The 57374-nt window shown below is 62.7% G+C and carries 49 protein-coding genes and 1 pseudogene; 31 read left to right on the top strand and 19 right to left on the bottom strand.

Annotated elements, in window-relative coordinates; genetic code table 11:
• Nucleotides 1-15 precede the first annotated feature (15 nt).
• Nucleotides 16-1485, top strand: coding sequence for an ATP-dependent RNA helicase DbpA (gene dbpA / locus Q8O29_RS05965; protein ID WP_305561141.1), 1470 nt, complete (start codon nt 16-18; stop codon nt 1483-1485).
• A gap of 299 nt (nt 1486-1784) precedes the next feature.
• Nucleotides 1785-2663, top strand: a complete 879-nt coding sequence (locus Q8O29_RS05960; protein WP_305561140.1) for a transglutaminase family protein — start codon at nt 1785-1787, stop codon at nt 2661-2663.
• Nucleotides 2664-2726: 63 nt separating this feature from the next.
• Here Q8O29_RS05960 and Q8O29_RS05955 read toward each other — a convergent pair whose 3' ends face one another.
• The 6 genes from Q8O29_RS05955 to Q8O29_RS05930 all read right to left on the bottom strand — a co-directional run bounded on the left by Q8O29_RS05955 (nt 2727) and on the right by Q8O29_RS05930 (nt 8440).
• On the bottom strand, nt 2727-3659 hold the full coding sequence (locus Q8O29_RS05955; RefSeq protein WP_305561139.1) for a branched-chain amino acid ABC transporter permease: 933 nt from the start codon (nt 3657-3659) through the stop codon (nt 2727-2729).
• A 47-nt stretch (nt 3660-3706) separates the two neighbouring features.
• Nucleotides 3707-4591, bottom strand: coding sequence for a branched-chain amino acid ABC transporter permease (locus tag Q8O29_RS05950; protein WP_305561138.1), 885 nt, complete (start codon nt 4589-4591; stop codon nt 3707-3709).
• A 13-nt stretch (nt 4592-4604) separates the two neighbouring features.
• Nucleotides 4605-5819, bottom strand: coding sequence for an ABC transporter substrate-binding protein (locus tag Q8O29_RS05945; RefSeq protein WP_305561137.1), 1215 nt, complete (start codon nt 5817-5819; stop codon nt 4605-4607).
• 44 nt (nt 5820-5863) lie between these two features.
• On the bottom strand, nt 5864-6571 hold the full coding sequence (locus Q8O29_RS05940) for an ABC transporter ATP-binding protein (RefSeq protein ID WP_305561136.1): 708 nt from the start codon (nt 6569-6571) through the stop codon (nt 5864-5866).
• On the bottom strand, nt 6564-7340 hold the full coding sequence (locus Q8O29_RS05935) for an ABC transporter ATP-binding protein (RefSeq protein WP_305561135.1): 777 nt from the start codon (nt 7338-7340) through the stop codon (nt 6564-6566). The genes Q8O29_RS05940 and Q8O29_RS05935 overlap by 8 nt, the downstream gene beginning before the upstream one ends.
• Nucleotides 7341-7675: 335 nt before the next feature.
• Nucleotides 7676-8440: an SDR family oxidoreductase gene (locus Q8O29_RS05930; protein ID WP_305561134.1), complete on the bottom strand. Its 765-nt coding sequence runs from the start codon at nt 8438-8440 to the stop codon at nt 7676-7678.
• A 316-nt stretch (nt 8441-8756) separates the two neighbouring features.
• Here Q8O29_RS05930 and Q8O29_RS05925 point away from each other — a divergent pair, with 316 nt between their 5' ends.
• Nucleotides 8757-9002: a DUF6139 family protein gene (locus tag Q8O29_RS05925; RefSeq protein WP_305561133.1), complete on the top strand. Its 246-nt coding sequence runs from the start codon at nt 8757-8759 to the stop codon at nt 9000-9002.
• 12 nt (nt 9003-9014) lie between these two features.
• Here Q8O29_RS05925 and Q8O29_RS05920 read toward each other — a convergent pair whose 3' ends face one another.
• A complete protein-coding gene (locus Q8O29_RS05920; RefSeq protein ID WP_305561132.1) occupies nt 9015-10283 on the bottom strand; it encodes a DEAD/DEAH box helicase in 1269 nt (422 codons plus the stop codon).
• A gap of 155 nt (nt 10284-10438) precedes the next feature.
• Between Q8O29_RS05920 and Q8O29_RS05915 the strand changes: the two genes are divergently transcribed.
• Nucleotides 10439-10786, top strand: a complete 348-nt coding sequence (locus Q8O29_RS05915) for a DUF6172 family protein (protein ID WP_305561131.1) — start codon at nt 10439-10441, stop codon at nt 10784-10786.
• Between the two features lie 88 nt (nt 10787-10874).
• On the opposite strand, the gene Q8O29_RS05910 is transcribed toward Q8O29_RS05915, so the two are convergent.
• Genes Q8O29_RS05910 through Q8O29_RS05895 form a run of 4 tightly spaced genes read right to left on the bottom strand, consistent with a single transcriptional unit; the run spans nt 10875 to nt 14224 of the window.
• On the bottom strand, nt 10875-11474 hold the full coding sequence (locus Q8O29_RS05910; protein ID WP_305561130.1) for a 3'-5' exonuclease: 600 nt from the start codon (nt 11472-11474) through the stop codon (nt 10875-10877).
• Between the two features lie 21 nt (nt 11475-11495).
• Nucleotides 11496-12692: an amidohydrolase family protein gene (locus Q8O29_RS05905; RefSeq protein WP_305561129.1), complete on the bottom strand. Its 1197-nt coding sequence runs from the start codon at nt 12690-12692 to the stop codon at nt 11496-11498.
• A gap of 19 nt (nt 12693-12711) precedes the next feature.
• On the bottom strand, nt 12712-13413 hold the full coding sequence (locus tag Q8O29_RS05900) for a TetR/AcrR family transcriptional regulator (RefSeq protein WP_305561128.1): 702 nt from the start codon (nt 13411-13413) through the stop codon (nt 12712-12714).
• A 37-nt stretch (nt 13414-13450) separates the two neighbouring features.
• Nucleotides 13451-14224: a ferredoxin--NADP reductase gene (locus Q8O29_RS05895; RefSeq protein WP_305561127.1), complete on the bottom strand. Its 774-nt coding sequence runs from the start codon at nt 14222-14224 to the stop codon at nt 13451-13453.
• 193 nt (nt 14225-14417) lie between these two features.
• Between Q8O29_RS05895 and Q8O29_RS05890 the strand changes: the two genes are divergently transcribed.
• The 10 genes from Q8O29_RS05890 to Q8O29_RS05845 all read left to right on the top strand — a co-directional run bounded on the left by Q8O29_RS05890 (nt 14418) and on the right by Q8O29_RS05845 (nt 27263).
• Nucleotides 14418-16040, top strand: coding sequence for a 6-hydroxynicotinate reductase (locus Q8O29_RS05890; RefSeq protein ID WP_305561126.1), 1623 nt, complete (start codon nt 14418-14420; stop codon nt 16038-16040).
• 10 nt (nt 16041-16050) lie between these two features.
• Nucleotides 16051-16959: a UPF0280 family protein gene (locus Q8O29_RS05885; RefSeq protein WP_305561125.1), complete on the top strand. Its 909-nt coding sequence runs from the start codon at nt 16051-16053 to the stop codon at nt 16957-16959.
• 22 nt (nt 16960-16981) lie between these two features.
• Nucleotides 16982-17623: an amino acid synthesis family protein gene (locus Q8O29_RS05880; RefSeq protein ID WP_305561124.1), complete on the top strand. Its 642-nt coding sequence runs from the start codon at nt 16982-16984 to the stop codon at nt 17621-17623.
• A 36-nt stretch (nt 17624-17659) separates the two neighbouring features.
• Nucleotides 17660-18244 (top strand): amino acid synthesis family protein, encoded by a 585-nt coding sequence (locus Q8O29_RS05875; protein WP_305561123.1) that lies wholly within the window; start codon nt 17660-17662, stop codon nt 18242-18244.
• Nucleotides 18245-18298: 54 nt separating this feature from the next.
• Nucleotides 18299-19507: an ABC transporter substrate-binding protein gene (locus tag Q8O29_RS05870; RefSeq protein ID WP_371134163.1), complete on the top strand. Its 1209-nt coding sequence runs from the start codon at nt 18299-18301 to the stop codon at nt 19505-19507.
• Between the two features lie 77 nt (nt 19508-19584).
• On the top strand, nt 19585-21483 hold the full coding sequence (locus Q8O29_RS05865) for an ABC transporter permease (RefSeq protein ID WP_305561122.1): 1899 nt from the start codon (nt 19585-19587) through the stop codon (nt 21481-21483).
• On the top strand, nt 21480-22262 hold the full coding sequence (locus tag Q8O29_RS05860) for an ABC transporter ATP-binding protein (RefSeq protein WP_305561121.1): 783 nt from the start codon (nt 21480-21482) through the stop codon (nt 22260-22262). The genes Q8O29_RS05865 and Q8O29_RS05860 overlap by 4 nt, the downstream gene beginning before the upstream one ends.
• Nucleotides 22259-22996, top strand: coding sequence for an ABC transporter ATP-binding protein (locus tag Q8O29_RS05855; protein WP_305561120.1), 738 nt, complete (start codon nt 22259-22261; stop codon nt 22994-22996). The genes Q8O29_RS05860 and Q8O29_RS05855 overlap by 4 nt, the downstream gene beginning before the upstream one ends.
• A 26-nt stretch (nt 22997-23022) precedes the next feature.
• Complete coding sequence (locus tag Q8O29_RS05850) at nt 23023-23520, top strand: (2Fe-2S)-binding protein (RefSeq protein WP_305561119.1); 498 nt, start codon at nt 23023-23025, stop codon at nt 23518-23520.
• A complete protein-coding gene (locus Q8O29_RS05845) occupies nt 23517-27263 on the top strand; it encodes a molybdopterin cofactor-binding domain-containing protein (RefSeq protein ID WP_305561118.1) in 3747 nt (1248 codons plus the stop codon). The genes Q8O29_RS05850 and Q8O29_RS05845 overlap by 4 nt, the downstream gene beginning before the upstream one ends.
• Before the next feature lie 4 nt (nt 27264-27267).
• Here the strand turns inward: Q8O29_RS05845 and Q8O29_RS05840 are convergent, their stop codons facing one another.
• On the bottom strand, nt 27268-28458 hold the full coding sequence (locus Q8O29_RS05840; RefSeq protein WP_305561117.1) for an acyl-CoA dehydrogenase: 1191 nt from the start codon (nt 28456-28458) through the stop codon (nt 27268-27270).
• 165 nt (nt 28459-28623) lie between these two features.
• Here Q8O29_RS05840 and Q8O29_RS05835 point away from each other — a divergent pair, with 165 nt between their 5' ends.
• The 5 genes from Q8O29_RS05835 to Q8O29_RS05815 all read left to right on the top strand — a co-directional run bounded on the left by Q8O29_RS05835 (nt 28624) and on the right by Q8O29_RS05815 (nt 32001).
• Nucleotides 28624-29535, top strand: coding sequence for a LysR substrate-binding domain-containing protein (locus Q8O29_RS05835; protein WP_305561116.1), 912 nt, complete (start codon nt 28624-28626; stop codon nt 29533-29535).
• A 336-nt stretch (nt 29536-29871) separates the two neighbouring features.
• Nucleotides 29872-30933 (top strand): DUF6352 family protein, encoded by a 1062-nt coding sequence (locus Q8O29_RS05830; protein WP_305561115.1) that lies wholly within the window; start codon nt 29872-29874, stop codon nt 30931-30933.
• Between the two features lie 93 nt (nt 30934-31026).
• Entirely contained in the window at nt 31027-31191 is a 165-nt protein-coding gene (locus Q8O29_RS05825; RefSeq protein ID WP_305561114.1) for a hypothetical protein, read from the top strand.
• A 58-nt stretch (nt 31192-31249) separates the two neighbouring features.
• Complete coding sequence (locus Q8O29_RS05820; protein ID WP_305561113.1) at nt 31250-31492, top strand: hypothetical protein; 243 nt, start codon at nt 31250-31252, stop codon at nt 31490-31492.
• Nucleotides 31493-31548: 56 nt separating this feature from the next.
• The gene (locus tag Q8O29_RS05815; protein ID WP_305561112.1) at nt 31549-32001 is read left to right on the top strand and encodes a hypothetical protein; all 453 of its coding nucleotides are present in this window, start codon (nt 31549-31551) and stop codon (nt 31999-32001) included.
• A gap of 120 nt (nt 32002-32121) precedes the next feature.
• On the opposite strand, the gene icmF is transcribed toward Q8O29_RS05815, so the two are convergent.
• From icmF to Q8O29_RS05790, 5 genes are all read right to left on the bottom strand, one after another.
• Nucleotides 32122-35484 carry a fused isobutyryl-CoA mutase/GTPase IcmF gene (gene icmF / locus Q8O29_RS05810; RefSeq protein WP_305561111.1) on the bottom strand — a complete coding sequence of 1121 codons (3363 nt, stop codon included), beginning with the start codon at nt 35482-35484 and terminating at the stop codon, nt 32122-32124.
• A gap of 47 nt (nt 35485-35531) precedes the next feature.
• On the bottom strand, nt 35532-36374 hold the full coding sequence (locus tag Q8O29_RS05805) for a PPK2 family polyphosphate kinase (RefSeq protein WP_305561110.1): 843 nt from the start codon (nt 36372-36374) through the stop codon (nt 35532-35534).
• A gap of 135 nt (nt 36375-36509) precedes the next feature.
• On the bottom strand, nt 36510-38456 hold the full coding sequence (locus tag Q8O29_RS05800) for a TRAP transporter large permease subunit (RefSeq protein ID WP_305561109.1): 1947 nt from the start codon (nt 38454-38456) through the stop codon (nt 36510-36512).
• A complete protein-coding gene (locus tag Q8O29_RS05795; RefSeq protein ID WP_305561108.1) occupies nt 38453-39073 on the bottom strand; it encodes a TRAP transporter small permease subunit in 621 nt (206 codons plus the stop codon). Before Q8O29_RS05795 ends, Q8O29_RS05800 begins: the two co-directional genes overlap by 4 nt.
• A gap of 84 nt (nt 39074-39157) precedes the next feature.
• Nucleotides 39158-40282 carry a TRAP transporter substrate-binding protein gene (locus tag Q8O29_RS05790; RefSeq protein WP_305561107.1) on the bottom strand — a complete coding sequence of 375 codons (1125 nt, stop codon included), beginning with the start codon at nt 40280-40282 and terminating at the stop codon, nt 39158-39160.
• A gap of 428 nt (nt 40283-40710) precedes the next feature.
• Between Q8O29_RS05790 and Q8O29_RS05785 the strand changes: the two are divergent.
• The 4 genes and pseudogenes from Q8O29_RS05785 to cqsA form a co-directional block, all read left to right on the top strand.
• Nucleotides 40711-41418 (top strand): annotated as a pseudogene (locus Q8O29_RS05785) (MBL fold metallo-hydrolase); the annotation flags it as partial.
• A 3-nt stretch (nt 41419-41421) separates the two neighbouring features.
• Nucleotides 41422-41832 carry a rhodanese-like domain-containing protein gene (locus Q8O29_RS05780; protein ID WP_371134162.1) on the top strand — a complete coding sequence of 137 codons (411 nt, stop codon included), beginning with the start codon at nt 41422-41424 and terminating at the stop codon, nt 41830-41832.
• 210 nt (nt 41833-42042) lie between these two features.
• A complete protein-coding gene (locus tag Q8O29_RS05775; RefSeq protein ID WP_305561106.1) occupies nt 42043-43353 on the top strand; it encodes an acetylornithine deacetylase/succinyl-diaminopimelate desuccinylase family protein in 1311 nt (436 codons plus the stop codon).
• Between the two features lie 147 nt (nt 43354-43500).
• Nucleotides 43501-44757: an alpha-hydroxyketone-type quorum-sensing autoinducer synthase gene (gene cqsA / locus Q8O29_RS05770; RefSeq protein WP_305561105.1), complete on the top strand. Its 1257-nt coding sequence runs from the start codon at nt 43501-43503 to the stop codon at nt 44755-44757.
• Here the strand turns inward: cqsA and Q8O29_RS05765 are convergent.
• Together Q8O29_RS05765 and Q8O29_RS05760 are read right to left on the bottom strand one after the other, a co-directional pair.
• Nucleotides 44754-45731 carry a response regulator gene (locus Q8O29_RS05765; protein WP_305561104.1) on the bottom strand — a complete coding sequence of 326 codons (978 nt, stop codon included), beginning with the start codon at nt 45729-45731 and terminating at the stop codon, nt 44754-44756. The two genes, cqsA and Q8O29_RS05765, sit on opposite strands and share 4 nt — an antisense overlap.
• A gap of 18 nt (nt 45732-45749) precedes the next feature.
• Nucleotides 45750-47066, bottom strand: a complete 1317-nt coding sequence (locus Q8O29_RS05760; RefSeq protein ID WP_305561103.1) for a sensor histidine kinase KdpD — start codon at nt 47064-47066, stop codon at nt 45750-45752.
• An 89-nt stretch (nt 47067-47155) separates the two neighbouring features.
• On the opposite strand from Q8O29_RS05760, the gene Q8O29_RS05755 reads away from it, so the two are divergent.
• The 8 genes from Q8O29_RS05755 (at nt 47156) to Q8O29_RS05720 (ending at nt 57230) form a co-directional block, all read left to right on the top strand.
• Nucleotides 47156-47821 carry a LuxR family transcriptional regulator gene (locus Q8O29_RS05755; RefSeq protein ID WP_305561102.1) on the top strand — a complete coding sequence of 222 codons (666 nt, stop codon included), beginning with the start codon at nt 47156-47158 and terminating at the stop codon, nt 47819-47821.
• A gap of 140 nt (nt 47822-47961) precedes the next feature.
• Nucleotides 47962-49545 carry an ABC transporter substrate-binding protein gene (locus tag Q8O29_RS05750; protein ID WP_305561101.1) on the top strand — a complete coding sequence of 528 codons (1584 nt, stop codon included), beginning with the start codon at nt 47962-47964 and terminating at the stop codon, nt 49543-49545.
• Between the two features lie 273 nt (nt 49546-49818).
• Entirely contained in the window at nt 49819-50772 is a 954-nt protein-coding gene (locus Q8O29_RS05745; protein WP_305561100.1) for an ABC transporter permease, read from the top strand.
• Nucleotides 50772-51659: an ABC transporter permease gene (locus tag Q8O29_RS05740; RefSeq protein ID WP_305561099.1), complete on the top strand. Its 888-nt coding sequence runs from the start codon at nt 50772-50774 to the stop codon at nt 51657-51659. Before Q8O29_RS05745 ends, Q8O29_RS05740 begins: the two co-directional genes overlap by 1 nt.
• Nucleotides 51656-53308, top strand: coding sequence for an ABC transporter ATP-binding protein (locus tag Q8O29_RS05735; RefSeq protein WP_305561098.1), 1653 nt, complete (start codon nt 51656-51658; stop codon nt 53306-53308). The genes Q8O29_RS05740 and Q8O29_RS05735 overlap by 4 nt, the downstream gene beginning before the upstream one ends.
• Nucleotides 53305-54804 (top strand): M81 family metallopeptidase, encoded by a 1500-nt coding sequence (locus Q8O29_RS05730; protein WP_305561097.1) that lies wholly within the window; start codon nt 53305-53307, stop codon nt 54802-54804. Before Q8O29_RS05735 ends, Q8O29_RS05730 begins: the two co-directional genes overlap by 4 nt.
• Nucleotides 54805-54940: 136 nt before the next feature.
• Nucleotides 54941-56383, top strand: a complete 1443-nt coding sequence (locus Q8O29_RS05725) for an amidase (RefSeq protein WP_305561096.1) — start codon at nt 54941-54943, stop codon at nt 56381-56383.
• A 79-nt stretch (nt 56384-56462) separates the two neighbouring features.
• Nucleotides 56463-57230 carry a type III pantothenate kinase gene (locus tag Q8O29_RS05720; RefSeq protein ID WP_305561095.1) on the top strand — a complete coding sequence of 256 codons (768 nt, stop codon included), beginning with the start codon at nt 56463-56465 and terminating at the stop codon, nt 57228-57230.
• The last annotated feature ends 144 nt before the right edge of the window (nt 57231-57374 follow it).

Genomic DNA, 57374 nt, shown 5'->3' with positions numbered 1-57374 from the left:
CACGATAATCGGTGTATGACCCAACCTAATTTCCCTTCTCCGGCAACGATTGCCGCGACCTCTGGTCCGGGGGATGCTGGCAACGATTTCAGCGCCCTTTCCCTGAATCCTGCCACCCTCGCCAACCTGACACTGCTGGGCTACACCCGCATGACACCGATTCAGGCCGCCAGCCTGCCGGTGGCATTGCTTGGCAAGGACCTGATCGCCCAGGCCAAAACCGGCAGCGGCAAGACGGCTGCCTTTGCCCTGGCCCTGCTGGCCAACCTCAACGCGCGGCGTTTTGCGGTGCAGGCCATGGTGTTGTGCCCGACGCGTGAGCTGGCCGACCAGGTCGCCACCGAAATCCGGCGCCTGGCGCGGTCCGAAGAAAACATCAAGGTGGTGGTGCTGTGCGGCGGCGTGCCGCTGCGCAACCAGACCGCCAGCCTGGAAAACGGCGCGCATATCGTGGTTGGCACGCCAGGCCGCATCATGGACCACCTGGCACGTGGCCACCTGACGCTGGAAGCGATGAACACCCTGGTGCTCGACGAAGCCGACCGCATGCTGGACATGGGCTTTTTTGAGGACATCGTCACCGTCGCCAAACAATGCCCGAAAGAGCGACAGACCCTGCTGTTTTCAGCCACCTACCCGGAAGGCATTGCCAAACTGAGCCAGCAATTCATGAAGGCGCCGCAAACCATCACCGTGCAGGCGCAGCATGAAAAAACCAAGATCCAGCAGCGCTGGTACCAGGTGCCCGACAGCGACCACGACGAGGCCCGGCTCGGCGCCGTGGCCCAGGTGCTGCGCCACTTTCGCCCGGCCAGCACGCTGGCGTTTTGCAACACCAAGTCGCAATGCCGCGCGTTGGTGGCCTATCTGAAAGCCCAGGGTTTCAGCGCGCTGGCCTTGTTCGGCGAGCTGGAGCAGCGCGAGCGCGACCAGGTGCTGGTGCAGTTTTCCAACCGCAGTTGTTCGGTACTGGTGGCCACCGATGTGGCCGCGCGTGGCCTGGACATTGCCCAGCTCGCGATGGTCATCAACGTCGACGTGACGCCGGACGCCGAGGTGCACATTCACCGCATCGGCCGCACCGGCCGTGCCGACGAGGAGGGCTGGGCCATCAGCCTGGTCAGCATGGACGAGATGGGTTATGTCGGGAAAATCGAGGTGCTGCAGAAGGCCGAATCCGAATGGCACAAGCTGACCGAACTGACACCCGCCAGCAACGAGCCGCTGCTGCCGCCCATGGTGACCCTGCAGATCGTTGGCGGGCGCAAGGAAAAAATCCGCGCTGGCGACGTGTTGGGCGCTCTGACCGGGGACGCCGGCAACATCCCGCCCTTCACGCGTGAGCAGGTTGGCAAGATCAATGTCAACGAGTTCTCGACCTATGTCGCGGTGGACCGCGCGCTGGCCAGCCAGGCGCAGCAAAAACTCGCCAACGGCGGTGTCAAGGGCAAAAGTGTCAAGGTCCGCTTCATGGACGAGGCCTGAGCCCTATTCAGCATCAAATCGGGCTCCAGCCCATGACGGACGGGCGTAAGTAGCTATAAAAACAGTAGCGCCTGACGAGCTGCGAGGACTGTCTGTAGGCGAACGTGCCGCGCTTGCGTCAGGCGCCGGGATGGCCGGGCATGAGGCGGTGGCGCGAGTTGCCGGCGGGGGTATTCAACCTCTTCACAATCAAGCATGGCGGGGGATGTCCGGCCTGCAGTAGATGCTGCTGCCGCCTTCGCGCCTCACCCCTTCGCAGCCAGCGCCTGCGGCTGCGCACCCCTTTCAGGAACATTGCCATGGTCAGGCTCAAATTTTCGATAGAACTTGCATACCAGGTGGCAGATGCCGGCTGCGACTTTGTGTTCAACATTCACGCGGCGCAGACGCGGCAGCAAATTGTGGTCAGTGAAGCCCTGGGCATCAGCCAGGTGTTGCAGCCTGATATTTACGCCGACGCCGCCAGTCACAACCGTTACCTGCGGTTTCGTGCCGCGCCCGGCCCGCTGACCGTGAGTTACACGGCCACAGTCGATGTGCACCACTACCGCGAGTTGCCCGACAACCTGTCTGAAATCGGCGTGCTGCAACTGCCCGGCCAGGTGCTGCCTTACCTCTACCCCAGCCGTTATTGCCAGTCCGACCGCTTGCACCGGCTTGCGGTCAAGGAGTTCGGCCACCTGCGACAGGGTTACAGCCGGGTGCAGGCGATCCGCGACTGGGTCAATCAACGCGTGACCTTCACCGCCAACAGCTCGACCGGCTACACCACGGCGGTGGACACGCTGATCGACGAGGCCGGCGTCTGCCGCGACTTTGCGCACCTGATGATTGCGCTGTGCCGCGCGGTCAACATCCCGGCGCGGTTTGTCAGTGGCATCGACTACGGCGCCGACCCGGCGCTGGGACCGACCGACTTCCATGCCTATGTGGAGGTCTACCTCGGCCACCGCTGGTATATGTTTGACCCCTCGGGCACCGCGATTCCGATGGGGTTTGTGCGTTTAGCCACCGGTCGCGACGCGGCTGACGCCGCGTTTGCGACGATGTTTGGAGGTGTTACGTCGTCGGCGCCGGTAATCAGTATCGAGGCGCTGCCGGACGACCAGGGCAACCTTGCGTTGCCACAGCATATCGCCGAGGCGTTGTCCACTGCAGGCGCGGAATTTACCTCGTGAGTAACAGGCGTTAAGCCTCCCGGCTTTTTGCTGCGCGCCGGCGCCGCTCCAGGACTGGGAGAACTACAGCGACTTCTTCATCCACTTCGCCAGCTCGCCGACGATGCCGCGCCGGAACGCGAGTACGCAAATGACGAAAACAATCCCCTGCACGATGGTGACCCAGGCGCCCAGATGCGCCAGGTAGTTCTGCATCGAGATGATGACCGCCGCGCCCACCACGGGCCCAAAAATCGTGCCCATCCCGCCAAGCAGCGTCATCAGCACCACCTCGCCGGACATGGTCCAGTGCACGTCGGTCAGCGAGGCGAGCTGGAAGACGAGTGCCTTGGTGGCGCCCGCCATGCCGGCCAGGCCGCCGGAAATCACGAACGCCATCAGCTTGTAGCGGTCGGCGTCGTAGCCGAGCGAAATGGCGCGGTCTTCGTTTTCGCGGATCGCCTTCAGCACCTGGCCGAACGGCGAATGCACGACGCGGTAGATCAGCAGGAAGCCGCCGAGGAACACCGCCAGCACGACCGCGTACATGGCGAGCGGCTGGTTCAGGTCGATCAGGCCGAACAGCTTGCCGCGCGGCACCGCCTGGATGCCATCCTCTCCGCCGGTAAACGGCGCTTGCAGATAGAAGAAGTAGAGCATCTGCGCCAGCGCCAACGTGATCATCGCGAAGTAGATTCCCTGGCGGCGGATCGCCAGCAGGCCGGCAAAGAAGCCAAGCAGCACCGCGGTCGCGGTGCCGAACAGAATCGCCAGTTCCGGCGTCAAGCCCCAAACCTTGGCCGCGTGCGCCGACGCATAGCCGGCGGTGCCGAGGAACATCGCGTGGCCGAACGACAGCAGGCCGCCAAAGCCGATCAGCAGGTTGAAGGCACACGCGAACAGCGCGAAGCACAGCACCTTCATCAGGAAGATCGGGTAGATGAACAGCGGCGCGACCAGCAGGAAGCCGGTCATCACGAGAAACGCGATGCGCTGCACGCGCAGGTCGTCGGCCATTTTCGACGATGGTACGGCGGGGGTCTTGGCTTCAGCGGGCATCTGCGTCACTTCTGTGTTCCGAACAACCCGGCTGGTTTGACCAGCAGGACAATGGCCATGATGATGAAGATCACGGTGTTCGACGCCTCGGGATAGAACACCTTGGTCAAGCCTTCGATCAAACCCAGACCGAAGCCGGTCACGATCGAGCCCATGATCGAGCCCATGCCGCCGATCACCACCACCGCGAAGACGACGATGATCAGATCGGCGCCCATCTGCGGGCTGACCTGATAGATTGGCGCTGCCATCACCCCGGCCAGCCCCGCCAGGCCGACGCCGAAGCCGTAGGTCAGCGTGATCATGCGCGGCACGTTGATGCCGAAGGCCTGTACCAGTTGCGGGTTTTCGGTGGCCGCGCGCAGGTAGGAGCCCAGTTTGGTGCGCTCGATCACGTACCAGGTCGACAGGCACACGACCAGCGAGGCGACGACCACCCAGGCCCGGTAGTTCGGCATGAACATGAAACCCAGGTTCTGCGCACCGGTAAGTTGTGCCGGGATTTGGTAAGGAAGGCCAGCGGAACCGAACTCGTTACGGAACAGCCCCTGGATGATCAGTGCCAGGCCGAAGGTCAGCAGCAGGCCGTACAGGTGGTCGAGCTTGTACAGGCGCGCGAGCATGGTGCGCTCGATCAGTACGCCGGTGGCGCCGACCACGACAGGCGCGATCGCCAGCGACCACCAGTAACCGATGCCGAACCGGTTCAGCAGGATGTATGCAACGAACGCGCCCATCATGTACTGGGCGCCGTGCGTGAAGTTGATAATATTCAGCAGCCCGAAGATCACCGCCAGGCCGAGCGACAGCAGCGCGTAGAACGAGCCGTTGCCCAGCCCGATCAGCAACTGGCCGAACAAGGCCTGGGTCGAGATGCCGAAGATTTCCATGTCGGACGTTGCCTTACTTCACCAGCGGGCAGCCGCCGTCAGCCATCGGGCGGAACGCCTGATCTGCCGGTATCGTGGCGCGGATCTTGTGCAGGTCCCACGGCCCCTTCGATTCGGCCGGCTTCTTGGCCTCGACCAGGTAGGCCGGGTGAAGCTTGCGGCCGTCGGCGCGGATCGAGCCTTTGCCGAACAGTGGGTCGTCGGTCGGCATCTTCTTCATTTGCTCGATCACTTTGGTGCCGTCGTCGGTCTTGATCGCTTCGATCGCCTTCAGATAATGCAGCACTGAGGAGTACACGCCGGCATGGACCATGGTCGGGTAGTTGTTGCGCGGCGCTTGCGCCGAGAAGCGCTTGGTGAAGGCGCGGGTCTGGTCGTTCAGATCCCAGTAGAAGGTCTCGGTGAAGATCAGGCCCTGCGCGGTGGGCAGTCCGAGCGCACGGACGTCGATCAGGAACACCAGCAGGCCGGCCAGATTCTGGCCGCCCTTGACGATGCCGAACTCGGCGGCCTGCTTGATGGAGGCGACGGTGTCGCCGCCGGCATTCGCCAGACCGATGACCTTCGCCTTCGAGGCCTGCGCCTGCAGCAGGAACGACGAAAAGTCTGTGCTGGGGAACGGGGTGCGCACCTTGCCGAGTACCTTGCCGCCGCTTTTCAGCACCACCGCCTCGGTGTCGCGTTCCAGCGCGTGGCCGAACGCATAGTCGGCCGTGAGGAAGAACCAGGAGTCACCGCCGGTCTTCACAATCGCGCTGCCGGTGCCGTTGGCCAGCATCCAGGTGTCGTAGGTCCAGTGGATCGTGTTTGGCGAGCAGGCCTTGCCGGTCAAATCGGATGTCGCCGGGCCCGAGGCCAGGAAGGCCTTGCCCTTGTCGCGCGTGATCTGGTTGACCGCGAGGGCGACGCTCGATGTCGGCACATCGACGATCACGTCCACCTTGTCCACGTCGTACCACTGGCGCGTGATGCTGGAGCCGACGTCGGGCTTGTTCTGGTGGTCGGCCGAGACGATTTCGACCTTCATGCCTTTGGCCGCGGCACCGAAATCTTCAACCGCCAGGCGGGCGGCAAGCACCGAACCCATGCCGGACAGATCCGCGTACAGGCCCGACATGTCGTTCAGCACGCCGATCTTGATCACGCCATCCGAGATCTGCGCCTGGGCGGCACCGGTGCCAAGCACGAAGGCGGCCGATACCAGGGCCGATAAGAGTTTGCGTTTCATATTGTCTCCTTAATTTGCAGGGTCATGGGGTGGAAAAGGGGGAATCAAATGCCAAGATACTCGTGCAGCATGCCCGTCTTGGCCTCGAGTTCGGCTGCGGTAAAGCCCTGGACGATGCGGCCATGCTCCATCACATAGAAGCGGTCGGCCAGCGGCGCTGCGAAGCGGAAGTTCTGTTCGACCATGATGATGGTCAGCCCCTTCTCGCGCAGCATCCGGATGGTGCGCGCCAGCACCTGCACGATCACCGGCGCGAGGCCCTCCGAAATCTCATCCAGCAGCAGCAAGCGGGCGCCGCTGCGCAGGATACGCGCCACCGCCAGCATCTGCTGCTCGCCGCCCGACAGGCGCGTGCCCGGGCTGGCGCGGCGCTCGTGCAGGTTGGGGAAGATCGAATAGATCTCGTCGAGGCCCATCCCGCCGCTGGCCACTTCCGGCGGCAGCAGCAGGTTCTCCTCGCACGTCAGGCTGGCGAAGATGCCGCGTTCTTCGGGACAGAAGCCGATACCGAGCCGGGCAATCCGGTGGGGCGGCAGGTTAATCGCCTCGACACCGTCAATCATGATCGAGCCGGTGCGACGACCGACCAAACCAAGAATGGCCTTGAGCGTCGTCGTGCGCCCGGCGCCGTTGCGCCCGAGCAGGGTGACCACCTCGCCGCGGTTCACGGTCAGGTCGACCCCGTGCAGGATGTGCGACTCGCCGTAAAAGGCGTGCAAGTCGCTGATGCGCAGGTACTCTGTGCTAGCCATGTGCGCCCTGCAGTTCGGTTTCAGCGCTGCCCATGTAGGCCTCGAGCACCAGCGGGTTGGTGGACACGGTGTCGTAGGCGCCTTCGGCGATCACCTGGCCGCGCTGCAGCACGCTGATCGTGTCGGCGATCGTCGATACGACGTTCATGTTGTGTTCAACCATCAGTACGGTGCGATTGGCGGCGACCTTCTTGATCAGGTGCATGACGCGATCGACGTCCTCGTGCCCCATGCCGGCCGTGGGTTCGTCGAGCAGCATCAGTTCGGGCTCCATCGCCAACGTGGTGGCGATCTCCAGCGCGCGCTTGCGGCCGTACGGCAGTTCGACCGCCACCAGGTCGGCGAACTCGGTCAAGCCCACCGTTTCCAGCAGTTCCATGGCCTGCGGCGTCAGTTGATCCAGCGTGCGTTCGGACTTCCAGAAGTGAAACGAGGTACCGAGCCCGCGCTGCAGCCCGATGCGTACGTTCTCGAGCACGGTCAGGTGCGGGAAGGTGGCCGAAATCTGGAACGAGCGGATGATGCCGCGGCGCGCCGTTTGCGCCGGCTTTTCGGTCGTGATATCGATGCCGTTGAACAAGATGGTACCCGCGGTCGGGCGCAGAAATTTGGTCAGGAGGTTGAAAACGGTGGTTTTGCCCGCGCCATTGGGGCCGATCAGCGCGTGGATGTGGCCACGCTGAACCTTCAGGTCCACCTGGTTGACGGCCACGAAACCCTTGAATTCCTTGGTCAACCCCCGCGTCTCAAGAATGAACTCCGCTGACAAATTGCTCTCCGGCTGTATGGGATGAATTGACAGGCGCAAAGGCCCGCTACAAGGGATGCTAACGAGTTGCCCTGTGCCGCAGTAGCGGGTTAGGACTTAGGTAGTTTTACCTGCTGTGTGCCCTGGCCAGGGGTTGGCAACGCCTCCCTGCGGCCATGGGCCGGTTCTGCGGTGGGCGGTGCAGGCGGTGCTTTGGCTGTCAGCCTTTTGTCGGCAACAACAGCAACAGCAACAGCGACCGGGATGATTCCGGGAATTCAAGGCTCTGGCTCCTTAACAGGAGCGAGGCGAGGTTCCGGGTCGGGGCTGTCTCAGGGCCGCGGCGGGCCGGCTGTTCAGCGCGCGTGCGTCACGCCGCCGTCGACCACCAGCGTGGAGCCGACCACATAGTCGCCGGCGCGCGAAGCCAGGTAAATCGCTGCGCCGGCCATGTCGGCGTCCTCGCCGACACGCCCTGCGGGCACACGGGCAGCGACGGCCTCGCCATGGTCGCGCGCATCCTTGTTCATGTCAGAGGCAAAAGCCCCCGGCGCGATGGCCGTCACCACGATGTTGTCCTCGATCAGGCGCAGCGCCATGCGTCGCGTTAGCTGGATCAGGCCGGCCTTGCTCGCCGCATAGGAATAGGTTTCCAAGGGGTTGACCGAAATGCCGTCGATAGAGGCGATGTTGATGACCTTGGCGGGCCGCTGCGCTGCCGCCTTGCGCAGCAGCGGGGCCAGCGCCTGGGTCAGGAAGAAGGGCGTCTTGAGGTTCAGGTCCACCACCTTGTCCCAGCCACTTTCCGGAAAGTCGTCAAACGGCGCGCCCCAGGCCGCGCCGGCGTTGTTGACCAGGATGTCGAGTTGGCTTTCGTGAGCCGAAAACGCGGCGACCAGTCCGGCGATACCTTCCGGCGTGGACACGTCGGCCGGCAGCGAGACGCAGTGGCCCTGGCTGGAGAGCTCTTTCGCGGTCTGGTCGCAGGCGGCGGCTTTACGTGCCGAGATGTAAACGCGCGCGCCCTGCGCCAGAAAACCCGCAGCAATCATGCGGCCGATGCCGCGCGAACCACCGGTGATCAGCGCGGTGCGGCCCTGGAGGGAGAAAAGATCTTTCATGGATGTGTTCCTTGTCGTGGAAGGCCGGATGGCGGCCCGATGCGTTGCAGCTTAGCGTGGCTGGCCGCGCCATTGGGTCACCTGCGTGTCTGGGGTGCCGGGGCGGTCGGCCCCAAAGATGTGTTCTGTGGGATTTAAGAGCAAAATAGGCCTTCAGCCCATACCCAGTAAGCGTAATTAGCTATCAAAAACGGAGCAATGTTGGCCAGAAACTACGGCCCTGTCTGGTCGGTAAATTTCGAATGCGGGTTTCTCCTACAGCGTCGCCCTGACACTGCGCTAAGGTAGCATGTCCAGCAAGCGCAAAGGAGCAAGCATGCGAGTGGATATTTACCGCCGTGCCGAATCGGGGCACCGTTATTCTTATCTGGCTGTGCCCGAGGGCCGGCTGATTCCCGAGGAAGCCACCAACACCGACTGGGAGACCGAGGCACGCGGGCTGGAAGGCGGGGCCCGGGCCGAGCAAATGGACAAATACGCGATTGCCGGGCTGGAGCGGCAGATCAGCGAAAAAGGGTATGCAATCACCAGCGTCAATGCGCGGGTGGCTGCCAGCGACTGAGCGGACCGGCGCTCAGTCGCCCTGGCTGTCGCCTGCGGCGGCTGCCGCAGCGCGCAGCTTGTCCTTTTTGCTCGGGCGTTTGCCCTTGATGCCGCCCTTGGAAGGGGCATCGCTGTCGGAGGGCGCCACATTGGGGGCGGTTTGCAGCGGCGCGAAGCCTTCGACCTGCTCCAGCGGCAGGCTGACGCCCTGGTGTTTTTCGATCAGCCGAAAATGTGCTTCGGTGTCGGCGCTGACAAAACTCACCGCCAGGCCACTTGCACTGGCGCGCCCGGTGCGGCCGATGCGGTGGATATAGGTCTGGGCCGAGCGCGGCAGGTCATAGTTCACCACCACCGGCAATTGCGCAATGTCAATGCCGCGCGAAGCCACATCGGTGGCGACCACCACCTTGACTCGCGAGGCCTTGAAATCGGCCAGCACCTGGGTGCGTTTGCCCTGGCTCAGTTCGCCATGGAAGGGCTCTGCATAAATCCTGGCCTTGCGCAATTTGTCGGCAACGATTTCGGCGGCGTGTTTGGTGGCGACAAACACCAGCACCCGGCGCCAGGCGTGGTGCGTGATCAAGTGCCGCAGCAACTGCGTGCGCCGACCCGGGTCCACCGCGATCGCGCGCTGAGTGATGTCGGGCTCGCCCTCGGGTTCGGCCGGCGCATCAATATGTATGGGCTCGCGCAACAACTGGTTTGCCAGCGCCTGCACGGCCGGCGGAAAGGTCGCCGAGAAGAATAAGTTTTGCCGCTGTGTCGGCAGCAGCGCAAGGATGCGGCTGAGTTCGTCGGCAAAGCCGAGGTCCAGCAGGCGGTCGGCTTCGTCGAGCACCAGCGCCGCCACGCCCGAGAGCACCACCGCGTTGTGCTCGGTCAGGTCCAGCAGCCGGCCCGGCGTCGCCACCACGATGTCGGCGCCGCCGCGCAAATTCATCATCTGCGGATTAATGGACACGCCGCCGAAAACAATGGCAACCTTCAGCGCCGGCGGCAAGTGCTGGCCCAGGCTGCGGATCTCTTCACCGACCTGCGCGGCCAGTTCCCGCGTGGGCACCAGCACCAGTAGGCGCACACGGCGTGGTTTTTCGGTAGGCGCCTGCTGCAGCAACTGCAGCAGCGGCAGCGCGAAGGCAGCGGTTTTGCCGGACCCGGTCTGCGCCGAGGCCAGCACATCGCGGCCCTGCAGCACGGCCGGAATGGCGGCCGCCTGGATGGCGGTAGGGGTCAGGAACGCCCGGGCGCTGACGGCGCGCAGCAGGGCGGGGGACAAGCCCAGGGAGGTAAATGGCATGAACAGGGCTTTTGAGAGGTGGCAAGGACGGACGCGCCCTGCAAACACCCAGTTTAAGCCGCCCAGCCCGGCGCTCTGCAGGGCAAGCCGCATAATCGACGGATGGCAATCCGGCTTTTTTCAGGGGCCGGGCACCGACCGACTTTAAAGTATCCGTGAAAAAGACATTCAAGTTAAATATCGAAGGCAAAAACCGCGACCGCGTGCTGGATGCGGTCAAGCACGACATCCGTAAATACGTCAAAAGGCAGCGCCGCGTGCCGTTGCCAGAGGGCGTGGACTTCTGGGACTTTGACTGCCGCTTCGGCAGCAGCGAAGACACGGCAGCGGTGGTGCATTTCGCGACCATCCTGCCGCTGGTGGACACGGCCGCCAAAGACGGTGCAGCCGCGTTCTACCTTGAGATGCTGGCCAAAGAAGGCCGGCGCACGCAGCGCCCCCGTCCGCTGGGCGATGAGGGCAGCGCCGGCGGCGACGCGAATACGCAGGACGCGGACGATTGAGCCTGGCATGTGCTGAGCTTGAGCATCAGCGGCAACGCACCCTTTTTGCGCAGCTTTCAAGCAGCGTTTTGGCCTGGACTGACAGCTCTCAGGCGGGCGGCAAATCCAGGGCATCAAATACCAGGATGGCGGCCCAGGCGTCGTTGGCCGCATAGATCAATTGGCTTTCGGAGAGCTGCCGGTTGGCCCAATTTGAGGTGGTGGCTTTTCTGGACTTCAGAAAACACCGGTTGAAAAGCACCGCCACGGCACCGCGTATGCCGAGCTCTTTCACGTAGCCTTGTTTTCGAAACACCACGTTCAGATCCAGCACGTTGCGCGGCTCAACCCCCAGGGTACGGCGAATTTGGGTATGGTCGCCAGCCAGGCCAAAGCCGACCTTCATGACGGTTTCTGATTCCAGCAAGGCCGAGACCACTTCCCGGCAGCGCGCATCAAACAGCTGGAAGACCCAAGCCTTGTGCAGCGTCGACAGTTGCACTACGTGCGGGCCTTCGGATACCTGGTCACGAAAAAAAGTCGGTTTGGATTCGGTGTCAAAACCCAGCACCCGGCTGTTCGACAGGGCGGCCCACGCCTCGTCGGCCTGCTGCGCGGTGGCTACCAGCACGATGTCGCGGAGCTCCAGACGGTCCAGGGGCTGAAGTGCCGAGAGTTCATCTTTGGTAGGGGAAAGAATTTGCGGCATGTTCAGCGCTGGTGTCCAGCGTCAGGCGTGGGACACCACACTGGGAATCGTGGTGGCAGGGGGCGTGTTGCGGCTGCGGCCGCAGCGCACCAGCCCGTCAATCATCACCATGCCAACGCCGGGAATGTCGCCGCGCTGCACGCTGTCCAGCAGGTCGCGCCCGGCCGTGTGCTGGGCCTTGTCCATAAAGACAAAATCGGCATCCCGACCGACCTCGATCAGCCCGCAGTTGAGTTTGCGGATGCGCGCCGTGTTGCCGGTCGCAAAACAGAAGGCCAGTTCGGCCGGGATGTTGCCCAGGCTGGACAGCAGCGAGATCAGACGCAACATGCCCAGGGGCTGCACGCCCGATCCGGCCGGGCCGTCGGTGCCCAGAATCACGCGGTGCGGGCATTTCAGCTGTAGCGCAGCCTGGGCGGCAGCAATAGCGACCTTTTCATTGCCGTTGTGCACGATCTCGATCGCGCGCGAGGATTTTTCACAGAGTTCGCAGACATGGTTCTCGGACAAAGAGGTGTGCCCGCCGTTGATGTGGCCGATCACATCGGCATCAGCCTCCAGCACCACGTCTTTGTCGATCAGGCCGGAGCCCGGAATCGACGGGCCACCGGTGTGGATGGTGCTCTGGATGCCGTATTTGCGCGCCCACGCGACCATCTCTTTGGCCTCGTAACCGGCCTTGACCGAGCCCAGCCCTACCTCGCCAAGCAGGCTCACGCCGGCCTCGGCCAACTCCTTGAAGTCCTGCTCGACCATGCCTTTTTCGATGATGGGTGCGCCAGCCAGCACCTTGACCCCACCGGGGCGGAAATTGTCAAACGCGCGCTGCGCGGTGATGGCCAGGGCTTTAAGGCCAACGATGTCCTTGGGCCGACCTGGCAGGTGCACCTCACCGGCCGAAATCATGGTGGTCACGCCGCCGTGCATGGTCGAATCGATCCAGCCGATCTGATTTTGGCGCGGCGTCCAGTCGCCAAAAACCGGGTGCACATGGCTGTCGATCAGGCCGGGCGCGACACAGGTCTGGTGCGCGTCGATGGTGGTCTGGGCATGCGCCATGTCGCAGTCTTTGGACTTGCCGACTGCCACGATGAGGCCGTCGTTGACCACAATCGTGTCGGCATCCAGGATGGGTTTGTCGATGTCGCCCGACAACAGCAGGCCGATGTTAATGATGACAACTTTTCCGGACTTGCCGCTTGCTGCTGCTTCTGCCATGGATGACTTTCTAAAGAGGTCAGGGGTTGAGCATCACGGTGCGCAACACGGTGCTGATGATGAAGGCTTGCCACTGCGCCAACGCTTCCGGTGCCTGCAGGTCTTCACCGAGGAAGGCCGACAGCGTGTGGCGGTTGGAAATATAGAAATAACCTGTCGCCGCGATCAGCAGGTAGACGTTGCGTGCAGAGACATCGGCGCGAAACACGCCCTGGCTGGCGCCGCTTTCGAGCAACTGGCGGATGATGGCAATCGCCGGCGACGAGTATTCACGGGCGCGGGCCGACTTGGAAATATGCTTGCCGCGGTGCAGGTTTTCGGTGTTGAGCAGCGTGATGAACTCGGGGTTTTTGCTGTAGTAGCTGACGACAAAATTGATCACGTCCTTGAGCGACTCCACCGGCTGTGCCAGATCCAGCGTCAGTTTCAGCTCGGCATCGTTCATGCGCCGGTACATGTCTTCCAGCACCTCGATGAACAGGCCTTCCTTGCTGCCGAAGTAGTAATAAATCATCCGGTCAAAGGACTTGGCCGAGCGGGAGATCTTTTCCACACTGCCGCCGTCGTAGCCATATCGTGCAAACACCTTGGTGGCGGCGCGCAGGATGTTGTCACGCGTGGTCTGGGCAGCCTGCTCGCGCACGCCCGGCCGCTTGGCTGACGCCAGGCGGGCAGCGGGGGTGCGCGCGGCTTTGGCAGCTTTCGCGGGTTTGGCGGTCATGTCGTGCTCAGTGGTTTCCGGGGTGGAAAACCGTGTTTTATTGTTCCACGAAGGCCCGCTCGATCACAAAGTCGCCGGGCTTGGAGGTGTTGCCCTCATGAAAGCCTTTTTGCTCCAGCATGTGTTTCAAATCCTTGAGCATGCCTGGGCTGCCGCAAATCATCACGCGGTCGCTGGCCGGATCCAGCGCCGGGAGATTCAGGTCGGCGAACAGCTTGCCCGTTTCCATCAGGTCCGTGACACGGCCCATATTGCGGTAGCTTTCGCGCGTGACGGTCGGGTAGTACAGCAATTGCCTGGAGATCAGGTCGCCGAGAAATTCATGCTGAGGCAGGTGCTTGACCACCAGGTCGTGATAGGCCAGCTCGTCGGCCTGACGCACGCCGTGCACCAGCACGATCTGCTCGAAGCGCTCGTAGGTCTCGGGGTCGCGGATGATGCTCATGAAAGGCGCCAGGCCGGTGCCCGTGGACAGCAGGTACAGGCGTTTGCCCGGCAGCAGGTAGTCCATCACCAGCGTGCCGGTCGGTTTGCGCCCAACGATGATCTTGTCGCCCACCTTGATGTGTTGCAGGCGCGAGGTCAGGGGGCCGTCCGCCACCTTGATGCTCAGGAATTCGAGGTGTTCCTCATGATTCGGGCTGACGATGCTGTAGGCACGAAGCAGCGGTTTGTCATTGACGCGCAGGCCGATCATGGTGAAGTGGCCATTGCTGAAACGCAGCGATGTATCACGGGTGGTGGTGAATGTGAACAGCTTGTTGGTCCAGTGGTGCACGGATAGCACGGTTTCTTCGTTGAAAGCACTCATGGTGGTATTCGGTGGTGAGGGTCGGGAGATTTCTGAAAATAAATTGTACGCTGCATGCAAATCCTATTGCGCCAAAAATTCGTATGCGCTACAGTAATTTTAAATGTAGCAGACGCAACATATTAATTAAGTATGCACTACATGGGTGCTGATGCACCAGAATGAACAGGCTGCCCCGACAACACGCAGAGCGATGACCGAACATACCAAGACCGACGGCTTGCCAGGCATGGAGTCGCCCGCGTTTGCGCAGGTGCTGGAGAAAGCCCGTCCGCGCAATGAACGCATGACCAGTGAGAAGATTGAGTGCAACGCCTGCCCCGTGCTTTGCCAGATTTCTGATGGCCGCAGTGGTGCCTGTGACCGTTACGCCAATCGCAGCGGCACCCTGGTACGGGTCGATCCGGTGCTTTTGCTGCGTCGCACCCTGCTGGACAACGAGCCCAGGGTGCTGCCTTTTGCCGGGCGCGCGGCAACCGGGGTGGCTGATGCTGAAGGGGCGCTGGCGGCCCAGGCCGCCTGGGATGGCGATTTGCTGCTGGCCAACGAGGTGTTTGTCACTGGCGTCGGTTCCTCCACCACCTACCCCGACTACAAGCCCGCTCCCTTCATCGTCTCGTCGCAGGTGGCGGGTGTCGATATGGTCACCGTCGTCACCGAGGGCATCTTCAGCTACTGCAGCCTCAAGGTCAAAATCGACACCGACCGGTTTCTCGGGTCCGAGCAGGCCAATGTCCGCTGCCAGGGCGAGGTAGTTGGCCATGTGACAACCGCTGAGTACGGCTCGCAAATGCTCTCGCTGGGCGGCGTGCACCACCTCACCGGCGGCAGCAAAAAAGAGGGCCGCGTGACCATGGACATGATGCAATCGCTGGGCAACAAGCAGGCGGTTGAATTCACGATTGACGGCGGCTCCCAGATGGTCATCCAGGCGGGCAAGGCGCCGATTGTCAACGGTGTGCAAGAGCGGCGGATGCGGGTCGGTTGCGGCTCGGCCACCATTGGAATTTTTGCAAAACAGTTCTTTGGCCTGCTTGATGAGGTGGTGGTGGTCGATGACCACATCACCGGTGTGCTGACCGAGCACCAGGCTGGCCGCTGCCTGGACATGCGCGCGTCAGGCGTCAAAATGCGCGGGCGAAAATCGACGCCGGGCCGGTATTTTCAGGTGGCCAATCCCGGCACCGGCTGGGGCGGCACGGACATCGCCGATCCGTTGTCCATCATCGAGAGCTGGGATGCCGCAGTCGCATGGCCGGGCCTGCGCCTGTTGATGACCTCTACCACCGGCGAACATGCAAGCTGGTATGTGCTCAATGACGATCTTCATCCTGTAGAGCAGGACATGCCGGCCGAGGTGGGCCACATCGTGGCGCGTATCGGCGAGAACTGCGAGCCCTCGCTGTCCACCGTGCTTTTTCTGGGCGGTGCCGGTGGCAGCCTGCGTGCCGGTGTCACAGAAAACCCGGTGTTGCTGACGCGCGCCATCAAGGCCGCGCTGGTCAATGTCACCTGCGGCGGCGCCCCGGCTTATGTCTGGCCCGGCGGCGGCATCACCGTGATGGCCGACGTCATGCGTATGCCGGACAACAGTTTTGGCACTGTGCCCACACCGGCCCTTGTGGCGCCGATTGAGTTCAGCATGAAGCTCGACGACTACCGCGCTCTCGGGGGTCACATGGACCATGTGCGCACCCTGGCTGAAGCACTGCGCCTGGGTGCATGGCACAACGAAGGCGCACCGTCCGCGCTGGCGTGGGCTGCCTTGCCTGCCGCCAATCCCTGGCCTCTGGGGCGTCCGCCCCTGCTTGGTTGAGACACAAGCCATGAACGCCCACCGCACACAACTGGCCGATGGCCGCTGGCATTTTCAGCACGGGCCGATAGACATCGTCATCGGTGCCAACGGCCACCCGGCGGCGGTTCACTGCGCGCATGAACATGCCTGGAAACGCTTCAGTGAGATCCTCGATGAGCTGGTGCAGGAACTGGTCCAGCTTCGCCGCCCGGTGCGGGGAGCTTGCCCGGTACGCAGCCCGATTGCCCGGCGCATGTGGCAAGCCTGCCAGCCTTACCAAAGCGGTTTCATCACGCCGATGGCGGCGGTGGCTGGTGCGGTGGCACAAGAACTGATCGCCAGTTATGCCCATCGCGGGGTGACGCGAGCCTGGGTCAACAACGGCGGCGATATTGCCCTGCATCTGGCGCCCGGTCAATCGGTGCGCATCGGCTTGTATGCCGATATCGCGCGACTCGACAGCAAGGAGCTGCGCGGGGGCATTCACACCGATGGCGCGTTTGAAGTCTCCAGCCAGTTGCCGGTTCGTGGCGTCGCCACCAGCGGCTGGCGGGGCCGCAGTTTTTCCATGGGTATCGCCGACAGCGTCACCGTTTTGGCGCGCACTGCCTCCGAGGCAGATGCGGCTGCCACCGTGATTGCCAATGCGGTGGATGTGTTTGACGCGCGTATCGTGCGGCGCCCGGCTTGCGAGCTGAAGGACGACAGCGACCTGGGGGCCTTGCCGGTCACTGTCGATGTTCCGCCGCTAGAACCAGTGCTGGTGCGGCAGGCCTTGCACGCAGGTCTGCGGCGAGCCCAGGCACTGCGCGCCGCCGGCCTGATCTGGTCGGCCGCGCTGGTTTGTCAGAATCAGATGCTCAGCACCGATACTGCAGGCTCGACAACACTGGCCAGCCAGTCTGCCAGCAAGCAGCTTGGTTTGTTATTTGCTTGATGACAAGGATGGATCACACGCGATGATTGAAATACGACGCATCTTCACGCACGTCGAGCAGATCCTGCACGAATTCGGACCGGTGGCACCGGTGCCGCTGTTGCGCGGCGCGATTGGCGTGGTTTTGACCAATCCCTTCGCAGGGCGTTACGAGCCCGACATTCTGCCGATGATGGCTGCGCTCGACCCGGTGGGACTGGACATGGCGCAGAAGCTGCGTACCGCGATGAACGTTCCCGCCGAACGGATTGAGGGGTATGGCAAGGGCGCCATTGTGGGTGCGGCTGGCGAGCTGGAGCACGGCGCGCTCTGGCATGTGCCGGGTGGTTACGCCATGCGCGAACTGCTGGGCTGGAAGGGTGATCCCAAGGCCTACGCCAAAGGGCAGGCTGAGCAGCAAACCGGGCGGCGCGGCAATGCATTGTCCATCGTGCCATCGACCAAAAAGGTCGGGGCACCCGGCACCGCGCTGGATGTGCCCTTGACCCATATCAATGCTGTGTATGTACGCAGCCACTTCGACGCCATAGAGGTGCGGGTTCCAGGCGCGCCCCTGGCGGACGAAATTGTGTTTATCCTTGCCATGAGTACCGGCCCGCGCATTCATGCGCGTGTTGCAGGTCTGGCGGCAAGTGCGATCAGCAAATGGGATGGCTTGCGCTGAGCAGTGCCGCCGTGACCACCCACCAGGAACACCCACATGACAGCCAGCATTCGAAAAATCATTGTGCAGGTCGATGAGACCCGTATCGAAATGGGCAAAACGATTGACCCACCGACCCGCCGGGCGCTGGCCATGGCGGTAATTCACAACCCGTTTGCCGGTGTCTACCAGGAAAACCTGGACGAGCTGATCGCCATGGGTGAAGAGCTGGGCGCACTACTGGGACAGAAATGCGTGCAAGCGTTGGGCATTGCACCGGGTCAGGCGCAAAGTTATGGCAAGGCCGCGATTGTGGGCGAGGCTGGTGAACTTGAGCATGCGGCCGCCATCCTGCACCCCAAACTCGGTGCGCCCTTGCGGCTGGCGGTGGAAAAGGGTGCAGCGCTGGTGCCGTCCAGCAAAAAAAGGGGCGGTCTGGGTACCGCCATCGACGTGCCGTTGGGGCACAAGGACGCCGCTTTTGTGCGCAGCCATTTTGATGCGATGGAGGCGCGCGTGGCCGATGCACCGCGTGCCAATGAAATTGTGGTCGCTGTTGTTGTGACAGACAGCGGCCGACCTCTCCCGCGCGTGGGCGGATTGCAGATCCACGACATCAAAGGCGAGGATGGGCTCCGGTAGGCCGGGCGCATCACCTATCAATCCGATCCACGACAAGCAGGAGTTTTTATGAAAATGCAATACAAGATGCTGGGTGCTGCGGCTGTTCTGGCCCTGGTGGTACCGCTGGGAGTTGTTCATGCGCAGGGGGTCATCAAGATAGGCGAGATCAACAGCTACAAGGCCCAGCCAGCCTTTTTGGAGCCCTACAAGAAGGGCATGGAGCTGGCGGTGGAAGAAATCAACGCCGCCGGTGGCGTCAATGGCAAGAAAATCGAGCTGATTGTGCGTGACGACAATGCCAATCCGGGCGAGGCTGTGCGTGCCGCTGAAGAGCTGGTCTCACGCGAGAAAGTCGATGTGCTCACCGGCTCGTTTCTGTCACACATTGGCCTGGCATTGACAGACTTTGCCAAGCAGAAGAAATTTTTCTTTCTGGCCGCTGAGCCGCTGACCGACAAAATCGTCTGGCAAAACGGCAACCGCTACACCTTCCGCCTGCGCGCCTCGACCTACATGCAAGTCGCCATGCTGGTGCCCGAAGCCGCAGCGATGAAGAAAAAGCGCTGGGCCATTGTTTATCCCAACTACGAGTATGGGCAGTCTGCCGCTGCCAGTTTCAAGACCCTGCTGAAAGCGGCGCAGCCCGACGTGGAGTTTGTCGCCGAGCAGGCGCCGCCGCTGGGCCGGGTGGATTCGGGCAGCGTGGTGCAGGCGCTGGCTGACGCCAAGCCGGACGCCATCTTCAACGTGCTGTTTGGTGCTGATTTGTCAAAGTTTGTGCGCGAGGGCAACACACGCGGCTTGTTCCAGGGCCGGGAAGTGGTCAGTTTGCTGACCGGCGAGCCTGAGTACCTGGACCCGCTGAAAGAAGAAACCCCCAACGGCTGGCTGGTCACCGGTTACCCCTGGTACGGCATCCAGACGCCTGAGCACAAAGCCTTCTTTCTGGCCTACCACGGCAAGTACAAGGACTATCCACGCCTCGGCTCCGTCGTCGGTTACAGCGCCATCAAGTCGCTGGCCGAGGGCATGAAAAAGGCCAAATCCACCGATACCGAAAAGATGATTGCCGCTTTCCGTGGACTGAAGGTCAGCACGCCGTTTGGTCCGGTGGTGTACCGCACCCAGGACCAGCAATCGACCATGGGCGCGTTTGTAGGGCGTACCAAAAACGAAGGCGGCAAGGGTGTGATGGTGGACTATCGATATGCCGATGGCGCCAAATTTCAGCCGACGGATGCAGAAGTGAAAAAGCTGCGACCCGCCGATGCGAACAATTGACTTTGATGGTCTGGCTTGACAACTGCATCCAGGCGCACTGACATGCGCTCGCTCAATCAGAACAGGTCCATGTCAGCATGAATTTTTCAGGCTTTGTTGTACAGCTGCTCAATGGCCTGGCGGGTGCGTCATCACTTTTTTTGGTGGCTGCGGGCTTGTCGCTGATATTTGGCGTGACCCGTATCGTCAATTTTGCGCACGGCTCGTTTTTTATGGTGGGCATCTACGTGGCCTACTCGCTGGTGGCGACGCTGGGCGGCAGCATTGGGTTCTGGCCCTCGCTGCTGCTGGCTGCCCTGGCCGTGGGGGTGTTGGGTGCGCTGGTGGAGGTACTGCTGTTGCGCCGCATTTACCGTGCGCCCGAGCTGTTTCAGTTGCTGGCGACTTTCGCGCTCGGGCTGGTCATCAAAGACGGCGTGTTGTGGTTTTGGGGGCCTGAAGAATTGCTGGGTCCCAGGGCGCCGGGCTTGGCGGGATCTGTCCCCATTCTTGGCAGGCAATTTCCGACCTACGATCTCTTTCTGATTGTGGCTGGCCCCGTGGTCCTCGGACTGCTGTGGCTGCTGCTGACCAAAACCCGCTGGGGCACGCTGGTGCGGGCTGCCACGCAGGACCGCGACATGGTCAGCGCCCTTGGCGTCAATCAGGCCTGGTTGTTCACCGCAGTGTTTGCACTGGGTGCCTTGCTAGCGGGGCTGGGCGGGGCCTTGCAGTTGCCGCGCGAGCCGGCCAACCTGGAGATGGACCTGAACATCATTGGCGCCGCGTTTGTGGTGGTGGTGGTGGGAGGCATGGGCTCGATTCCGGGCGCCTATGTAGCGGCCTTGCTGATTGCCGAACTCAAGGCCATCTGTATCTGGCTGGGCCTGGTTGAAATCGCCGGCATCAGCATTTCTTTTTCAAAACTCACGCTGGTGGTGGAGTTTCTGGTGATGGCCGTGGTGCTGGTGGCGCGGCCCTGGGGATTGTTCGGCAGGCCACAAGCGCCCAGCCGCCATGCGGGCGCGGCAGAGCAGCCCTTGCGCCCGCCCGACCGGCTCTACAACTATGGCGTGGCGGGGCTGCTTGCTGTGCTGGCTCTGGTGCCAACCCTGGCTGCCCAATCACCTTACGTCACCGTGCTGCTGATCGACCTGCTGGTGGCGGTGCTGTTTGCGGCGAGCCTGCATTTCATCATGGGGCCGGCTGGCATGCATTCCTTCGGGCATGCGGCCTACTTTGGCCTGGGCGCTTACGGCGCAGCGCTGCTGGTGCGCGGCCTGAACCTGCCGATGGAGGTGGCGCTGGTGGTGGCGCCGGCATTGGCCGCGCTGGGCGCCTTTGTTTACGGCTGGTTCTGCGTGCGGCTTTCGGGGGTGTACCTGGCGATGTTGACCCTGGCTTTTGCGCAGATCACCTGGGCCATCTGTTATCAGTGGGACGCATTCACCGGCGGCAGCAATGGCCTGACCGGGGTCTGGCCGTCCGAATGGCTGGCCGACAAAAAAATGTATTACTACCTGACCCTGACACTGGTGGCGGGGGCGGTGCTGCTGATGCACCGCATGCTCTATTCGCCTTTTGGTTACGCCATGCGGGCGGCGCGCGATTCGGTGCTGCGCGCTGACGCCATCGGCATCCACGTCAAGCGCCTGCAGTGGGTGGCTTTTGTGCTGGCGGGTACTTTTGCCGGGCTGGCTGGTGCGCTGTATGCGTTTTCCAAGGGCAGCATCTCGCCAGAAAGCCTGCATGTGGGCAAGTCCATCGATGGCCTGGTGATGGTGCTGCTGGGCGGGGTGCAGACCCTGGTGGGGCCGGTCGTCGGGGCGGTCACCTTCACCTGGCTGCATGACACGGTGGCGCGCAACACCGACTACTGGCGCGCCATGCTGGGCGCCATCATCCTGATTTTGGTGCTGCTGTTCCCGCAGGGCATTGCAGGCTTTATCAAGCAGCTGCTGGCGCGGCTGCGCGGTGCAAAAGAGGGGCAGTCATGAGTTTGCTCAAAGTCAGCGGCCTGGGCAAATCATTTGGCGGTGTCAAGGCGGTGGACGGCATCAGCTTTGAACTGGCAGCCGGCGAACTGCTGGCCCTGATCGGGCCCAACGGTGCCGGCAAGTCCACCACCTTCAACATGGTCAATGGCCAGATGCGCGCCGATGCGGGCTCCATTCAGCTCGATGGTCAGGAGCTGATTGGGCTGGCTCCGCGCGACATCTGGCGGCTCGGCGTCAGCCGGACCTTCCAGATTGCAGAAACCTTTTCATCGCTGACAGTGGTGGAAAACGTCCAGATGGCGCTGCTGTCGTCTGACCGCAAACTGTTTGCGATGTGGCGCCGCGCCGCTGAGCACAAACGCGAAGAGGCGCTGCTGTTGCTCGATCAGGTCAGCATGAGAGCGCAAGCCGACCGGCCTTGCAGCGTGCTGGCTTACGGCGACGTCAAACGTGTGGAACTTGCCATGGCCATGGCCAACAGCCCCAAGCTGCTGCTGATGGACGAACCCACGGCCGGCATGGCACCCAAAGAGCGCAACGACCTGATGGCGCTGACCAAACAGCTGGTCATCGACCGCGGCATGGCGGTGCTGTTTACCGAGCACAGCATGGATGTCGTGTTTGCCTATGCCGACCGCATGATTGTGCTGGCGCGGGGCCGCCTGATTGCCGAGGGCAAGCCGCTGGAGATCCGCAACCACCCCAAGGTACAGGAGGTTTATTTCGGCAGCGGCAAGACCTTCGAGAAAAAGCCTCTCGACAAGGAGGAGGCGCCATGACTGCCGCCACGGACATTCTGCTCGAAGCCAAAGGCCTGTGTGCCTGGTATGGTGCAGCCCAGATCCTGTACGACGTGGGCATCAAGGTCCGGCGTGGCGAGGTGGTGGCGCTGATGGGGCGCAACGGGGCCGGCAAATCCACCACGCTCAAGTCGCTAATTGGCATGTTGGACAAGCGGCGCGGCAGCGTGTCGTTTTTGGGCGCCGATATTTCAAAAAGCGAGACGCATCAGATCACACGCAGCGGCCTTGGGTTTGTACCGGAAGACCGGCGCATCTTCACCGATCTGACGGTCACAGAAAACCTCGAAGTGGGTCGCCAGCCGCCACGCTTCTGGCCGGACGGCAGCGCAGCGCCGGTCTGGACGCCTGAGCGCCTGTTCAGGCTTTTCCCCAACCTGGGTGAGATGCCGGACCGCCTGGGTGGGCGCATGAGCGGCGGCGAGCAGCAGATGCTGACGGTCGCACGCTCGCTGATGGGCAACCCGTTTCTGGTGCTGCTCGACGAGCCCTCAGAGGGCGTTGCGCCGGTGATTGTCGAGCAGATGGCGCAGACGATTCTGGAGCTCAAGGCCCAGGGCGTCAGTATTTTGCTGTCCGAGCAGAACATGCATTTTGCCGAACTGGTCTCAGACCGGGCCTATGTGCTCGAAAAAGGCCAGATCCGTTACGAAGGTTCTATGGCCGGGCTGTCGGCCAACGAAGAGGTGCGGCGCGCTTACCTCAGTGTGTAGTGCGAAGCTTCTGACACAACCAACCGATGGCACAGCAGATCGTCACCCTTACCGTCAATCGGGTGGCGCGCACGCTGGCAGTTTCCCCGCAGGCGTCGCTGTTGACCGTGCTGCGCAACGACCTGGCACTGAACAGCCCCAAATACGGCTGTGGTCTGGGGGAGTGCGGGGCCTGCACTGTGTTGGTCGATGGGGTGGCGGCGCGTGCTTGCGTGATCCCGGCCGGCGCTGTGGCTGACCGACACATCACCACCCTGGAGGGTCTGGGTTCGCCCGCGGCTCTGCATCCGGTGCAGCAGGCGTTTATTGAAGAGCAGGCGGCCCAGTGCGGCTATTGCCTGAGCGGCATGATCATGATGACGGTGGCGCTGCTGGCACGCAACGCCGATCCGTCAGATGAAGAAATACGCGCCGAGTTGTCCGGTAATTTGTGCCGCTGCGGTACACATCTGGAAATCCTCAAGGCCGTCAGGCGTGCGGCGCAACTGGGTTTGCAGGCTGCTCAAAAAACGGGCAAGCCATGAGCCGCCGCGCCGCCACCCCTTTGACGCGCGCTGATTTTCATGCGGCCAAGGGTGTGTTGCTGGTCACCCGCGAGCCGCCCCCCGCAGCGCCGCCAGCGCAGGGCCAGCCGGCGCTGGTCAATGCCAACCCGCTGGAGGGCGTTGAAATACTGCTGGCTGTCTGGGACGACGGCAGTGTCACCGCGCTCAACGGCCATGTGGACCTGGGTACCGGCATTCGCACGGCGCTTGCGCAGATCGTGGCTGAAGAGCTGGATGTGGCGCTGGACAGTATCCACATGGTGTTGGGCGACACAACTCGCGCGCCGAACCAGGGCGCGACCATTGCCAGTGCATCGATACAGATTCATGCCGCACCGCTGCGCACAGCCGCTGCCCAGGCGCGGGCCTGGCTGCTGGCGCGGGCAGCGGCCCATTTGCAGCTTGATACGGCCTTGCTGGCAGTGCGTGATGGCCGTGTGTCGGTGCTGGGCAATGCTGATCGCTCGGTGGCTTATGCCGACTTGCTGGCGCAGCAACATGTGGAACTGCCGCTGGCGCTGGACTCGCCGCTGAAGTCTCCCGAGGACTACCGCATCGTCGGAACCAGCGCGGCGCGCGTCGATATTCCGGCCAAGGCCACTGGCGGGCTGACTTTTGTGCACGACATGCGTGTGCCGGGCATGCTGCATGGCCGCGTCGTGCGGCCACCGTATGCCGGTGCCGACCACGGCGACTTCATTGGCAACACGCTCGAATCCGTGGATGAGTCGTCGATCGCGCACATCCCGGGTATCCGTGCGGTGGTGGTCATCCGCGATTTCATCGGCATCGTCGCAGAGCGTGAAGAGCAGGCCGAGCAGGCGCTGCGCGAGCTGCGTGTGTTGTGGAAACCGTGGCCCGGCCTGATGAACCTGGGCAACCTGGAAGACGCCATCCGCGCCAACCCGGCCACGCAGCGCAAGCTGATTGATGAAGGCGACGTGGACGCCGCCCTGGCGGGCGCCGCGCAGCGCATGCCGCGCAACTATGTCTGGCCGTACCAGATGCACGGCGCCATTGGCCCCTCATGCGCACTGGCCGACTGGCAAGAAGTACCCCCACGCTCCCCCACTTCGTGTGGCTCACTGCCCCCCGAGGGGGCCGCGTCCCGCCTTGGGAGCGGCCCGGCGGCGGAACATCGCCTGACGGTATGGGCGGGCAGCCAGAACCCGCATGTGTTACGCGCCGACTTGTCGCGCCTCATGGGTTTGCCCGACCTGCAGATTGACGTGATCCGCATGGAGGCGGCGGGTTGTTACGGGCGCAACTGCGTCGACGATGTCGCGGCCGATGCGGCCCTGCTCTCGCGTGCGGTGGGCGCACCGGTACGGGTGCAGCTGACGCGCGAGCAGGAGCATGCATGGGAGCCCAAGGGCGCGGCGCAGCTGATGCAGGTCAATGGCGGGCTCAACGCCGATGGCTCGGTCGCCGCCTATGATTTTCAGACCTCCTACCCGTCCAACGGCGCGCCCACCCTGGCGCTGTTGCTGACGCGCACCATTGAGCCGGTGGCGCAGGCCTATGAAATGGGCGACCGCAGTGCCCGCCCACCCTACGACTACGACAACCTGCGCGTCTCGGTCAACGACATGGCACCCATGCTGCGCGCCTCCTGGCTGCGCGGTGTGTCGGCCTTGCCCAACTCGTTTGCGCATGAGTCATACATTGACGAGCTGGCCACGGCGGCGGGTGTGGACCCGGTCGAGTTCCGCCTGCGTTACCTGCATGAGCCACGCGCTACGGAACTGCTTCGCGCCACGGCTGACAGGGCCGGCTGGAAAGTGCACACGCAGCCACAGCAACACAAGGTGGACGGTGACACATCCGATATCGTGCAGGGCCAGGGCGTGGCCTATGCGCGTTACGTGCACAGCAAGTGGCCGGGGTACGGCGCGGCCTGGGCCGCCTGGGTAGCCGATGTGGAGGTGAACCGCAAAACCGGCGAGGTGTATGTCAGACGTGTGGTGGTCGGGCATGACGCCGGTACCCTGATCAACCCCGCCGGGGTGCAGCACCAGATTCACGGCAACGTGGTGCAGACCACCAGCCGGGCGCTGACCGAGCAGGTCACTGTGAACCCGATCAACAACACGGTGGCAAACCTGGAGTGGGGCAGCTACCCCATCCTGAGCTTCAGGGACGTGCCGGTGATTGAGGTGGTGACCATGGCCAGGCCCGGTGAGCCGCCGCTGGGCGCGGGCGAGTCGGCATCGGTGCCTGGCACCGCAGCGATTGCCAATGCGATTTTTGACGCAATCGGTGTGCGTTTTCGCCAGCCGCCGTTTACGCCCGAGGTGGTACGTGCTGCGCTCGAAAATAGTAGTCAAAATGGCCTCCAGCCCAGTACCGTTGTGCGCAAGCAGCTATCAATACAGGAGCGGATTGCGCCGCTGCTTGCTTTGGGTGCAGTCTGGCCGCGCACCCTGGGCGCCTGGTCGCGGGCGGCGGCGCTGGCTGTCGGTGTGTTGGGCCTGGCAGCGGCGCTGCTGGGTTGGCGGTCTGCGATTGCGCCTGTGGTTGCTGGTGGCGCATCGATCTACACCGCCGCCACCATCGAGCGCGGTCGGCAACTGGCGGCCCTGGGTGATTGTGTGGTGTGCCACACCGCGCCGGGCGGTCAGCCCAATGCCGGCGGTCGCGCCATGCAGACGCCTTTTGGGCAAGTCATCAGCACCAACATCACGCCCGATGCCCAAACCGGCCTCGGCCTGTGGTCTTTCAGCGCCTTCCAGCGGGCCATGCGGGAAGGCATCTCACGGGATGGCCAGCACCTGTACCCGGCCTTTCCCTACACAGCCTTTGCCAAAACCACCGACGAAGACCTGACCGCCTTGTATGCGTATCTGATGGTGCAGCCTGCAGTGCGCTCCGAGACAGCGGCCACGCAGCTGGCTTTTCCCTTCAATATCCGCCCACTGATGGCGGTGTGGAACGCGCTGTTTCATGAACCTGCTGCGTATCAATCCAGCCCGACGCAGACTGCCGAGTGGAACCGCGGCGCCTATCTGGTCAACGGGCTGGGGCATTGCGGCGCCTGCCACACACCGCGCAATGCGCTGGGTGCAGAGCGTGGCGGGAAAGCCTATTTAAGCGGTGCCATGGTGGATGGCTGGGAGGCGCCGGCGCTGACAGCCCTTTCGCGGGCGCCCGTGCCCTGGACGCGCGATGAGTTGTACCGCTATCTGCGTCAGGGTTACTCATTGCAGCACGGCGCTGCCGCAGGGCCGATGGCGCCGGTGGTGAAAGAGCTGGCGGCCCTGCCCGATGACGATATCCGCGCCATGGCCAGTTATCTCGCTTCCTTCAATCAACCGGTGACGCAGGCCGCCAGTGAGCAGGCGACCAAGCAGGTGGTTCAGACCGCGCAAAGGCTTTCACCAGCACAGCCCGGCCCGGGGCAGCGCCTGTTTAATGGCGCCTGTGCCTCTTGTCACCACGACGGGGACGGGCCCACGCTGCTGGGTGTCAACGTGCCCTTGGGCCTGAACAGCAAGCTGCACAGCGAGCGGGCCGACAACCTGATTCGGGTGGTGCTGGACGGCATACGCGTACCGGCGGCGCGAGAGATCGGTTTCATGCCAGCCTTCCGCCACAGCCTGGATGACGCGCAGATTGAATCGCTGGTGGTTTACATGCGCAGCCGGTATGCGCCCGGTCAGCCCGCGTGGCAAGGGCTGCCGCAAACCGTGTCGCGCCTGCGCGGCCTTGCAGAGGATCGCTAGGGCTTCACGAGAACGCTGCAATGCCAGTGATGGCCCGGCCCAGAATCAGCGCATGCACATCGTGCGTGCCTTCGTAGGTGTTGACCACTTCGAGGTTGACCAGATGGCGCGCCACACCAAACTCGTCGCTGATGCCGTTTCCGCCCAGCATGTCGCGCGCCATGCGGGCGATGTCCAGCGCCTTGCCGCAGGAGTTGCGCTTCATGATGGAGGTGATTTCGACTGCGGCCGTGCCTTCATCCTTCATGCGGCCCAGGCGCAGGCAGCCCTGCAGGCCCAGCGCGATTTCGGTCTGCATGTCAGCGAGTTTTTTCTGGATTAGCTGGTTGGCTGCCAGCGGGCGGCCGAACTGTTTGCGGTCCAGCGTGTACTGGCGCGCCTTGTCGAAGCAGTCTTCGGCGGCGCCCAGCGCGCCCCAGGCAATGCCGTAACGCGCAGAGTTCAAACAGGTGAACGGGCCCTTGAGGCCGCGCACTTCTGGAAAGGCGTTTTCCTCGGGGCAGAACACTTCGTCCATGACGATCTCGCCGGTGATGGAGGCACGCAGGCCGACCTTGCTGTGGATGGCCGGGGTGCTCAGGCCCTTGCTGCCCTTGTCAAGCACAAAGCCGCGAATCGCGCCTTCGTCGTCCTTGGCCCAGACCACAAACACGTCGGCGATCGGGCTGTTGGTGATCCACATCTTGCTGCCGGTCAGCGCGTAGCCACCGGGCACTTTTTTGGCGCGTGTGACCATGCTGCCCGGGTCTGAGCCGTGGTCGGGTTCGGTCAGGCCGAAGCAGCCTATCCATTCGCCGCTGGCCAGCTTGGGCAGGTATTTCTGTTTGGTGGCTTCATTGCCAAATTCGTAGATCGGCACCATCACCAGTGAGGACTGCACACTCATCATGGAGCGGTAGCCGGAATCAACCCGCTCCACCTCGCGCGCGGCCAGGCCATAACAGACGTAGTTCAGGCCGGCGCCGCCATACGCCTCGGGGATGGTGCTGCCGAGCAGGCCCAGTGCGCCCATCTCGCGAAAAATCGCCGTGTCGGTGCGCTCATGGCGAAAGGCTTCCAGCGCACGCGGCGCCAGCTGCTCTTGCGAGTAGGCGTAGGCGGTGTCACGCACCATGCGTTCGTCGTCGCTGAGCTGCTGGTCCAGCAGCAGCGGGTCGGCCCAGTGAAAGCTGGCTTTTGGGGGGGAAGGGTGCATGCGGTCTCCAGAAGGTGTTGAGGCACTCTGTGTGCGAAAATCGCAACTCAGGCAGGCTTGGAATTTTTGACTGTCTCAGAGCATACGATGAGCTCGCGCCATGGCGCAAGCCATTATTTGGAACAACACTGTGCAAAAACTGAACTCCGAGAGCCAGGACTGACCATGCGACGCAGCATTCCTTCGACCACCGCGCTGGCGCTGTTTGAGTCGGCTGCGCGGCATCAGAGTTTTACCCAGGCCGCGCAGGAGCATTCGGTCACGCAAAGTGCGGTTTGCCGGCAGATTGCGGGTCTGGAGGATTTTCTGCAGGTCAAGCTGTTCAGGCGTACCAAACGCGGTGTGCTGCTGACTGAAGCGGGCACCAACTACGCCCGCAATGTGCGCGCCCGCCTGGACGATGTCGAGCGCGACACGCTGGCGCTGATGGCAAGAGGCGGCGCGGGCGGCGCGCTGGAGCTGGGTGTGGTGCCAACCTTTGCCGCCAAATGGCTGCTGCCCCGGCTTGGTGATTTTTACCGCCTTTACCCCGGTATCCCGGTTCATCTGTCGTCGCGCACCCGGCCCTTCCTGTTCGCAGATACCGCGCTGGACGCTGCGATTTTCGCGGGTGAGGCGGGTTGGCCCGGCACAGAGTCCTGCTTTTTGATGGATGAACGCCTGGTGGCAGTGGGCAGCCCGGCGCTGGTGACAACCCGGCCCAGCTTGCAGGCCGCCGATCTGGCACACCTGCCTTTGCTGCAGATGAGCACCCGCCCTTATGCCTGGCGGCAATGGTTTGAATCCCTGGGTTTGCGCATCGCCAACGACCTGGCGGGCGCCCGCATGGAGCTGTTTTCAATGACGACGGAAGCGGCCATCCACGGTCAGGGGCTGGCGCTGATTCCGCGCTTCCTGATTGAAGAAGAGCTGCAGCAGGGCCGCCTGGTGCCGCTGATCGAACACGCCTTCATCAGCGACCGGCGTTACTACTTCATCTATCCGGAGCAGAAGTCCGACAACCCGGTGCTTGCGCTGTTTCGCAGCTGGCTGGAGGAAGAGGCCAGTCGTTACCGCAATCAGTCGTCGGGCGCCTGAGAGATCGAGTCATCGGCGCCGCAGGACGCAACCAGGCACAACGGCAACAGTTTGGTAACTGCTCAGGTTGCACCGGGCTGCTCTCTTTCTCCCTCGCCCTCTGGGAGAGGGTTGGGGTGAGGGCTCCCCGCAGCCGAATGGATGTCACTTGATCGCACGCACCGCCACCCTCACCCTAGCCCTCTCCCGCCAGCGGGAGAGGGGACCAAACCACGGCAGAGCTGAGTAGTTACGATTTGAGGGCGAAATCGGCCTGTAGCCCTTATCCGGCGTGCGTAATAAGCTATTAAATTCATAGCAAAATGATCAACCCAGCAATATGAGACGATTGCCACCATGCAAGATTTCTGGCCTTCCAGCGGTTTTAAGCAGCTCCAGCGCAACCCGCGCGGCTGGCTGTTGCCCACTGACGATTACCTGCGCCTTTTCCTGGAGCGCCCCGAGCTGGCATTGCTGCCCGAGTCCTGCGCGGCCGAGCAGGCCCTGCACGCCGCCTTGCGGCTTGCGCCAGCGCGGCCTGTGCCTGAGGTCGAGCTACAGGGCTTACAGGATGACGACGCACGGGGCAGTTACAGCCTGTTCCTGCGTTTTCGCGACGGCCTGCTGGACGCCGGCACGCTGGAGGCGTATTACCTCAGCCTGTTCAGAAGCGGCAGCATCAGCATCCCGCCGCTGTTCATCGACCTGCTGGCCCAGGCGATCACCCGCAACCTGCTCGACGAGGCGACCGACGCGTATGAAGTGCGCGCCGCCGAGATGTTATTTCGCCCGCAGCGCATCTCCACCCAGGACGGGCAGGTGCTGGCAGGCGACCTGGACCGGCTGGACATGCTCAACGACACCGGCGGACTGGGCGACTTCGGACGCTTCCTGGCGGAGGCGAAAGCCCCGCTGCGCAGCATAAACATGCAGGTGTTGACCGACGGTAATGCGCCCGGCTACTGGCAGGCCAGTGAGCGCCACAACTTTCTGCTGGATTTGACGCACGAAATCAACAACGACCTCAGCCACGGCCTGGTGTTCACCATGACCCGCGCGCGTTCTGGCCTGACAGCGCTGGCCCGGGTTCTGGAGAGGTGGGTACAGCATTTCCTGGGCGTGGCGGTCAACATCCGGCCGTTGCAGAAAATTGACGACAGCGCCTGGCGCTGGCATGTGGGGCTGGATGTAGAGGCCACTGCCCTGCTCAATGACCTGTACGAAGACCGCCCGGTCGAGCCCGAGCGTGCGGCGCGCCTGCTGAGCCTGTTCCGGCTCGATTTTGCCAACCCGCAAGAGATGCGCACCGATGTCGCCGGCAAGCCGGTGTACCTGGGCCTGATGATGAATACCGGGCAGGTGCTCAAGCTCAAGCCGCAAAACCTGCTGCTGAACCTGCCTTTGCCCGGCGCGATGTAGGCCTGGCCTGGGGGTCGCGTTAGCGCCCGGGCTGGCACTGCGCGCTCTGGCTTAAAATCACAGGTTCTGCCATTTTTAATCCCGGAGCCCTCCATGCCCAAAAAAATCCGCGTCGAAGCCGACATCTGCGCCCCCAAACCTGTTCCTGCACCCGGCATGACCCGCACTGCCAGCCGTGGCCAGAAAATCAGCCTGGAGCGTGGCAGCTGGACCCGCAGCAAAAAGAACCCCGGCAAGCGTCCGCATAACGGCGGTTGAAGCTCGCCGCCGGTGAATGCAGCCTGCTCCTATGGACTGTTTGTTATAGAGTAGCGTAATGCGACACATAGGCCACCCAACACCCGAAGTGCGCCGCACCACGGGTGCACAAGCCTTACGCGATGCGGCGGTGCACCAAGCCACCGGCAGTGCATTGGTTGCAGTCAATACCGTCGGCATGGCCAAAGGTATTTATCGCTTCAAAACACACGAGCAAGCCAACGCCCATGCGGAGGAAGCGCTGGTGCGAGCCATTGCCTTGAACGTCGCAGCGCGGCGGGCCGCAGCATCGCGCAAATGACGGCTAGCGAGCCTCCAGATTCATCCCCTGGCGCTGGCCATGTGCGTGCGGCCAGCGTGGAAGACCTCAAAACCCTGCTGAAAGCCCTGCATCGGGAAAATGTGGATTACCTGCTCATAGGTGGCTACGCCCTCTACACCCTGGGTTATCAGCGGGGCACGACAGATATCGACGTGCTTTTGCGTCCCACCCGCGAGCAAGGTGAACGCGCTCAGCGCGCCTTGCTGCTGCTGCCCGACCAAGCTGCCAAAGACCTCGATCCCGGCTGGTTTGAAGAGGGTCAAACTATCCGGGTAGCGGACGCATTTGTGGTGGATTTGATGTTCAACGCCTGCGGCGAAAGCTACGAATCACTCCAGGCGTATGCGGTAACGATTGATTTTGACGGCGTGCCTGTGCGCACGCTGAATATTGAGGGGCTGCTGAAAACGAAGCAAACCTCACGCGACAAAGACAAGCTTGATCGCATGATTCTTGAACGAGCCATTCAAAGCAGCGCTGAAAAGTAGGGCGACGAGAAAATCTGAGCGCTCGTTGACTCAGGTGCAAGTGGGCGCCAGATTACATGACCACAGCGCAGCCGACATAAGAGGCAGACGCAACTTCTCTGAGCGCTGACGCAGTCGGCGCTACATATTGCGCCGGTACTGCCCCCCGACCTCGAACAGGGCATTGGTGATCTGCCCCAGCGAGCAGACGCGCACCGCGTCCATCAGTACTTCAAACACGTTGGCATTGGCAATCACCGCCTGCTGCAGGCGTTTGAGCATGACGTGTGACTCTGCGGCATGTTGGGCGTGGAATGCTTCCAGGCGCTTGAGCTGGCTCTGCTTTTCCTCGTCGGTAGAGCGCGCCAGCTCCAATTTGTCCTGCACGGCGTCGCCATGCGGGTTGCGGAAGGTGTTGACGCCGATGATGGGCAGCTCGCCAGTGTGTTTGAGCATCTCGTAATGCATGGACTCGTCCTGGATGCGGCCGCGCTGGTAGCCGGTTTCCATGGCGCCCAGCACGCCGCCGCGTTCGGCGATGCGCTCGAACTCAAGCAGCACGGCTTCCTCGAGCAGCTCCGTCAGCTCTTCGATGATGAAGGCGCCCTGTGAAGGGTTTTCATTTTTCGCCAGGCCCCACTCGCGGTTGATGATGAGCTGGATCGCCATCGCGCGGCGCACCGACTCTTCAGTCGGCGTGGTAATGGCTTCGTCAAACGCGTTGGTGTGCAGGCTGTTGCAGTTGTCGTAAATCGCGATCAGCGCCTGCAGGGTGGTGCGGATGTCGTTGAACTGGATCTCCTGCGCATGCAGGCTGCGGCCCGAGGTCTGGATGTGGTACTTGAGCTTCTGGCTGCGCTCGTTGGCGCCGTATTTTTCCTTCATGGCGACGGCCCAGATGCGGCGCGCAACGCGGCCCATGACCGTGTATTCGGGGTCCATGCCGTTGCTGAAGAAAAAGCTCAGGTTCGGCGCGAAGTCGTCGATGTGCATGCCACGCGCCAGGTAGGCTTCGACAAAGGTGAAACCGTTGGACAGCGTGAAAGCCAGCTGGCTGATGGGGTTGGCCCCGGCTTCGGCAATGTGGTAGCCGCTGATGGAGACGCTGTAAAAATTGCGCACCCGGTTGTGCACAAAGTATTGCGCAATGTCGCCCATCACCTTGAGGCTGAACTCGGTCGAGAAGATGCAGGTGTTCTGGCCCTGGTCTTCTTTCAGGATGTCCGCCTGCACCGTGCCGCGCACGTTTTCCTGCACCCATTCGCGGATTTTTTCAGTCTCGGTGGGCGTCGGGTCGCGGCCGTTGTCCTTTTTGAACTTGTCGAGGTTCTGGTCGATGGCGGTGTTCATGAACATCGCCAGGATGGTCGGTGCCGGGCCGTTGATGGTCATGCTGACAGACGTGCTCGGGCTGCACAGGTCAAAGCCGTCGTAGAGCACCTTCATGTCGTCGAGTGTGGCGATGGACACGCCCGAGTTGCCCACCTTGCCGTAGATGTCGGGCCGCAGGGCCGGGTCGTTGCCGTACAGCGTGACCGAATCGAACGCGGTGGACAGGCGCTTGGCGGCCATGCCTTCGGACAGCAGCTTGAAGCGGGTGTTGGTGCGGAAGGCGTCACCTTCTCCGGCAAACATGCGTGTCGGGTCTTCACCCTCGCGCTTGAAGGCGAAGGTGCCGGCGGTGTAGGGGTAGCTGCCGGGCACGTTGTCCAGCATCAGCCACTTGAGGATTTCGCCGTGGTCTTCGTATTGCGGCAAGGCCACTTTGCGGATGGTGGTGCCCGACAGCGATTTTGTTGTCAATGCCGTGCGGATTTCCTTGTCGCGGATTTTCACCACGTACTCATCGCCCGCATAGGCGGCCTGCATGTCGGGCCACTGGGCCAGCAGGGCGCGGGCGTCGCCGTCCATGCGGGCCTTGCGATGGCCTGCGAGGTCCAGCGCCGCCTCGGCGGCCGGCGCCCGGCCGGGTTTGTCGATCTTGAGCATGGCGGCGGCGGCTTTGAGCTGCTGCACCTCGCGCGCGAGCTGGGCCTGGGCGCGGGCGCGCTTCTTGTAGCCGCGCACCGTGTCGCTGATTTCGGCGAGGTAACGTGTGCGCGCCGCCGGTACCACCGGGGTCTGGTTGGTGCTATGGCGCACCTCGGCGCGGGGAAGGGTGCCTTCGGACAGGGCGAGGCCCAGCCCGGCCAGGCGCGGCTTGAGTGCCTGGTAGAGCGCGGTGACGCCGTCGTCGTTGAAGCGCGCCGCCATGGTGCCGAACACCGGCATCTGTTCGGCCGGTGTGGTCCAGGCCTCCTTGTTGCGCTGCACCTGCTTGGCCACGTCGCGCAGGGCGTCGAGCGAACCCTTGCGGTCGAACTTGTTGATGGCGATGAATTCGGCAAAGTCCAGCATGTCGATTTTTTCAAGCTGGCTGGCCGCGCCAAACTCGGGTGTCATCACGTACAGGGGCACGTCCACATGCGGCACGATGGCCGCGTCGCCCTGGCCGATGCCCGAGGTCTCGACCACGATCAGATCGAAGCCCGCGACCTTGCAGGCGGCGATCACGTCGGGCAGGGCCTTGCTGATCTCCGAGCCGAAGTCGCGCGTGGCTAAAGAGCGCATGAACACGCGCTGGCCTGAGTCCGTTCGGACTGATCCTGTCGAAGCCTTGAGACGCCCTTCGACAGGCTCAGGGTGAACGGAGGTGGTTGCCCACGGGTTGATGGCGTTCATGCGGATGCGGTCGCCCAGCAGTGCACCCCCGCTCTTGCGCCGTGAAGGGTCGATGCTGATGATGGCCACGCGCAACTGGTCGTTCTGGTCCAGCCGCAGGCGGCGGATCAGCTCGTCGGTGAGCGAGGACTTGCCGGCGCCGCCGGTGCCAGTGATGCCCAGGACGGGAATCTTTTTGGTGGCGGCTTGCGCCCGCAGCGTCTCGACCAGCGCTGTACTGGCTTTATCATTTTCGAGCGCGGTGATGAGCTGGGCCAGCGCCCGCCAGGCCATTTCGCCATGGCCTTCAATCGCCTGGATGTTCGCCGGGGCGAAACCGCTCAGGTCCTTGTCGCAGCGCATCACCATCTCGCCGATCATGCCGGCCAGGCCCATCTTCTGGCCGTCTTCGGGGCTGTAGATGCGGGTCACGCCGTAGGCCTGCAGTTCGCGGATTTCGGGCGGCACAATCACGCCGCCGCCACCGCCAAAGACCTGGATGTGCTCGCCGCCGCGGCTTTTGAGCAGATCCACCATGTACTTGAAATACTCGACATGGCCACCCTGGTAGGAACTGATGGCAATGCCCTGCGCGTCCTCCTGCAGCGCGGCGGTCACGACTTCGTCGACGCTGCGGTTGTGGCCCAGGTGAATCACCTCGGCACCCATGCCTTGCAAAATACGCCGCATGATGTTGATGGCTGCGTCATGCCCGTCAAACAGCGAGGCGGCGGTGACAAAACGCACCTTGTGCGTGGGACGGTAGCTGGCGAGGGCCTTGTATTCGGCGGACAGGTCGGTCATGGCGGCGCTCTCTCGGTGAGGTGTATTCGGGCTGTCGATGCGCGCGGTTATTGAATGCGCAGTCCGGCCAGCGCCGGATCATCCGGTGGGTAACGCAAGCCCAGCGATTGAAGCTTGTCGTGCACGATGGTCGCGATCATCAGGTTGCGGTGGGTTTTTGAATTGGCTGCCACCACCGTCCACGGCGCATGTGCTGTGCTGGTGGCGCGCAACAGGGTGTCGTAAGCGTTCTGGTAGTCGGCCCACTGCTTTCGCGCGTCCAGATCTCCCAGGCTGAATTTCCAGCGCTTGGTGGGGTCGTCCACACGCTCTTGCAGGCGCTCGCGCTGCTCGTCAAAACCGATGTGCAGCATGAATTTGAGAATCACCGTGCCGGTTTCTGCCAGCAGCCGCTCGAACTCGTTGATGTGCCGCAAACGCTGCCCGGTCTGCTCGGGTGTGATCCAGCCCTTGACCACCGGTACCAGAACGTCCTCGTAGTGGCTGCGGTTGAAGACCATGGTTTCACCAGATCCGGGCATCTGCCGGTGGATGCGCCACAAATAGTCGTGCGCTCGTTCTTCTTCGCTGGGCGCCTTCCAGCTCACGGTGTGCACACCCAGCGGGCTGGTTCGGCTGAACACCGCGCGCACCGTGCCGTCCTTGCCGGAGGTGTCGGTACCCTGCAGCAAAACCAGCAGCTTGTAGCGCTTGTCGGCGTAAAACAGGTCTTGCAGCGTGTCAAGCTCCAGCGCCAGCGCATCCACCCTGATTTTGTCGGCCTCTTTGTCGCCAGACGACCAGGGTTTGGCGCCGGGGTCCAGCTTGGACAGAGAAAACCGGGAGGCGCTTTTCCCCGCAGGCGGCTGCCAGTCGGCAAGCACTGGGGCGGATGAGCTCTTCTTCGCCATGTGGGACTCCTGAATGCTGCCAATACTGGCGCCAACGTTGATTGACGTTGACGTAAACGTCAATCTTACCGCTTTCGCAACAAAAAAGGGGCGCTTGCGCGCCCCTTGAGTTAGAAAGCCGTGCTGGCAAGCCGCTTATTTGTACAGCAGCTGCGGTAACCACATGCCAATCGCGGGGAACTGGTACAGCAAGAAGATGGCCAGAATCTGGATGCCCATGAAGGGCAGCATGCCAAGGAAAATCTGGTTCAGCGTGACATGTTTGGGTGCCACGCCCTTCAGATAAAACGCCGCCATGGCCACTGGCGGGCTCAGGAAGGCCGTTTGCAAATTCAGCGCCACCAGCAAACCGAAAAACAGCGGATCCACACCGAAGTTGTCGAGCAGCGGGATGAAAATAGGCATGAAGATCACGATGATCTCGGTCCACTCGAGTGGCCAGCCCAAGATGAAAATAATCGCCTGGCTCATGAGCAGAAACTGGGTCTTGCTCAGGTTCATACTCAGCACCCAGGTCTCCACCAGTTCCTGGCCGCCCAGCAGGGCAAAAGCCGCCGAGAAGATGGCTGAACCGACAAACAGCCAGCACACCATGGCCGAGGTCTTGGCCGTCAGGAACACCGACTCCTGCAGCACCGACAGGGTGAGCCGCTGGTAGGCCGCCGCCAGCAAAATACCGCCCAGCGCGCCCATGGCGGCTGCTTCGGTCGGCGTTGCCAGACCCATCACGATAGAGCCCAGCACGGAGATGATGAGAATCATCAGCGGGAAAAATGAGGTCAGGAGCATCTTGAAGATTTCCAGCCGCGCAAAGCTCAGGAACAGGTAGAACAGCGTCACCAAAGCCCCGAGGATGGCAAAGCAGACCCACCACCAGGTCGGCGCGGCGCGGGTGCTGGCTTCTGCCGCCGGCGCCGCGGCGCTGTCAACTTTGGCCGCAGTGGCTGGCTCCGCAATACTTGCCGCAGCCGGCGCGGCAGGCGCGGCAGCAGATCCGGGGGGCTCCTGCACATCTCCGGAAGGTGGCTCTTTCAGGGCATTTTCTTGGGGAGGCTCCTGCAGCCCGCCAGTATCAGCGGCAGACTCAACCGACGAGCTGGAAGCGCCTATCTGCTGGATGTCATACACCGCCTCAGCTTCAACCGTGGTGACTGCCCGGTAGCTGGTGACAAGCACCAGCAGGAAGATCAGGCCCGGCAGGATCACAATCGTCAGCTGTCGCAGGATGTGGCCCAGCGGCACGTCGACATTGCGCTTTCCTTTCAGTGCGCTGAACAGACGCGTGAGTGCGTGCGTGGCCGTGCTGGTTGTCAGCTGCTGCGTCAGCGGGGGCAGCGTGACCACGCGGTCCGCCGCCGACAGCGGAGGCGCCCATTGCGGCTTGAGCTTGGCGACCAGGATCACATAGATGATGTACAGGCCAGTCAGCATCAGGCCGGGAAAAAATGCACCGGCATAAAGTTGCACGACGGAGACGCCGGCCGTGGCGCCATAAACAATCAGCAGCACGGAGGGCGGAATCAGAATGCCCAGACAGCCGCCGGCTGTAATGGCGCCGGCAGCCAGCGGTACGCTGTAGCCGGCGCGCAACATGGCCGGTAGCGCCAGCAGGCCCATCAGCGTGACCACAGCCCCCACAATGCCGGTCGCGGTGGCGAAAATCGCGCAGGTCACCAGGGTCGCCACGGCGAGCGAGCCCGGCACCCTGGCCAGCGCCAGATGCAGGCTCTTGAAAAGCTTTTCAATCAGATTGGCCCGCTCGACCAGATAACCCATGAAGACAAAGAGCGGTATGGCGATCAACACGTCGCTGGACATGGTCTTGAAGGCGGCCTGGACCATCATGTCCAGCGTTTTTGTGCTGTTCCTGTCATAGGCCAGCCAGGTAAAAATCATGCCCATGCCCATCAGCGTGAAAGCCGTCGGAAAACCCAGCATGATGGCCGTCACCACCAGGCCCAACATCAGCAGGCCCAGGTGCCCGTTGGTGACTTTCTCGACGCTCAGCAGCAGTGCGGCGAGGCCAATGACCACCAGCGCCATGAAGGACAGGCCGAACCAGAGTTCCTTGCGAATCTTCATTTGTTGTTCCCCTTGAGGGCCAGGTCGCGCTCCAGCGCAGCCATGTCTTCGTCTTTCACGTGCACCATCTCCTTGAGTTTTTTCACGTCCACTTCCTCCACATCGCCCTCGCGCGCTGGCCAGGCGCCGGTCTGTATGCACTGGATGCAGCGGATGATTTCGACAATGCCTTGCAGGAGCAATACAAAACCCGATACCGGGATCACGAACTTGAAGGGATAGAGCGGGATCGGATCGGCGTTGAAGGTCTGCTCGCGGATGGCCAGTGACTCATTGGCGTAAGTCCAGCCGGCCCAAGTCAGCGCAATCACGCCGGGCAGGAAGAAGATGATGTAAAGCGTCAGATCGACAATCGCCTGCGTGCGCGGAGCAAGAAAACCATAGAGCACGTCACCGCGCACATGGCCGTTCTTGCTCAGTGTGTAGGCGCCCGCCATCATGAACAACAGGCCGTACAGCATGATCTGCGCGTCGAGCACCCAGGCATGCGGCCGGTTGAGCACATAGCGGCTGAACACTTCCCAGCAAATCAGCAGCGTCAGCGCCAACACGCTCCAGGCGCAGGTTTTGCCGATCCAGGTGGAGAAACGGTCCACCGCTAATAGAAACGATTGCATTGCGACTCCTTGCGCCGCCCAAGTGGCGGTCCCGAAAAAAATAAAGGGGCACCATCAGGTGCCCCTCAGAGGCCTAGGCCCCGATCAGGCTTTCTTGGGTTTTTGGCCAAAGTAGTGGTTAAACGCCATCTTGAAATCGACCGTGTAGTCGTTCTGAAACTGGACAGCACGCTGGGCAAAGGCGCGCTGCGAATCGAGCACCTTCTGGAACGCCGGGTTTTCACCGGCCTTCTTGGCAATCGTCGCGTCCCACGCAGCCAGCTGGGCGCGCAGCACCGCATCAGGCGTCTTGTAGAACTTGATGCCCTGTTTCTTCAAGGCTTCGTAGTCCTGGGAGTAGCGGTCGACGGCCTTCCAGCTCATGTCGGCGCTGGCGGCCTGGACGGCGTAGTCGATGATCGAGCGCAGCTCTTGCGGCAGGGCGTCGTACTTGCCCTTGTTGAAAAGGATCTCGAACTGCTCGCCGCTCTGGTGGAAGCTTTGCAGCATGCAGTTTTTTACCACGTCAGGAAAGCCCAGGAGGCGGTCGCTCGATGGGTTGTTGAACTCGGCTGCGTCAATCAGGCCGCGGTCGAGTGCCGGAACGATCTCGCCGCCTGGCAGCGGATTCACAGCCAGACCCATCACAGTGAACATGTCGACAGCCAGACCGACGGTACGGAACTTCAGGCCTTTCATGTCTTCCACTTTGGTGATCGGCTTCTTGAACCAGCCCAACGGCTGCACGGTCATGGGGCCGTACAGGTAGGACACCACGTCCATGTTGATTGATTTGTAGATTTCGTTCAGCAGGGCCTTGCCGCCGCCGTAGTTGTGCCAGGCCAGAACCGTGTTGGCGTCCATGCCGTAGCCGGGGCCTGAACCCCACAGGGCCAACGCCGAGTTTTTGCCGTAGTGGTAAGCGACCACGCCGTGACCGCCGTCCAGCGTGCCCTTGTTAACCGCTTCCAGCAACTGGAAGGCGGGAACCACTGCACCTGCGGGCAACACTTCAATCTTGAGCTTGCCACCGGCCATGTCGTTGACCTTTTTGGCAAAGTCATTGGCGTATTCGTGGAAGATGTCCTTGGCCGGCCAGGTGCTCTGGAAACGCAGTGTGGTGGTGGTTTGAGCTGTGGCCAGCATCGGTGCGGACATGGCACCGGCGCCCGCAGCGACAGCGGCGCCCTTAAGCAGGCTTCGGCGGCGAGGGGTCGTGATATCTGTCATGGCGTGTCTCCTGTTGGTGATTGAAAGTTAGCGAGCTATCTTTTGCGATTGGCGCCCCGCATGAAAGAGGGTTTTTACCAACGAGGCGCCGATGATTGCACCCAATTGGGGTGAAACTGTTTATCAGTGCGATATTTGAGCCGCGACTGTCAGCTTTTCGTCAAGATTCTGGAGTTGCAGTTCATGGTGTTCACCAAGCGCGATGCGGCGCTCTTGCAACAGCTCGAACTTTTAGTCTGTTCGACCTCTAGCCCATATTGGATATGGGTTAGCAGCTATAAAAAAAGGAGCATATAACTGCCCCTGGCGATTGCAAAGACGGGCGCTGTCAGCCGGTGCGTTTGAACGCGTGCAGCAGGCCTAAACTCGACGCTGCGCTTGTGCACTTGTCGACGGCCAGCGCGCCCTTGCCTGAACCTGGAATTGCCATGAAACCGCTCCAACTTTTTGACCCTGCCTCCAGCACCTACACCTACTTGTTGTTTGATCCAGTGACGCGCGAGGCACTCATCATCGACCCGGTGGATCAGCAACTTGAGCGCGATCTCGCCGTGCTCGGGGTGCATGGGCTCAAGCTGCGGTGGACGGTGGAAACCCATGCCCATGCTGACCACATCACCAGCGCGGGGCAACTGGCCGAGCACACGGGGGCGCAGACGGTGGCGCCGGAAGGTTGTGGCATTGCGACCGCTGCGCGCCAGCTCAAGGATGGCGATCTGCTGCGGGTGGGCAGTGAGCAGATCACGGTGATCCATACGCCGGGCCACACCGCCGGCAGCGTCAGTTATCTCTGGCGCGAGCATCTTTTTACTGGCGACACCCTACTCATCAATGGTTGTGGCCGTACCGACTTTCAATCAGGCAGCGCCGAAGCGCTGTACCACAGCATCACGCAACGGTTGTTCACCTTGCCGAATGACACCGTGGTCTGGCCATGTCACGACTACCAGGGGCGGACGCATTCCACGATTGCCGCAGAGAAGGCTGGCAATGGGCGCATTGCCGGCAAAAGCCTGGCCGAATTTGTGGCCACTATGTCGCAGCTCCAACTGCCGCGACCCGCGCGCATGGATGAAGCGCTACCCGCCAACCAGAACTCGGGTCTGGGCAGCGGCCGCCAGGATGCCGACGGCGCCACCTTGCTGCAGGTCCAGCCCGCCGAGGCCTATGCAGGCAATGTGTCGCCCGAGCTGGCCTGCCAGTGGTGGCAGGCCGGCCAGGCCGTGCTGATTGATGTGCGCAGCGATGCCGAGCGCGAATGGGTCGGTTTTGTGCCGGGTGCGGTGGCGTTGGCCTGGAAGCAGTGGCCTGGCATGGCCATGAACCCGCAGTTCGACGAAGACCTGAAGGCCGCCGTGCCGGCTAGCGGCAAGGCTGTCATGTTGTGCCGCAGCGGGGTGCGTTCGATCACGGCGGCCAAACGCGCCACCGAGCTGGGCCTGGAGGCTTACAACATTCTTGAAGGCTTTGAAGGTGACCCGGACGCCGAGGCGCACCGTGGCGTACGTGGCGGCTGGCGGTTTCGCGGGTTGCCGTGGCGACAGCACTAGAGCCTCGCTGTCGCAGAGCAGTGCAGCGCAGCGCAGCGGTTTATCGGGGGCGTCTGGGCAAGCGATATGAAACGAGCGATCACGGACTCTCCCTCCAAGCAGGGGCCGCGGGTCCGGCTCCGCCGGCCCGCAGGCGCAGCGCCCCCTCGGGGGGCAGCGAACCACACGAAGTGGGGAGCGTGGGGGCCACAGTTCACATAAACTGAACGCATGAACAACGACAGCCTGCTCAAACGCATCGAGTCCAAACGCGACGAGGTGGTGGCCCTCACGCAAGCCCTGGTGCGCATCCCCACGACCAACCCGCCCGGCGACGCTTACGAGGCCTGTGCCCGCCTGCTCGGTGAGCGACTGGCAAAACGCGGCTTTGCGGTCGAATACATCCGTGCCACGGGCGCGCCGGGTGACCGCGACTCACACCCGCGCATCAATGTGGTGGCACGTTACGAAGGCCAGCCCGGCGGGGAGTGTGTGCACTTCAACAGCCACATCGATGTGGTCGAAGCGGGCTCCGGCTGGAGCAGCGACCCCTTCGGCGCCGACATCCGGGACGGCAAGGTCTATGGGCGCGGCACCTGCGACATGAAAGGCGGGCTGGCTTCCAGCGTGATCGCCTGCGAGGCGATTCTCGAAGAAGGCCTGCCGTTTGCCGGCGCACTGGAAATTTCGGGCACGGTCGATGAGGAGTCGGGCGGTTTTGCCGGCGTGGGCTACCTCGCCGAGCGCGGCTACTTCACCACACCCCGCGTGCACCATGTGATCATTCCCGAGCCGCTCGGGGTAGACCGCATCTGCCTGGGCCACCGCGGCGTGTGGTGGGGCGAGGTCGAGACTCTGGGTCGCATCGCCCATGGCTCCATGCCTTTTCTGGGCGACAGCGCCATCAACCACATGAGCGCCTTTATTCACTTGCTGGAAACGCAATTGCAGCCGCGCCTGTCGCAGCGTCACACGGCTGAGCCGGTGGAGCCGCCGGGCGCCCGAGTCAGCACGCTGAACATCAACAGCCTGCATGGCGGCCAGGTCGAGCAACTGTTCTCCATGGACGCCTTGAACCGCCCGACCGGCGACCTTCCTTCACCAGTGGTCGCGCACTCTTGCCGGGCGGTGCTGGACCGCCGCTTCATTGCCGAGGAAAACCTCGAAGCCGTGAAGGCCGAAATCGTGGCCATGCTCGAAGAACTCAAGCGCACCCGGCCGGGCTTCAACTACGGCATCAAAGACATCATGAGTTTTGTGCCGACTGCCACGCCGAAAGATGCGCCGGTAGTGCTGGCCACCGCCCGCGCGATTGCCCGCGTGCTGGGCCGCGAGGCCAGCTACATCTCCAGCCCCGGCACTTACGACCAGAAACATATTGTGCGCACAGCCAAGCTCGACGCCTGTATTGCCTACGGTCCCGGCATCCTCGATCTGGCGCACCAGCCGGATGAATATGTGGGCATTCAGGAACTGGTGGACAGCGCAAAAATCATGGCGTTGGCGGCTTTGAGTCTCACCCAAGGAACACGAGCCCCCTGAGCCGGGTAATACAAAGGTGTTGGTTCTGACAAGAAATGGCGCCTGATTTGTATTTTGGCGCCTGACCCCTGTTAATGTTGACAGGGGTCCAGCCCCAAATTTTTTGAATTCATCTTCAATGGTGTTACTTTTTCACAAGGTAGCACCATGCAACTTGAATTTGTTGAGCGATCTTCTTTCCCAACCGTTACACCAGCTGCGGTCAATCCCACACTTTCTGCTCACCTGAGGGAACGCATACGCCGCGAATTCCTGCCGCGCTGGGAGCAGCAAGTAGGAGGGCGCTTCATCCTGCATGGCCGACCTCCGGGTCCTGACGCCGTACGGCTCGATGGGAACGATTACCTCAGCGTGACCGGCCATCCACACATCGTTGGCGCCCAGATCGCGGCCTTGCGGCACGACCGTGAGTTCGTGATCCAGTCGGGCGTGTTTGTGCATGGCGAACACCCGGCCCGCGTGCTGGAAAACGCGCTGGCTGCATGGGTCGGCAAGGAGGACGGCTTTGTCTGCCAGTCCGGTTATGCCGCCAATGTTGGTCTGCTGCAGTCGATTGCCGATGCCCAGACGCCGGTGTACCTGGACACACTGGCACACACCTCGCTGTGGGAAGGTGCCCACGCGGCGCGTGCACCGGCGCACGCATTTCGCCACAATGATCCGGCGCATCTGGACCGGATGCTGGCGCGCCACGGATCAGGGGTGGTGGTGGTGGATTCGGTCTACAGCACCACTGGCGCCTTGTGCCCGCTGCGCGAGATGCTGGACGTTGCCGAGCGGCACGGTTGCATGGTGGTGGTGGATGAGTCGCATTCGCTGGGAACCCACGGCCCCGGTGGCAGGGGGCTGTGCGCGGCGCTTGGGCTCACCGACAGGGTTCACTTCATCACGGCCAGCCTGGCCAAGGCCTTTGCCGGGCGCGGCGGATTTTTCACTGCGCCGGCGGAGTTGCGTTACTACATCCTGAGCTCCAGCTTCCCCAACATCTTCAGCTCCTGCCTGTTGCCGCACGAAATTGCCGGCCTCGGTGCGACGCTGGCGGTGATCGGCCAGCGCGATGAACAGCGGGACCGCCTGCAAAGCCACACCCGGCGCTTGCGCAGCAGTCTGTCCGACATGGGTTACCCGATCCACCAGGGGACGGAGCAGATCATTTCGCTGGAGGCCGGCACCGAACCGGACACCATGGTGCTGCGCGACCACCTGGAAGAACGTGGCGTGTTCGGCGCGGTGTTTTGCGCACCGGCCACCAGCCGCAACCGTGCCATGGTGCGGCTGACACTGCATGCGGCACTGACAGATGCCGAACTCGGCCATGTAGAGGCGGTGGCGCGCGAGGTGGCGCCGCTGGTCAGGCCCTGGGACTGGCCGATCGCCCGGCGCGCGCGCGCGGCGCAAGCCTAGTCCTGCACCTTGCGGGGGCCGTTCTTCTTGAGCCACTTGGCGTAACCGGTCCATGGCCGCTCGCTGGCAGGAAGTTCCAGCGGGAACATGGCGGCCAGCATGGATCCTTCGTGACCAATGGAAAAGGCGGGTGCCATCCTGGGCGGGCCCGGTCTTTGCAGGGCTTGTTGCAGCTCCAGATCCACCAGTTGGCGGCCGTTTCGGATGTCGGCTGCGCTGGTGGCGTCCATTCCCTGAGATTCGGCCAGCTCGGCCAACTCTGCCAGCCCGGAGGCGGGCTCCAGTTGCAGCCAGCTCACCAGGCCTTCGGCGTTCATGCCCAGGATGCCGAAGGGCTGACCGATCACCACATGTTCGATCCACTGGTCAGAGGCCACGCTGGTCAGTTGCCGCGCCACCGAGGGCACCTGCAGCAGGGCATGTTGCGGTTGCGTTAGTGCGGTGCGCCAGATCTGCGAATGCCGCAACTGGGGCCGGTCCAGCATGCGCTGCACCACCGAGATCAGGTGTTGCGAAATGTCGGGCGTCTGTTTGGCAATGAACTGGTCAATCAGTCCCCGGTTGAAGGCGCTGACCGCCACATGTTCGTCGGCCTGCCCGGTCAGGAGTATCCGGCCACCTGGCCAGTCCGTGAGTTCGGACAAAGCCTGCAGGCCGTCCATGCCGGGCATCGCATAGTCAAAGACGCAAACCTGGCTCAGGTCGTAACGCTGATCCTGCGCGGCCCAGTACTGCAGGATCTGCGGGATCAGCGGAGCGCCTGCACGCCAGTTGTCGATGATTTCCTGCTGCGCCCACGCATCGGCTTCCCACAGCGGCGGCTCCTGCTGCAGCTGGTTGATGCAGGCCTGCGGCCGCAGGTAGAGCTTGATGTGCCATTGACGGGGCAACACCATGGCCAGCATTTCGAGATAGCCGGGATCATCATCGAGGAAAACGATGGCACCGGGGCGGTGAAACAGCGGAAAACTCATGGACAGTGGACGGGTTGGTTAGGGCCTGAACAGGCCCTGCTGGACAGGCGCCAGCTCGATGATGAAGATGGCGCCACGGCCGGGCTCGGACTTGACACGTAGGGTTCCGCCGGCACTCTGCACCACTTGTTGGCAGAAAGCCAGACCCAGGCCGTGGCCGGTGCCGTGATCGGTGGAGAAAAAGGGCTCGAAGATGCGGGTTTGCAGTTCGGACGGGATGCCGACACCCTGGTCGGTGATGACAATGCGCCCGGAGCCGTTGAGCACGCCCACTTCAATGCGCAGGTCGCCGGGTTTGGGCGCCGAGCTGACTGCGGCCAGAGAGCGGAAGGCGTTTTTCAGCAGATTGTTGATGACCTGGGCGAACAGCCGGTAGGACGACTCGAACGAAAAATCCTTGCGCAGCACCAGAGTGACACTCTCGCGTTCGCGCGAGTTGCGGTAGGGGTAGTCCTTGACCACATTGCGCAGCAGCGCGGCAGCCGTCACGGTCTCCCGGTGCATCGGCAGGCGGAGCAGGCTGGCGTTGGCGATCTGGGTGTCGATCTGCTGGTTCATGTTGCGCACCAGGCCATGCAACCGTACTACCAGCTGGTCCAGCCGCTGGGTGCCTTCTGCCTCCCGGATGCCCTGGTTTTCATTGCGCACCGCGTCGCCGATCAGCGAGATGGTGGCCAGGGGCGTGCGCAATTCGTGGGCCATGATTCCCATGGTGGTCAGTGTGTGTTGCAGCTGCTCGCGCCGCAGATTGGCCGACGACAGGCCCAGAAGCAGGGCGCTGGACCAGGAAAAAACAATCACCACCGCATTGATGGTCCACTGCTGCTGCTCCATGGGAACAACCGCCGGTCCGAAAAAATGAAACAGCGTCTGGGCCAGCAACACACCGCCGACGGTGCCCAGCGTGGCAACCCGCCAGTCGGTCAAGTGGTAATAAATCAGCACCATCGCGCAAAAGCTGGCGAGCCAGACCATGTTGCCGCTGTTGCAGAGATACATCCAGCTGAAAAACAGCGGCAACTGCAGCCATGCCACCAGCGAGAAGACGCGCGCCGAGAGTTTGCTGGACGGGTCATGGGCGATGCTCTCGGAAATCAGCAGCAGGCCCAGGGCGCCCATCACCGCGCGCAGGCCGGGGTGCTCATAGGGCTGGGGCAGCCAGTGTCCCCAGATCCAGCCAAACAGCGGGTGGCCCACCAGCGTGAACAGTCCCAGCCAGCGCAGCCGCCAGGGTGATGGGTGCAAAATAAGCACCATCTGCTCCTGAAGTTCGGCCTTGATCCGGGCCGACAGGCGGCCCGACAGGCCCGCGTGACGCCAGACTCCGTGAATCATCCGCTTGATCCTGGCAGGTACTCCGGAAGTCATGAATAGGTCTTGGAACATCGCTCGCACATTGTCACAGTTCTGGAGAAAAACCGAATATGCCATCACCTGTCAACTTTGACAGTATTACGCTGGACAGCATGCTAGCGGACTGGATTTCCGCCCTGCGTGACTATGCAGTCGAGGCGGTGGTTGTCCTGGGTCCTGACCCCTTCGGGCAGCGCCAGTCCCGGCTGGTGGCGGCGGTTCATCCACCCCGTTTTCTGGATGCGGCGTCTGCGCTGGCAGGCAGTCGGGATTTTGGCGCGCCGTGGCGGGAGTCGGATGCACCGATGGTGGCCTGGCAGCACATTGGCAATTCGGACACTCGCGGCGACCGCTGGCGTCTGTTGTGGCTGGCCCACGGTTTCCAGAGCGTGGTGCGGGTTGAGTTTCCCCTGCCTTCGGGGCGCGCCTTCGAATGTTTCATGTTCAGCCCGCGCCAGTTTCATGACCGGGCTGAAGCTGCCGCCCTGGTCTGGTCCGCGCTCAACATCTGGCCCCTGTTCAAGCGCACCCTGGCCGCCGCCAGCAGTCCGCTCAGCCCGCGTGAAAGCGAATGCCTGGAACTGGCTTTCGAGGGCCTGACGGCCAAACAGAGCGCCGAGCGCCTGGGTTGCGCCGACCGCACCGTCACCTACCACCTGGCAAACGCCATGGCCAAACTCAGGGTGGACAACAAAATGGCGGCGATTCAGCGCGCTTGCTGGCTGGGCGTGATCTGAATCGGCCGGCTTTTGCCTGCTGGTTTTCCCGCTGTATTTGGGGTGGCTTGAATATTGCGTCGCAACTGTGGTTACATTACAAAGCAGTTTTCTGGTTCCTGCCTGCCCCTCACAACTCTTGTAGTCAAGGAAATTTGGTCATGAAACAACGCTCCCTCTCCATGCTCACTGGTGCGCTCGCACTTGTTTTGGGGCTGATGCTGCCCCACGCGGCCCAGGCCCAGGCCAAGACGCTCAAGGTGGTCCCGCACGCCAATATCACCATCCTGGACCCGGTGTGGACCACGGCGTTTGTGACCCGCAACCACGGCTACATGATTTACGACACCTTGTTCGGCACCGACCTGGAAGGCAAGGTCAAGCCGCAGATGGTGGATACCTACAGTGCGTCCAAGGACAACAAGGTCTGGACTTTCACACTGCGAGACGGCCTGGAGTTCCATGACGGCAAACCGGTCACCAGCGAGGACGTGGTGGCATCGCTCAAGCGCTGGGCCAGCCGCGACAGTTTTGGCGGCGTCATGGCCAAGAGCCTGGCCAGTTATGAGACGCCGAACGCCAAGACTTTTGTCATCAAGTTCAACCAGCCTTTCGGCGTGATGCTCGAGGCGCTTGGCAAACCCTCGTCGAACGTGCCTTTCATCATGCCGGCGCGCATCGCGGCCACGCCGGGCAGCGAACAGATCAAGGAAAACATCGGCTCGGGTCCCTACAAGTTTGTCACGGCGGAATACAAGCCGGGTGAAAAACTGGTCTACGTCAAGAACGACAAATACAAGCCGCGCAGTGAAGCGCCCAATGGAACAACAGGCGGCAAAAACGTTTATCTGGATCGCGTCGAGTGGATCATCATCCGTGACCCGCAGACCCAGTTCAATGCACTGATCGCCGGCGAGGTGGACATCATCGAACAACCGGCTTTTGAGCAGTATGCGTCGCTCAAGGCAGCCAAGGATGTGCAGATTGTCGATGCACAGCCAGCCGGTCTGCAATACATCTTTCGCTTCAATCACCTGCACGCACCGTTCGACAACGTGAAGATCCGTCAGGCGGCCATGGTGGCCATGGGCCAGGAGGCCTTCCTGAAAACCCAGGTCGGTGCGCCCGGCATGTACAAGTTTTGCAAGAGCATCTTTCCCTGCGGCACGCCTTACGCCAGCGACAACACCGGCATTTACACCGGCATGGCCAATCCGGCCAAGGCTAAACAGATGCTGGCCGATGCCGGTTACAAGGGTGAACCGATCGTGCTGATGCGACCGACCGACCTGGCCTCGATTGCCAAGCTGCCGCTGGTGGCCAAACAGCAGCTCGAAGCCGCCGGCTTCAAGGTCGACATGCAGCAGTCCGACTGGGCCACGCTGCTGGCACGCCGCGCCAAGAAGGATGCACCGGACAAGGGTGGATGGAACGCCTTCATGACAGCCTGGACCGCTGGCGACATCCAGAATCCGCTGACCATGGCCATGCTCAACGCCTCCGGCGACAAGGGCTGGTTTGGCTGGCAGGATGACAAGGTCATTGAGGACCTGAAAGTCAAGTTTGCCCAGGCCAGCACCGAGACTGAGAAGAAAAAACTCGCCGAACAACTGCAGCTGCGCGCAATTGAAACCGCCTCGCATGTGCATCTGGGCCAATACAACAACCCGGCTGCGCTGCGCAGCAACATCTCCGGCCTGGTGCCCGGCGGCGCGCAGGTGTACTGGAACATCAAGAAGAATTAGTGCCCCCACGCTTGTCGCTGCACGTAAGTCGCCGCACCTTGCAGGCCGCCGCTCGCCAGAGGCTTCGCTTCTGCCGCCTGTCCAAACCTGCGCAGGCAGGTTTGGAGCCGCAGGCGCCAGCCCCGAGGGGGCGCTGCGCCTGCGGGCCGGCGAAGCCGGTTCCGCAGCCCCGGCTGGCTTAGAGAAGGGATCCGCACGCATGTCGCTTGAAATTGTTCGCTCTGAGCCTGTCGAAGGGGGCTTCCGGCTGATGCCGCCGGGCAGCAAACCTGCATGCTGAGATTCCTGCTGCAACGCCTGCTGGCGACCATCCCGGTGCTTCTGGTGGTAGCTGTCGTGGTCTTCCTGATCCTGCGGCTCACGCCCGGCGATCCGGCGGCGGTGATTGCGGGCAACAATTCGACCAACGAAGACATTGAAAAAATCCGTGCATCCCTGGGTCTGAGCAAGCCGCTGCTGGCCCAGTTCTGGATCTGGTTCAGCGGTGTGTTGCAGGGCGACCTCGGTTATTCCTTTTACCTGAACAAACCGGTCACCGAATTGATTGCGCAGCGGCTGGAGCCCACGCTGAGCCTGGCGGTGGGAACCCTGGTGCTGGCGGTGCTGGTGGCTGTGCCACTGGGCACCGTTGCCGCCTGGCGCATGGGCGGCTGGCTGGACCGCCTGCTCTCGGTATTTTCGGTGGCGGGATTTTCCATCCCGGTGTTTGTCACTGGCTACCTGCTGATCTACGTGTTTGCCGTGCAGCTTGAATGGTTTCCGGTGCAGGGTTACCGGCGCCTGTTCGGCAGCGACGGACAGGGCGTTTGGGCCTGGGCGCGCCAACTGGTGCTGCCGTGGATCACGCTGGCCATGATTTATGTGGCACTGATCGCCCGCGTGACGCGCGCCAGCGTATCCGAGGCGCTGACTGAGGATTACATCCGCACCGCGCGCGCCAAGGGCCTGGCCGAGTCGGCGGTGCTGATGCGTCATGCGCTGGCCAATGCCGCAGTTCCCATCGTGACCGTGATCGGCATTGGTGTGGCCCTGCTGATCGGCGGCGTGGTGGTGACCGAGACGGTGTACTCGATTCCCGGCCTCGGCTCGCTGACGGTCGATGCGGTGCTGAACCGCGACTTCCCGGTGATCCAGGGTCTGGTGCTGTTTTTCAGCTTGCTCTACGTGGGCGTCAACCTGCTGGTGGACGTCAGTTACCTGTTTCTGGACCCGAGGATCCGTTACTGATGGGCGCCGGTCCACTGCTCTGGCGAAGGCTCTGGGGCAACAGTGCGTTTCGCTTCGGCGCTGGCGTGATCGGTGTGCTGCTGCTGCTGGCCGCGCTGGCCCCCGTGTTGGGCACGGTCGACCCGGCGGCCATGGATTCGGCCAACATCAACACCGCGGCGGGGGTGCATGGCAAGTTTGCGCAGCTGGACGGCAGCGTGGTAGCGCACACCTTCTGGATGGGCTCCGACAATTTCGGCCGCGATATTTACAGCCGCGTGTTGTATGGCACACGCACGTCGCTGCTGGTGGCGACGTTTACCGCGACCGTGGCCATCAGCGTGGGCGCCCTGCTCGGCATGCTGGCCGGTTACTTTCGCATGGTGGATGCGGTGCTGATGCGTTTCATGGACGGGCTGATGGCCATCCCGGCGATCCTGCTGGCGATTGCGTTGGTGGCGGCCCTCGGTGCGCAACTGTGGACCGTGGTGGTGGCCATTGCCATCCCGGAAATTCCGCGCGTTACGCGCCTGGTACGCTCCATGGTGCTGACCCTGCGCGAGGAACCGTTCGTGGAGGCCGCCCGCGCGCTGGCGACCCCGACCCCGGTGATCCTGTGGCGGCACATCCTGCCCAACGCCATGGCGCCGATGATTGTGCAGGGCACTTTTGTCGCGGCATCGGCGGTCCTGACCGAAGCCATCCTGAGTTTTCTCGGCCTCGGTCTACCGGCCGACATCCCGACCTGGGGCAATATCATGGCCGAGGGCCGGGTGCAATTCACCCAGTATCCGGGCAACGTGCTGTTTCCTGCGCTGTTCCTGGTGCCTACCGTGCTGGCGATCAACCTGCTCGGCGACGGCCTGCGCGATGTGCTCGATCCGAAGTTTTCGAAACGCAGCCCATGAACAACGACGTCGCTCCCGTCCTTGTCATTGACAAGCTGCATGTGGCCCTGCCGCCCGGCAGCGACAGGACTTATGCTGTCGACAACATCAGCCTGAGCATTCGTCCAGGCAAAACGCTGTGTATTGTGGGCGAGTCCGGCTCCGGAAAGTCGGTCATGGCCACCGCTGTGATGGGTCTGCTCGCACGTGAGCTCAAACCCGGACCCGGCAGTATTTTTCTGAAGGGTGAATCGCTGCTGAATGCGAACTCGCAACACCTGCGCGCCTTGCGCGGCCAGGCCATGGGCATGGTGTTCCAGGAGCCGATGACGGCGCTAAACCCGGTGATGAGCTGCGGCGACCAGATCGACGAGTTGCTCAGGGAGCACACCGACTGGAACGCAAAGCGGCGCAGCGAGGCTGTTCTCGACATCGTACAGCGCGTTAAATTGCCTGAGCCGGAGCGCATGTTGCGCAGCTATCCGCACCAGCTCTCGGGCGGGCAGCGCCAGCGCATCATGATCGCCATGGCCGTGATTTTGCAGCCCGCCCTGCTGATCTGCGACGAACCGACCACGGCGCTGGATGTCACGACGCAAAAGGAAATACTCAAGCTGATTGCGGAGTTGCAGGAGGACCAGTCCAGCGGTCGCCGGCAGGCCTGTGCTGTGTTGTTCATCACGCACGACATGGGTGTGGTGGCCGACATTGCCGACGAGGTGCTGGTGATGCACCAGGGGCGGTCCGTCGAGTACGGCACGCGTGACGAGGTTCTGCGCAACCCCCAGGCTGACTACACAAAAATGCTGCTGGCCGCAGTACCCGGCATGAAGCCACCGCCAGCGCGCGCCACCCCTCAAGGTGCACCGCTGTTGCGCGGGCTGGAAGTTAGCAAGACCTATGTCGCGCGCGACTGGCTGGGCCGCCAGCGCCTCACGCATGCGCTGCAAGCCGCGTCTGTGGCGGTGTCGGCCGGAGAAACCGTGGGTGTGGTCGGCGAGTCCGGGTCCGGCAAATCCACGCTGGCGCGCTGCCTGATCCGTCTGATCGACCCGACCGGCGGCCAGGTGCTGTGGAGCCCGCCCGACAAGCAGGCGGATGGCGCGCTGATCGATGTCGCCAGTTTCACCGAAGGCCGGCTCCGGCCCCTGCGCAGCCAGGTGCAGGTGGTGTTCCAGGACCCGAACCGCTCGCTCAATCCGCGCCGCAAGGTCGGCGATTCCATCATTGAGGGCGCTATTAATTTCGGAGCTACCCGCGATGAAGCGGTGGCGCTTGCAGTCGTATTGATGGACAAAGTTCGGTTGCCTGTCGAAGGCCTGCAGCGTTACCCCAGCCAGTTTTCGGGTGGTCAGCGCCAGCGCATCGCGATTGCCCGCGCACTGGCCTGCCGGCCACGCGTGCTGGTGGCCGACGAAGCGGTCAGCGCGCTCGACGTCAGTGTGCAGGCGCAGATCCTGAGCCTGCTGCGCGAGATCCAGGCCGAACTCGGCCTGGGCCTGCTCTTCATCACCCATGACCTGCGTGTGGCCGCCCAGTTGTGTGACCGGGTTATCGTGATGCACCAGGGGACAATCGTCGAAGAAGGGCCGACGGCCGATCTGTATGCCCACCCCCAACATGACTACACGCGCCGACTGCTGGCCGCCGCCCCCGGAGCTGCCTTTTGAAAATCCTTGTCGCCGGCTATCAGCACGAAACCAACACCTTTGCGCCCACCAAGGCCGACTGGGCTGCGTTCAACCGAGGCGATGATTTCCCTGCTTTTGCCCATGGCCAGGCCATGCTCGACAAGCTCACTGGCGTCAATCTGCCGATAGGCGGTTTCATTGATGCCGCAAAAGCCCGAGGCTGGCAGCTTGTGCCCAGTAGCTGGTGTGGCGCTTCGCCGTCGTCCTATGTGACGCAAGATGCGTTCGAGCGCATGAGCGCGTCCGTCATGGCGGACGTGATCAAGGGTGGTTTTGACGCGGTCTACCTGGACCTGCACGGCGCCGGCGTGGCAGAACATGTGGACGACACCGAAGGCGAACTGATCGCCCGCATCCGCAAGCTGGTCGGGCCGGACCTGCCAATCGTTGCCAGCCTGGACCTGCATGCCAACGTGACGCAGCGCATGCTGCAGCAGGCCGATGCCTTGGTGTCCTACCGGACCTACCCCCACATCGACATGGCAGCGACCGGCGAGCTGGCAGCGCAACTGTTGGCGCGTCGCATAAAGCTGGGTCGAAAGGAGGCGCTGCGCTACCGGCGCCTGCCGTTTCTGATTCCGCTGAACGCACAGAGCACCTGGCTGCAGCCGGCCGCAGCCCTCTACAACGCCTTGCCCGAGCTGGACAAACATTTCGGCACCTGTCTGAGTTTTTGCATGGCTTTTCCGGCGTCCGATTTTGATGAGTGCGGACCCATGGTCTGGGCCCATGGCGAGCATGCGGCAGAGGCGGTGGACCGTCTGTATGCCCAGGTGGCCGAACCGACGCAGTGGAAACTCGAATTCCTGTCTGCCCACGATGCGGTGGCGCAATCGCTCGCGCGGGCTGCCCAAACCTCCAAGCCGCTGGTCATTGCCGATACGCAGGACAACCCGGGTGCCGGCGGGGACAGCAACACCACCGGCCTGTTGCATGCGCTGCTGCAACAGGACGCGGGGAAAAAATTTCCCGGCCAGATTGCCCTGGGCTTGATGTTCGATCCGCAAGCCGCACAGGCCGCTGCCGCTGCAGGGGTGGGGGCGATAATTTCGATCACGCTGGGGACAGCGGTGCCCACGTTTACCGGCCAAGCCAGTGACCCGCCGGTGTACAGCCAGTTCAAGGTGCGCGCGGTCGGCGACGGGGTCGTCACGCTCAAGGGCCGGATGATGACCGGGCACACCGCACAGCTCGGTCCCTGCGCCTGCCTGGAAGTGGATGGCATCCTGGTGGCGGTGGCCAGCGGCCAGATACAGATGCTGGACCGTGAGCTGTTCCGCATGGTCGGTATTGAACCCGAAGCGATGAAAATCATCGTCGTCAAAAGCTCCAACCACTTCCGCGCCGACTTCACGCCACTGGTCGCCAACCCCGAAACCGATGTGATTGTGGCCAAGGCTGCCGGCCCGATGGCCGCAGACCCGGCTGACCTGCCCTGGAAAAACCTGCCTGCGTCTACCCGGCGCACACCCTGATTCAATACGGTTTATTCAAGCGCCACCACCCTGTTCGGGCTGAGCTTGTCGAAGCCTGGTCGTAAGTTGACGACCCTTCGACAAGCTCCGGACGAACGGTTGGTTGGCGAGTAGTCTGATCTAGCTGGAGTATTTGATGACGCCATCCGCAACGCTGACCGACCTCGCCGACTGCACCGCCACCGAGTTGCTACAGTTGTACCGCGCAGGTCGGGCCTCGCCGGTCGAAGCGACCCGGGCGGTGCTGGCGCGCATCGACCTGCTCAACCCGCGCCTCAACGCCTTCTGTCTGGTGGCACACGAGGCGGCCATGCAGAGCGCCAAGGGCAGCGAGGCCCGCTGGACGGCCTTTCGCCAGGGCGGCGCGGCGTGTGGCGAGCTCGATGGTGTGCCGGTGTCGATCAAGGACCTGATCCTCACGCGCGGAATGCCCACGCTGCGCGGCAGCGATACGGTGGACGCCGATCAGCCCTGGGAGGTGGATGCACCTGTCACCGCACGGCTGCGCGAAGCCGGTGCGGTGCTGCTTGGCAAAACCAACACGCCGGAATTTGGCTGCAAGGGCGAAACCAATTCACCGCGCAGCGGGATCACACGCAATCCCTGGGACCTGAGCAAAACCCCGGGTGGCTCTTCCGGCGGCGCGGCGGCGGCGGTGGCCGCCGGCATGGGGCCCCTGGCCATAGGCACCGATGGCGCTGGCTCGGTACGTATCCCGGCGGCATTTTGTGGCAACTTTGGCCTCAAGCCGAGTTTTGGCCGGGTGCCGGCTTATCCGTTGTCGCCGTTTGGCTCAGTCGCCCATCTGGGCCCGCACAGCCGATGCGTGTCTGATGCCGCGCTGTTGATGAATGTGATTAAGAAGCCGGACGCGCGGGATTGGACTTCGCTGCCGCCGGACCCCAGCGACTACCTGCAGGGCCTGGAAGGCGGCGTACGCGGACTGCGCATTGCCTGGTCCCCGACCCTTGGTTATGCGCAGCATGTGGATGCGGAAGTCGCCAGCTCCGTGGCCAGAGCGGTGGCGTTGCTGGCTGAACTGGGCGCCCATGTCGAGCAGCTTGATCCCGGCATTGAAGACCCGCTGGACATCACCACCGGCCTGTGGTTTGCCGGTGCATGGACGGTCTGGAACACACTGTCGCCCGAGCAGCAGGCTTTGACCGATCCGGACTTCCGCGCCGAGGCGTTGCTGGGCGAGAAGCTCAGCCTGCTCGACATCCAGCGCCTTCATTTGCAGCGCGGAGCGCTCGGTTCGCAGATGCGGCAGTTCATGCAGCGCTTTGACCTGCTGGTCACGCCCAGCGTGGCGGTGCCAGCCTTCGAGGCGCGGCCGGCCGGGCACACCCCCCTGGACCCGGTCGCCATGCTGGGCTGGACGCCGTTCTCCTACCCCTTCAACCTGACCCAGCAGCCCGCCAGCAGCGTGCCTTGCGGACTGACCGCAGATGGTTTACCGATAGGCCTGCAATTTGTCGGGCCGATGTTTGGTGATGCACTGGTGCTGCGCGCCTCGCGGGCCTACGAGGCTGCAAGAACGGGCACGGTGGACTTTGCGCGGCCGGTGATGCCGCACTGAGTGCACGCGCCTGCCTGTTCCGGCCTTTTGGGGAATCCTCCCCGTGGCGCGCGCCAGAACCTGTTCATAATCCTGTCACATGACTTTTTTAGCACTTGACGTGGGCAACACCCGCCTGAAGTGGGCCCAGTACGAGACCCCGGTTGCGGGATCTCGGCTGCTGGCCCATGGTGCTGTGTTTCTTGAAAACATCGACAAGCTGGCCGACGAAGAGTGGTGCAACCTGCCAGCGCCGTCCCGCATCCTCGGCTGCATCGTGGCAGGCGACGCGGTCAAGCGCCGCGTGATCGAACAGATGGAACTTTGGGATGTCGCCCCGCGCTGGGTCATCCCGAGTGCCCAGGAAGCCGGCGTGACCAATGGGTATGACCATCCGGCGCGCCTGGGTGCCGACCGCTGGGTGGCGATGATAGGCGCGCGGCACCGGCTGTTGGTCCGAGGCATTCAAAAGCCCTGCGTGGTGGTGATGGTGGGCACTGCCGTCACGGTCGAGGCCATTGATGCTTCGGGCAAATTTCTTGGCGGCATCATCTTGCCGGGCCACGGCATCATGCTGCGCGCGCTGGAGTCCGGCACCGCCGGTCTGCATGTCCCGACCGGAGACGTGAAAGACTTTCCCACCAATACCAGCGACGCGCTGACCAGTGGCGGCACCTTCGCGATTGCCGGCGCCGTCCAGCGCATGGTGGAGAACATCACGCGGCATTGCGGCGAGACGCCCGAATGCATCATGACGGGCGGCGCGGGTTGGAAGATGGGGCCCAGCATGTCGGTGAAGTTCGAGTTGGTGGAAGGCCTGATTTTTGATGGTCTGCTGGAGATTGCATCGCGGCGGTTTCCGGTCTAGGAATCTGGGCGGCAGAAGGCGTCGAAGCGAAAAGTGGCCCCGGCGAGGACAGTTTTTGCCGGGTTTGCAGCGCCATAGCCGTAGCTATGGGGCAAAAAGCCGGTGAAAAATGGACCGTCGCGGCCGCTTTGCAGCCGACGTTCC

Source organism: Polaromonas sp. (genome assembly GCF_030689685.1).
Lineage (GTDB): Bacteria > Pseudomonadota > Gammaproteobacteria > Burkholderiales > Burkholderiaceae_C > Polaromonas.
The sequence above is the reverse complement of the archived record's forward strand: the minus strand, read 5'-3'. Positions and strand labels throughout refer to the sequence as shown.

Coding starts and splice junctions, on each gene's coding strand:
- Q8O29_RS05910 (WP_305561130.1), bottom strand. CDS start 11,474: ATGCCGCAAATTCTTTCCCCTACCAAAGATGAACTCTCGGCACTTCAG.
- Q8O29_RS05875 (WP_305561123.1), top strand. CDS start 17,660: ATGACAGCCAGCATTCGAAAAATCATTGTGCAGGTCGATGAGACCCGT.
- Q8O29_RS05820 (WP_305561113.1), top strand. CDS start 31,250: ATGCGACACATAGGCCACCCAACACCCGAAGTGCGCCGCACCACGGGT.
- Q8O29_RS05790 (WP_305561107.1), bottom strand. CDS start 40,282: ATGACAGATATCACGACCCCTCGCCGCCGAAGCCTGCTTAAGGGCGCC.
- Q8O29_RS05895 (WP_305561127.1), bottom strand. CDS start 14,224: ATGAGTGCTTTCAACGAAGAAACCGTGCTATCCGTGCACCACTGGACC.
- Q8O29_RS05955 (WP_305561139.1), bottom strand. CDS start 3,659: ATGGCCGACGACCTGCGCGTGCAGCGCATCGCGTTTCTCGTGATGACC.
- Q8O29_RS05840 (WP_305561117.1), bottom strand. CDS start 28,458: ATGCACCCTTCCCCCCCAAAAGCCAGCTTTCACTGGGCCGACCCGCTG.
- Q8O29_RS05750 (WP_305561101.1), top strand. CDS start 47,962: ATGAAACAACGCTCCCTCTCCATGCTCACTGGTGCGCTCGCACTTGTT.
- Q8O29_RS05765 (WP_305561104.1), bottom strand. CDS start 45,731: ATGAGTTTTCCGCTGTTTCACCGCCCCGGTGCCATCGTTTTCCTCGAT.
- Q8O29_RS05960 (WP_305561140.1), top strand. CDS start 1,785: ATGGTCAGGCTCAAATTTTCGATAGAACTTGCATACCAGGTGGCAGAT.
- Q8O29_RS05940 (WP_305561136.1), bottom strand. CDS start 6,571: ATGGCTAGCACAGAGTACCTGCGCATCAGCGACTTGCACGCCTTTTAC.
- Q8O29_RS05745 (WP_305561100.1), top strand. CDS start 49,819: ATGCTGAGATTCCTGCTGCAACGCCTGCTGGCGACCATCCCGGTGCTT.
- Q8O29_RS05830 (WP_305561115.1), top strand. CDS start 29,872: ATGCAAGATTTCTGGCCTTCCAGCGGTTTTAAGCAGCTCCAGCGCAAC.
- Q8O29_RS05805 (WP_305561110.1), bottom strand. CDS start 36,374: ATGGCGAAGAAGAGCTCATCCGCCCCAGTGCTTGCCGACTGGCAGCCG.
- Q8O29_RS05850 (WP_305561119.1), top strand. CDS start 23,023: ATGGCACAGCAGATCGTCACCCTTACCGTCAATCGGGTGGCGCGCACG.
- Q8O29_RS05920 (WP_305561132.1), bottom strand. CDS start 10,283: ATGCCATTTACCTCCCTGGGCTTGTCCCCCGCCCTGCTGCGCGCCGTC.
- Q8O29_RS05775 (WP_305561106.1), top strand. CDS start 42,043: ATGAACAACGACAGCCTGCTCAAACGCATCGAGTCCAAACGCGACGAG.
- Q8O29_RS05885 (WP_305561125.1), top strand. CDS start 16,051: ATGAACGCCCACCGCACACAACTGGCCGATGGCCGCTGGCATTTTCAG.
- Q8O29_RS05795 (WP_305561108.1), bottom strand. CDS start 39,073: ATGCAATCGTTTCTATTAGCGGTGGACCGTTTCTCCACCTGGATCGGC.
- Q8O29_RS05855 (WP_305561120.1), top strand. CDS start 22,259: ATGACTGCCGCCACGGACATTCTGCTCGAAGCCAAAGGCCTGTGTGCC.
- Q8O29_RS05835 (WP_305561116.1), top strand. CDS start 28,624: ATGCGACGCAGCATTCCTTCGACCACCGCGCTGGCGCTGTTTGAGTCG.
- Q8O29_RS05755 (WP_305561102.1), top strand. CDS start 47,156: ATGCCATCACCTGTCAACTTTGACAGTATTACGCTGGACAGCATGCTA.
- Q8O29_RS05845 (WP_305561118.1), top strand. CDS start 23,517: ATGAGCCGCCGCGCCGCCACCCCTTTGACGCGCGCTGATTTTCATGCG.
- Q8O29_RS05800 (WP_305561109.1), bottom strand. CDS start 38,456: ATGAAGATTCGCAAGGAACTCTGGTTCGGCCTGTCCTTCATGGCGCTG.
- Q8O29_RS05825 (WP_305561114.1), top strand. CDS start 31,027: ATGCCCAAAAAAATCCGCGTCGAAGCCGACATCTGCGCCCCCAAACCT.
- Q8O29_RS05725 (WP_305561096.1), top strand. CDS start 54,941: ATGACGCCATCCGCAACGCTGACCGACCTCGCCGACTGCACCGCCACC.
- Q8O29_RS05880 (WP_305561124.1), top strand. CDS start 16,982: ATGATTGAAATACGACGCATCTTCACGCACGTCGAGCAGATCCTGCAC.
- Q8O29_RS05760 (WP_305561103.1), bottom strand. CDS start 47,066: ATGATTCACGGAGTCTGGCGTCACGCGGGCCTGTCGGGCCGCCTGTCG.
- Q8O29_RS05860 (WP_305561121.1), top strand. CDS start 21,480: ATGAGTTTGCTCAAAGTCAGCGGCCTGGGCAAATCATTTGGCGGTGTC.
- Q8O29_RS05950 (WP_305561138.1), bottom strand. CDS start 4,591: ATGGAAATCTTCGGCATCTCGACCCAGGCCTTGTTCGGCCAGTTGCTG.
- Q8O29_RS05720 (WP_305561095.1), top strand. CDS start 56,463: ATGACTTTTTTAGCACTTGACGTGGGCAACACCCGCCTGAAGTGGGCC.
- Q8O29_RS05930 (WP_305561134.1), bottom strand. CDS start 8,440: ATGAAAGATCTTTTCTCCCTCCAGGGCCGCACCGCGCTGATCACCGGT.
- Q8O29_RS05890 (WP_305561126.1), top strand. CDS start 14,418: ATGACCGAACATACCAAGACCGACGGCTTGCCAGGCATGGAGTCGCCC.
- Q8O29_RS05945 (WP_305561137.1), bottom strand. CDS start 5,819: ATGAAACGCAAACTCTTATCGGCCCTGGTATCGGCCGCCTTCGTGCTT.
- Q8O29_RS05865 (WP_305561122.1), top strand. CDS start 19,585: ATGAATTTTTCAGGCTTTGTTGTACAGCTGCTCAATGGCCTGGCGGGT.
- Q8O29_RS05735 (WP_305561098.1), top strand. CDS start 51,656: ATGAACAACGACGTCGCTCCCGTCCTTGTCATTGACAAGCTGCATGTG.
- dbpA (WP_305561141.1), top strand. CDS start 16: ATGACCCAACCTAATTTCCCTTCTCCGGCAACGATTGCCGCGACCTCT.
- Q8O29_RS05925 (WP_305561133.1), top strand. CDS start 8,757: ATGCGAGTGGATATTTACCGCCGTGCCGAATCGGGGCACCGTTATTCT.
- cqsA (WP_305561105.1), top strand. CDS start 43,501: ATGCAACTTGAATTTGTTGAGCGATCTTCTTTCCCAACCGTTACACCA.
- Q8O29_RS05870 (WP_371134163.1), top strand. CDS start 18,299: ATGCAATACAAGATGCTGGGTGCTGCGGCTGTTCTGGCCCTGGTGGTA.
- Q8O29_RS05740 (WP_305561099.1), top strand. CDS start 50,772: ATGGGCGCCGGTCCACTGCTCTGGCGAAGGCTCTGGGGCAACAGTGCG.
- Q8O29_RS05905 (WP_305561129.1), bottom strand. CDS start 12,692: ATGGCAGAAGCAGCAGCAAGCGGCAAGTCCGGAAAAGTTGTCATCATT.
- icmF (WP_305561111.1), bottom strand. CDS start 35,484: ATGACCGACCTGTCCGCCGAATACAAGGCCCTCGCCAGCTACCGTCCC.
- Q8O29_RS05900 (WP_305561128.1), bottom strand. CDS start 13,413: ATGACCGCCAAACCCGCGAAAGCTGCCAAAGCCGCGCGCACCCCCGCT.